General features: G+C 53.2%; 42 protein-coding genes, 1 tRNA gene and 1 riboswitch (1 of these 44 running past the window's edge). Of the genes, 13 read left to right on the top strand and 30 right to left on the bottom strand.

Annotated elements, in window-relative coordinates; genetic code table 11:
• The 15 genes from HYD27_RS27025 to HYD27_RS26955 form a co-directional block, all read right to left on the bottom strand.
• Nucleotides 1-352, bottom strand: partial view of an ASCH domain-containing protein gene (locus HYD27_RS27025; protein ID WP_219220449.1) — the 5' portion only. 71 nt of this gene lie to the left of the window's left edge; 352 of the gene's 423 nt are visible here — the first part of the coding sequence; the start codon lies at nt 350-352; its stop codon lies beyond the left edge, outside the window.
• 274 nt (nt 353-626) lie between these two features.
• Nucleotides 627-2447, bottom strand: a complete 1821-nt coding sequence (locus HYD27_RS27020; protein WP_228745358.1) for a heparinase II/III domain-containing protein — start codon at nt 2445-2447, stop codon at nt 627-629.
• Nucleotides 2444-4429, bottom strand: a complete 1986-nt coding sequence (locus HYD27_RS27015) for a hypothetical protein (protein WP_219220448.1) — start codon at nt 4427-4429, stop codon at nt 2444-2446. Before HYD27_RS27015 ends, HYD27_RS27020 begins: the two co-directional genes overlap by 4 nt.
• A 78-nt stretch (nt 4430-4507) precedes the next feature.
• Entirely contained in the window at nt 4508-5443 is a 936-nt protein-coding gene (locus tag HYD27_RS27010) for a carbohydrate ABC transporter permease (protein ID WP_219220447.1), read from the bottom strand.
• 15 nt (nt 5444-5458) lie between these two features.
• Nucleotides 5459-6391 (bottom strand): ABC transporter permease, encoded by a 933-nt coding sequence (locus HYD27_RS27005; RefSeq protein WP_219220446.1) that lies wholly within the window; start codon nt 6389-6391, stop codon nt 5459-5461.
• A 108-nt stretch (nt 6392-6499) separates the two neighbouring features.
• A complete protein-coding gene (locus tag HYD27_RS27000; RefSeq protein WP_219220445.1) occupies nt 6500-8155 on the bottom strand; it encodes a type 2 periplasmic-binding domain-containing protein in 1656 nt (551 codons plus the stop codon).
• Nucleotides 8156-8320: 165 nt separating this feature from the next.
• Complete coding sequence (locus HYD27_RS26995; RefSeq protein WP_219220444.1) at nt 8321-10651, bottom strand: helix-turn-helix domain-containing protein; 2331 nt, start codon at nt 10649-10651, stop codon at nt 8321-8323.
• A 310-nt stretch (nt 10652-10961) separates the two neighbouring features.
• A complete protein-coding gene (locus HYD27_RS26990) occupies nt 10962-12200 on the bottom strand; it encodes an MFS transporter (protein WP_219220443.1) in 1239 nt (412 codons plus the stop codon).
• A 6-nt stretch (nt 12201-12206) separates the two neighbouring features.
• A complete protein-coding gene (locus tag HYD27_RS26985; RefSeq protein ID WP_219220442.1) occupies nt 12207-12944 on the bottom strand; it encodes an isochorismatase family protein in 738 nt (245 codons plus the stop codon).
• Nucleotides 12945-12999: 55 nt separating this feature from the next.
• Entirely contained in the window at nt 13000-13707 is a 708-nt protein-coding gene (locus HYD27_RS26980; RefSeq protein ID WP_219220441.1) for an isochorismatase family protein, read from the bottom strand.
• The gene (locus HYD27_RS26975; RefSeq protein WP_219220439.1) at nt 13707-14963 is read right to left on the bottom strand and encodes an MFS transporter; all 1257 of its coding nucleotides are present in this window, start codon (nt 14961-14963) and stop codon (nt 13707-13709) included. Before HYD27_RS26975 ends, HYD27_RS26980 begins: the two co-directional genes overlap by 1 nt.
• A gap of 16 nt (nt 14964-14979) precedes the next feature.
• Complete coding sequence (locus tag HYD27_RS26970; RefSeq protein ID WP_219220437.1) at nt 14980-17001, bottom strand: ABC transporter ATP-binding protein; 2022 nt, start codon at nt 16999-17001, stop codon at nt 14980-14982.
• Between the two features lie 51 nt (nt 17002-17052).
• Nucleotides 17053-17943: an ABC transporter permease gene (locus tag HYD27_RS26965; RefSeq protein WP_219220436.1), complete on the bottom strand. Its 891-nt coding sequence runs from the start codon at nt 17941-17943 to the stop codon at nt 17053-17055.
• A 28-nt stretch (nt 17944-17971) separates the two neighbouring features.
• Nucleotides 17972-18919, bottom strand: a complete 948-nt coding sequence (locus HYD27_RS26960) for an ABC transporter permease (protein ID WP_219220433.1) — start codon at nt 18917-18919, stop codon at nt 17972-17974.
• Between the two features lie 45 nt (nt 18920-18964).
• Nucleotides 18965-20572, bottom strand: coding sequence for an ABC transporter substrate-binding protein (locus tag HYD27_RS26955; protein ID WP_219220432.1), 1608 nt, complete (start codon nt 20570-20572; stop codon nt 18965-18967).
• Between the two features lie 252 nt (nt 20573-20824).
• Between HYD27_RS26955 and HYD27_RS26950 the strand changes: the two genes are divergently transcribed.
• Nucleotides 20825-21733 (top strand): LysR family transcriptional regulator, encoded by a 909-nt coding sequence (locus HYD27_RS26950; RefSeq protein ID WP_219220430.1) that lies wholly within the window; start codon nt 20825-20827, stop codon nt 21731-21733.
• A gap of 192 nt (nt 21734-21925) precedes the next feature.
• Here HYD27_RS26950 and HYD27_RS26945 read toward each other — a convergent pair whose 3' ends face one another.
• The gene (locus tag HYD27_RS26945; RefSeq protein ID WP_219220428.1) at nt 21926-22183 is read right to left on the bottom strand and encodes a GlsB/YeaQ/YmgE family stress response membrane protein; all 258 of its coding nucleotides are present in this window, start codon (nt 22181-22183) and stop codon (nt 21926-21928) included.
• A 154-nt stretch (nt 22184-22337) separates the two neighbouring features.
• Between HYD27_RS26945 and HYD27_RS26940 the strand changes: the two genes are divergently transcribed.
• Complete coding sequence (locus tag HYD27_RS26940; RefSeq protein WP_219220426.1) at nt 22338-22832, top strand: RNA polymerase sigma factor; 495 nt, start codon at nt 22338-22340, stop codon at nt 22830-22832.
• A complete protein-coding gene (locus HYD27_RS26935; RefSeq protein ID WP_219220424.1) occupies nt 22829-23824 on the top strand; it encodes a hypothetical protein in 996 nt (331 codons plus the stop codon). Before HYD27_RS26940 ends, HYD27_RS26935 begins: the two co-directional genes overlap by 4 nt.
• Nucleotides 23825-24142: 318 nt before the next feature.
• Here the strand turns inward: HYD27_RS26935 and HYD27_RS26930 are convergent, their stop codons facing one another.
• The 3 genes from HYD27_RS26930 to HYD27_RS26920 form a co-directional block, all read right to left on the bottom strand.
• Nucleotides 24143-24883 carry a hypothetical protein gene (locus tag HYD27_RS26930; RefSeq protein WP_219220423.1) on the bottom strand — a complete coding sequence of 247 codons (741 nt, stop codon included), beginning with the start codon at nt 24881-24883 and terminating at the stop codon, nt 24143-24145.
• A 45-nt stretch (nt 24884-24928) separates the two neighbouring features.
• Entirely contained in the window at nt 24929-25321 is a 393-nt protein-coding gene (locus HYD27_RS26925; RefSeq protein WP_219220421.1) for a hypothetical protein, read from the bottom strand.
• Between the two features lie 75 nt (nt 25322-25396).
• Entirely contained in the window at nt 25397-25693 is a 297-nt protein-coding gene (locus HYD27_RS26920; RefSeq protein ID WP_219220419.1) for a hypothetical protein, read from the bottom strand.
• 93 nt (nt 25694-25786) lie between these two features.
• Here HYD27_RS26920 and HYD27_RS26915 point away from each other — a divergent pair, with 93 nt between their 5' ends.
• Nucleotides 25787-26233 carry a hypothetical protein gene (locus HYD27_RS26915; RefSeq protein ID WP_219220417.1) on the top strand — a complete coding sequence of 149 codons (447 nt, stop codon included), beginning with the start codon at nt 25787-25789 and terminating at the stop codon, nt 26231-26233.
• Between the two features lie 809 nt (nt 26234-27042).
• Here the strand turns inward: HYD27_RS26915 and HYD27_RS26910 are convergent.
• The 3 genes from HYD27_RS26910 to HYD27_RS26900 all read right to left on the bottom strand — a co-directional run bounded on the left by HYD27_RS26910 (nt 27043) and on the right by HYD27_RS26900 (nt 28369).
• A tRNA-Thr gene (locus HYD27_RS26910) sits at nt 27043-27114 on the bottom strand.
• A 133-nt stretch (nt 27115-27247) separates the two neighbouring features.
• A complete protein-coding gene (locus HYD27_RS26905) occupies nt 27248-28024 on the bottom strand; it encodes a sugar phosphate isomerase/epimerase family protein (RefSeq protein WP_219220415.1) in 777 nt (258 codons plus the stop codon).
• 36 nt (nt 28025-28060) lie between these two features.
• Nucleotides 28061-28369: an MTH1187 family thiamine-binding protein gene (locus HYD27_RS26900; RefSeq protein ID WP_219220413.1), complete on the bottom strand. Its 309-nt coding sequence runs from the start codon at nt 28367-28369 to the stop codon at nt 28061-28063.
• A gap of 381 nt (nt 28370-28750) precedes the next feature.
• Nucleotides 28751-28981: riboswitch (cobalamin riboswitch) on the top strand.
• A gap of 323 nt (nt 28982-29304) precedes the next feature.
• Between HYD27_RS26900 and HYD27_RS26895 the strand changes: the two genes are divergently transcribed.
• The 6 genes from HYD27_RS26895 (at nt 29305) to HYD27_RS26870 (ending at nt 37035) form a co-directional block, all read left to right on the top strand.
• Nucleotides 29305-31290: an anaerobic ribonucleoside triphosphate reductase gene (locus tag HYD27_RS26895; protein WP_219220412.1), complete on the top strand. Its 1986-nt coding sequence runs from the start codon at nt 29305-29307 to the stop codon at nt 31288-31290.
• A complete protein-coding gene (gene nrdG / locus HYD27_RS26890; RefSeq protein ID WP_219220410.1) occupies nt 31287-31802 on the top strand; it encodes an anaerobic ribonucleoside-triphosphate reductase activating protein in 516 nt (171 codons plus the stop codon). Before HYD27_RS26895 ends, nrdG begins: the two co-directional genes overlap by 4 nt.
• Before the next feature lie 116 nt (nt 31803-31918).
• On the top strand, nt 31919-34252 hold the full coding sequence (locus HYD27_RS26885; protein WP_219220408.1) for a ribonucleoside-diphosphate reductase subunit alpha: 2334 nt from the start codon (nt 31919-31921) through the stop codon (nt 34250-34252).
• A gap of 243 nt (nt 34253-34495) precedes the next feature.
• Nucleotides 34496-35527, top strand: coding sequence for a ribonucleotide-diphosphate reductase subunit beta (locus HYD27_RS26880; RefSeq protein WP_219220406.1), 1032 nt, complete (start codon nt 34496-34498; stop codon nt 35525-35527).
• A gap of 665 nt (nt 35528-36192) precedes the next feature.
• On the top strand, nt 36193-36609 hold the full coding sequence (locus tag HYD27_RS26875) for a GNAT family N-acetyltransferase (protein WP_219220404.1): 417 nt from the start codon (nt 36193-36195) through the stop codon (nt 36607-36609).
• A gap of 81 nt (nt 36610-36690) precedes the next feature.
• A complete protein-coding gene (locus HYD27_RS26870) occupies nt 36691-37035 on the top strand; it encodes a hypothetical protein (RefSeq protein WP_219220402.1) in 345 nt (114 codons plus the stop codon).
• A gap of 923 nt (nt 37036-37958) precedes the next feature.
• Here the strand turns inward: HYD27_RS26870 and ssuE are convergent.
• Complete coding sequence (gene ssuE, locus HYD27_RS26865; RefSeq protein WP_219220400.1) at nt 37959-38507, bottom strand: NADPH-dependent FMN reductase; 549 nt, start codon at nt 38505-38507, stop codon at nt 37959-37961.
• 508 nt (nt 38508-39015) lie between these two features.
• Between ssuE and HYD27_RS26860 the strand changes: the two genes are divergently transcribed.
• The 3 genes from HYD27_RS26860 (at nt 39016) to HYD27_RS26850 (ending at nt 47205) form a co-directional block, all read left to right on the top strand.
• Complete coding sequence (locus tag HYD27_RS26860; protein WP_219220398.1) at nt 39016-44544, top strand: S-layer homology domain-containing protein; 5529 nt, start codon at nt 39016-39018, stop codon at nt 44542-44544.
• A gap of 362 nt (nt 44545-44906) precedes the next feature.
• Nucleotides 44907-45812 (top strand): ArsR/SmtB family transcription factor, encoded by a 906-nt coding sequence (locus HYD27_RS26855; protein ID WP_219220396.1) that lies wholly within the window; start codon nt 44907-44909, stop codon nt 45810-45812.
• A gap of 118 nt (nt 45813-45930) precedes the next feature.
• The gene (locus tag HYD27_RS26850; protein ID WP_219220394.1) at nt 45931-47205 is read left to right on the top strand and encodes an MFS transporter; all 1275 of its coding nucleotides are present in this window, start codon (nt 45931-45933) and stop codon (nt 47203-47205) included.
• Nucleotides 47206-47736: 531 nt separating this feature from the next.
• Here HYD27_RS26850 and HYD27_RS26845 read toward each other — a convergent pair.
• From HYD27_RS26845 to HYD27_RS26815, 7 genes are all read right to left on the bottom strand, one after another.
• Nucleotides 47737-48375 (bottom strand): histidine phosphatase family protein, encoded by a 639-nt coding sequence (locus tag HYD27_RS26845; protein ID WP_219220392.1) that lies wholly within the window; start codon nt 48373-48375, stop codon nt 47737-47739.
• Between the two features lie 134 nt (nt 48376-48509).
• Nucleotides 48510-49313, bottom strand: coding sequence for an AAC(3) family N-acetyltransferase (locus HYD27_RS26840; RefSeq protein ID WP_219220391.1), 804 nt, complete (start codon nt 49311-49313; stop codon nt 48510-48512).
• A gap of 22 nt (nt 49314-49335) precedes the next feature.
• Nucleotides 49336-50925: a response regulator gene (locus HYD27_RS26835; protein ID WP_219220387.1), complete on the bottom strand. Its 1590-nt coding sequence runs from the start codon at nt 50923-50925 to the stop codon at nt 49336-49338.
• On the bottom strand, nt 50922-52817 hold the full coding sequence (locus HYD27_RS26830) for a cache domain-containing sensor histidine kinase (protein WP_219220385.1): 1896 nt from the start codon (nt 52815-52817) through the stop codon (nt 50922-50924). The genes HYD27_RS26835 and HYD27_RS26830 overlap by 4 nt, the downstream gene beginning before the upstream one ends.
• Before the next feature lie 199 nt (nt 52818-53016).
• Nucleotides 53017-54705: a type 2 periplasmic-binding domain-containing protein gene (locus tag HYD27_RS26825; RefSeq protein ID WP_219220383.1), complete on the bottom strand. Its 1689-nt coding sequence runs from the start codon at nt 54703-54705 to the stop codon at nt 53017-53019.
• Between the two features lie 116 nt (nt 54706-54821).
• On the bottom strand, nt 54822-55712 hold the full coding sequence (locus HYD27_RS26820; RefSeq protein WP_219220381.1) for a carbohydrate ABC transporter permease: 891 nt from the start codon (nt 55710-55712) through the stop codon (nt 54822-54824).
• Nucleotides 55713-55729: 17 nt separating this feature from the next.
• Entirely contained in the window at nt 55730-56719 is a 990-nt protein-coding gene (locus HYD27_RS26815) for an ABC transporter permease (protein ID WP_219220379.1), read from the bottom strand.
• Nucleotides 56720-57671 lie beyond the last annotated feature (952 nt).

The raw sequence follows: 57671 nt of genomic DNA, 5'->3' as shown, positions 1-57671 counted from the left end.
GCGCCGTTACACCCTCCAGCTTCCAGGCAAAGCGCCCCTGCGAATAATCGCCAAAAGCAAATTCATCGCCGCCAGGCCAGCCCTCTTCAGCATCGTCAAGCGACACCTTATGGCAATCAGCCAGACGGCTTGTGGCGATAATAGCTCCCAAGGGCAGATTGCCGGCGGTGAACCCGTGTCTGGACAGCGCGGATCTGAAGGGCTCCCGCTTGCATACGGCCTTGTCGATCCCCATTCCGGCATGAATAGCCAGTTCACCTCGATAAGCGGTTTTCCAGGAGCGGGTCTCGAACTGTTTTTCTCCAAGAGCAATTAATGTAGCCCAAGGCTGACGGATCGTCAGGCATTTCATTTCCCGCCCCTCCTTTCTGAACAACCAAAAAACGCAGCCGCCAAAAATCCGGAAAGCCGCGCCGCCTATAGGTTATCGGGTGCTGGCGAAGGAACTTAGAGCCCCTGCCTGCGCATTGGGAGTGCTTTCTATTACTGTATTGTATGACTCCGGGAGTTTCTGCGCAACCTTTTACGGGAACCGGGATCGAACAGGCTTCCATATCGCCAAGAAATCAGGATTGAGTAGTTAAGGATATTGGGATCAGTATTCGAATGCTATATGCGCAGCAGCCTCAACCGGTAAAAATAAAATCAAAGAAGGCACAGACATTCTCGCCCGGGGCCAGCAGATGAAAGTCCAGAGCGAACCATTCCGTCCAGGCTCCCGCATGGTTGCGATAGCGGCGGGGCTTGATTTCCGGGCGCAACGCCGCGGAATCGTACAGAATTTTGACACCCGTCCCGTCCGCAGCGGCAATTAGCACTTCGCCTTCCCCGGCTGCCGGTTGGATGAGAGTTACGAACCTTTCCGTGACGCTGCCCGGAACAGAAGCGAAGGCGAATTCATCCTCCAGCCGCAGCCGAGGCAAGCCGCAGCCTTTTAGCCAGCGGTAGCGGCGTTTAAATGCCAGCAGCCTGCCGCAGTCATAAGCCGAAGTCAGGTCCAGGCTCAATTGATCCTCTTCGCCGCCCGTCTCTGCTTCAAGCACCTTTGCCGCTGCCGTCCGTCCGGCGCTCTGCTGCACCCCGTCGATGACCGGCACGGAATGGCCCTGTGAACCGTTGCAGTCGAAGCTGTACCGCTCCGGCCCGAAATATTCCCGTGTATATTCGCCGCTGCCAAGATCGGCCAAATAGAACCTCCCGTTCCGCGCCAGCAGAAATTGCCCTAGATCGTTGTGGTTGTGCGGTTCGCCGTTATGGCCGCCCTTGGCGGCGAAGCCGAATACCGTCTCCCCTTGCTCCACACGCGAGATGATCCACTGGGCGTCCGGCAAATAGAAGCTGCCGGCTTTCCAATCTGTGGCCGCCGCCGCTCCGTTCCAAATTAAATTGCGGAAGGCCGGCGCCCAGCGGCTGCAGTGATCGCCGCGAAAATCTGCGCGCCGCCGGAAGGGGGGAAGGGCTACCTCGCCGGGATACAGCTCCGCAAGATAACAGGAAAGGCCAAGCTGCACGCCGGAGCGGGCAACCGTATCCGAGAAGTTGACCACGGCATCTTTGCCGAGAAAGCTTTTTTGCTGAAAAGCCGCTGTCTTTTTTACTTTCGGCTCCCGGAACCAGTCCAGCGCACCGCCGCTCATCGATTTCAGCAGATCGGCATAATAGGTGAAATAGCCGAAGCCGTAATTCCAGTATCCCAATCCTTCCAGACAGCCCCCGTCATCGCCGATCCCTTTGAAATAAAAGGACAACGTCCGCTGCACCTTGCCGAGCAGGTTGGTCAGCCGCGCCTTATCTTCCAGCAGCAGCAGCGCTGCTGCGCCCGCCGAACCGGCGCAGACGGCCGCCCAGTTGTTGTCGATTGTCTCCCAGAAAAAAGGCCCCCCGACCAAATAAGGCTGGAATATTCTCGCATCTACACAGTCCGAAATCAAAACCCGCAGAAATTCAGGCAGACGACAGCCCAGCAGCACGCTCAATTCGGCCAGCGTAAAGCCCGTTTCCGCCGAAAACAGATCAATGCTGCCCTCCAGCGAATAACCGTCGTTCACATGGGCCGGCAGACACCAGGTCTGCTCGCCGCATATCGCCCATATCATTTCATGCAGGGCGGCCTCATACCGTTTGGACTCCGGCTCCAGCAGCACCATCAGCGCAAAAGCGTTAAGCCGCCGCCTCCGTTCAAAATAAACCCGCTCGTATTCCAGGCGCGTTCCCTGCGTTCTGTACAGGGAGAACAGCGAATAGCTCAGTTCCGGAACAGGCAGGTCCAACAGCCGCTCCGCCTCGGACCGGATTTCCTCCAGGCCGCCGTGCAGGGCAGCGTTCTCCTTCACGCCGCGCCAGAACGCCTGCGTGTCCCCTCCGGCGCCATATAGCTCCAGCCCGGCTTTGGGCATGCCCTGCACGATATCGGCCAAAGCAGCCGGAGTGGTTGGTTCCTTCATCATTTACCTTCTTCTCCTTTGTTGTCGGCTGCCGGGAACGGCCAGCCGATGGGCTTCATTTTTTGGGCGCCGGAAGCAGATGCGGCCGCTGCTTGCTGCTCAGGTTCTTCCGACCACAGCCGCAGCCGCAGCCGGACGGCCGGGCTGTTGGAACGGATGGACGCGAGGCGGTATTCCCCATTCCGGTTTCCGCAGCGCTCTTCCTCCACTTCCAGGTCGCCTGTCGTGCTAACCGTAAAGCGGCTGCGGCCGAGCGCGACGGTCGCTGCATGCCGCTCCGCCGTAATGGAGCTCCTGTCCTGTCCGTTGCCGCAGAAAAGGGGCACCCTGTAACGGATCGCTCCCGCTGGCCGAGCTGCGGGTGCTTCATCTGCTTGCGCTTCAGGCTCCGCACTTGCTCCAGCGCTTGGTCCCGCCTTCGAATCAGGCCCTTCAATCGCAGCGGTGATATCCAGCCCCTTCTCGGACAACACATATGTTTCCTGCACCGTAACGCCGTCCGGAAGACCCGCTCCGCAATAACCGATCGAGAACTCCACCCGGGCGCTCTCCTCGCATATGACAGACAGGACATGCTCCAGTCCGTCGCCAAGTCCAGACAAGTAATCCGCCGTCCCGTCCTCACGCTCCCAGCCGGGGCCGACAGCCGCACTTATGGGCCGGAGCCGTTCGGGCAGCCGGTACGCGGGCACGGCGCATAACGGACTGGACAATGCCAGCTCGGCGGGAAACCCCGCGCGGTGAAGCCTTCCCAAGCCGGTGGCATCGTAACGGTGATCGGCTGCCGTATCCAGTTGAACCGACAGCCCGCCGGCGGCGGCGAACACTTTATGGAATGAGGGCGAGGTCTCCAGCACATACCCGCCCCTTTCCGCAGGACAAGGCTGCTCAGCGATATCGTCTTCCGTGAACAGATAAGCCATGTAGGCGAAGCTCCCCAGCGTAATCATATACTTGTCGTAATACGCATACGGCTCCGTCCCGTAACCGGAACGAATATCGTAAAGATTCTTTACATGGCGCGGCGGCGAGACATCGCGAACCCAGCGCAGAATGGCCCCGGCAGACAGCCTGGCGCTTCTCTTGAAGGCGCCGGCCAGCTTAAGGCTGCCCAAGCGCCGATAACGGGCGGCTTCAAATTCTGCGCACGCGGCTGCCAGCGCCTCATTGAATTGAAACTGTCCGCTGCGTCCGCCGAAGGGAAAATGGCCAGCAGCGGATTGCATGAACAGCGTCATCATGCCGCCGGCCGCCAGCTTGCGGTCCAGCTCCCCATAAAATGCTCCCCGGTATCCAAAAGCAAACATCAGCTGGATATGGCAGCGTGCGGCCAGATCGTACAGCAGCGGACAGCCGGGATCTCTGTACATGCCGTTGCCGTCGAATTTCGGCAGCTGCACCGGCCAGTGCGCAGCCAGATAATCCCCGGCGTCTGTCATTCCTTCTGTCTCGCGCAAATATTCGCCGGCCATATTGTAAAGGTTGATATTATGCAGCCGCTCGGAATCAGGGATGGAAGCCAGCGTATACACATAATTGACGGCAGGGTTGATTTCGGCCAGCCCGGTTCTCCAGCTTTCCCGTTGTATGGCCGAAGCGTGCGGCTTCATCGATTTGTAGGCCAGAAGCAGCTCTTTGGTGCAGAAATCGGCCATCTGATCGCCCTTTGTAAGCGGCAGCTCCCGGCAACCCGTCTCCATCATGCTCTCCCATAAAGGCGTTAACCCCTGTTGTCTGCCGGCGGCGATCAACCCTGCCAATACGGAAATGATACGGCAATACGTCTGCAGATCCTGTGGACGCCCTTCCCTGTCCGTTCCCCAGGTGTTGTCTGCGCGGTCCAGTCCGTATGGCTGAATCGCCGCCTCCATCAAATCAAGATACAGCTCCTTGTCATAACCGGTCGGCGTAAAATCGTCCGGCCGCTCCATGGCGTCGATATAAGCGGACAGGCCAGGGAGGGGAGCCGGATGCGAACTGTTCATTCGCCATTCCTCCTTCCGATAGTTTCCCGGAATTTCTATTTTCCTTTTCAAGCTCCGGGCCACCCCCGGCACTCCAGATCAGCCTTTCAGCGAACCGATCATTACCCCTTTGACAAAATATTTCTGAATGAAGGGGTACACGCTCAAGATGGGAACCGTGGCCACGACGATCAGGGAATACTTCAGCACGGCCGCCGCCTGGGCGTTAGCCACCTGGAGCTCAGGGTCCATAATCATGCTGACATCCACCTGGTTCATGATCAGAATTTCCCGTAAAATAATTTGAAGCGGGTACAGTGAACGGTCATTCAGATACATCAAGGCATTGAAATAGGCATTCCAGTGGCCCACCGCCGCAAACAGCGTGATCACCGCGATAACCGCCTTCGACAACGGCAGCACGAAGGAAAAGAAGAAACGCGCGTCACTGCATCCGTCAATGCTGGTCGCTTCGATCAGCTCTCCCGGAATGGAGGACTGGATGAAGGTCCGGGCTATGATCATGTTGTACACGGAGAGCGCGCCTGGCAGCACCATCGCCCAAATGGTGTTAATCAGATGCAGATCCTTCATCAAAATATAGAACGGAATTAAGCCTCCGCTGAAAAACATTGTGAACGTAAACAGGAACATAAAAAAGTTTCTGCCCTTCAGGCCAGGTCTGGAAAGTGCATAGGCACAGGTCATAACGACGCAAACGTTCACCGTTGTTCCCAATACCGTATACAAAAAGGTGTTCCCGTACGCTCGCACAATATCCTTGTTCTTGAACACCGCTTCGTAGCCCTCCAGGCTGAAATCGACGGGCCAAAGGAGCACCTGCCCGGAAGACACCGCGTTGCCGGAAGAGAAAGATGCTGATAGCACATAGATAAGCGGGTAGGAAACAGCGACCAAAATAAGCGTCAAAATAAAGCCTGAAATGATGTAGTACACTCTATCCGGAGTCGGATGGGTAGAAAACTTCTTTTTTTTCGCTGGATTTGTGTCAATCTCTGCATGAGTCTGGCTCATATCCGGTCTCCCTCCTTACCACAGGCTGGTATCGCTGAATTTCTTGGCGGCGTAGTTCACCATGATCAGCAGCACAAAGTTGATAATGGAATTAAACAGCCCGATGGCTGTCGCAAACGAGAAATCACCCGAGCCGATGGTCAGGCCCACTTTATAAACGTAGGTCGAAATGACTTCGCTTCTGGAAATGTTCAGTTCATTCTGCATCAGGAACACTTTCTCGAAGCCGACCTCCATGATGTTCCCGACCGCAAGAATGAGCATAATCGTCGCTGTGGGCAAAATGGACGGAAAGTCGATATGCCGCACCCGCTGCAGACGCGAGGCACCGTCGATTTGCGCCGCTTCATGCAAATGCTCGTCAACCGAAGACAAGCCGGCGATATAGATAATGCTGCTCCAGCCGATGCCCTGCCAGATGCCGGACCAGACGTACAGATGCTGGAAAGCGCCCGGATTGGCGAAGGCGTCCGGCAGCATCTCCCCGGTGATAAAGGTATACACCGCTCCGAAGGCACCCGTACGCGGGTTGAAAATCTGTACCAGCATGCCGACGATGACGACCGTCGAAATGAAATGCGGCATGTATGAGACGGATTGCACGATTTTTTTAAATCTCAGTCCGGTAAACGAATTGAGCACCAGGGCAAACAGAATGGGCAGCGGGAAAGAAATCACCAGACTGTAGAGAGACAGACTGATTGTATTCCAAATAATAGAATTAAACTGGTAGGAGTCGAAAAAACGCTTGAAGTTGGCCCAGCCCACCCACTCGCTGCCCCAGATGCCAAGGTTGAAGTCATATTCCTTGAAGGCAATCTGGACGCCTGCCATCGGTACATAAGCAAAGATAATAATGTACGCGGTGGCAGGAATCAGGAACAGGTACAGCTGCCAGCCGGGCAAAACCTCTTTTTTCAGCCAGTTCATTGGTTTAGTTGATCGCATAGATGTTCTCCGTTCTGGGACGGAAACGCCGGCCCGGAAGGTCCGGCGTACCAGATGCCTGCTTTCCGCCGGCCGGGTTCGTCCCGCATGATCTATTCCGCCCAGCCGTTATTTCGAACGCTCGTACGCGGCTTGGGTGACCTCCAAATATTCATTGAGCCCCATCTTGTCCAGCTCGGCGATATAGTCGTCCCATTGGGCCAGCGAACGGTTGCCGGTAATAAAAGCAACGGCGCTTTCGTTGACATAGTTGTCGATGGCCGTTTTGCTGTTGGCGATTTGCTTCAGCTCATCGGGCGTATAGGCCAATCTGGCGATCACTTCCTCCGGAAATGCCGGCACATACCCCGCCGCATAAGCCGGCTGCCAGTTGGGCGCTGCGATTTCCGCATCCTTCTTGAGATTGGATGAAGATTTATTTAGTTCCAGCGGCCGGTAAGCCGGGTTGGCATCGTTCCAATGCTTGTTCTGCGGATTGTTCCAAATGGACGGATTCAGGTCGGCCACGGATGCCTTCAAGCCTTCGGATTCTTCAAACGGACCCAGGTATTCAGCCGTTATGGCCGGATCGTCGCTCCAGTCCACATCCTTTTCACCAAAGCGGCTGACGATTGACAGCTCGGAATCGAGCATATAATCGCCCACTTTAAAGGCAAGCTCAGGGTCTTTCGCATCTTTGGTGATGAACCAGAGCTGCGTCGGCAAAGTCGGGCTGTACGGAGTCGCCGCAAAGCCGGAAGGTCCTTGGACCGGCGGCAGCAGTGTCATCTTGTTCTCCAGCTCCGGACCAAACGTGCTGTAGCTTCCGGCCGTCACGACGCCGGCCATGCCGCCCGGCACATTGATAAGCCCCTTCATCTGCGTTTCATCCTGGGTGAAGGACAGGGGAGAGAACAGGCCGTCTTTAACCAGCTTGTTCATATACTCCAGGCCTTCCTTCCATTCCGGCTGGGTAAAGGCCGGATAGATCTGTCCGTTCTTCACGTTCATGTAGGTCTTGCCCGGATCGGCATAAATAAAGCTGTTCATCAGATAAACACGGGGATTTTGGGACCAGCCGTTCAGCGAGCCAACGAAGCCGACCTCGTCCTTCTTGCCGTTGCCGTTCGGGTCCTGCTCTACAAACGCTTTCAGGACATTGTACAAATCATCTGTCGTTTCCGGGATTTCCAGATTCAGCTTTTCCAGCCATTCGCTGTTGATCCAGGCCCGGTTGGAACCTTCATTCCACTCATACGGCGCATATCTTGGCAGCGAATACACTTTGCCGTCCGGCTGCTTCATCGCGTTGTAGACGAATTCTTTTTCGGGAATTTTGTTGAAATTCACCGCAATGGAAGCGTCATTCAAATAATCGTCCTGCGGAAGGAACACGCCCTTGGCCGCATAATCGTAAACCGTAGATTCATTCAAATAGATGTTGACGACGTCCGGCAGCTCCGCTCCCGAAGATACCATCAGCGCAAGCTTCGTTAGTGCCTCCTCTGCTTGGCTGGGCAGCTCCAGAAACTCCAGATCGACGTTCATGGCTTCTTCGACCAGCTCCGTATAATGGTTTGTTTCGTAGTCCTCCACATTAGGGTTTGCCTGAACGGCAACCGTAATGACGGGACGCCCGCCTGTTTCCGCCCCTTTGCCTCCAGAACCGCCCCCGTCTGCCTGTTCATTGTTCCCCGAACAAGCTGACAGCAGCGCTCCCAGCATGATGGACACCAATATAGCCGCCGGCAAAGCTTTCTTTTTGCTGCTTGTCTGTTGGTTCAATCCGTTTTCCTCCCTTTGGGTGATAAGCGTGGTGAGTGTTTTGCGAATCATCGTTTAGAAATCGCTTACATTGCGATTGTATGCCCCTTCCTGCAGCCGCGAAAACCGCTACTTCTCCCATCCGCTGTCAAAGGGTATGAATGATATCGCTTTCATTTTTACTTCTTATTGCCAGCCCGTAAGATTTCGCTGATTCTCCCGCCAGACCGTCGGCGTTACGCCGTGTTTTTTCGAGAATGCCCGGTAAAAGGTATTTTCACTGCCGAATCCGCACTGCTTCCAAATCCGGTTGTTGGAATAGTCCGTTTCCAGCAGCAGCCGCTCCGCATTCGCCAGCCGGATCTCCTCAATGTATTTGCCCAGGCTTTTTCCCGTCTGTTCCTTGACGAAGGAGAATACATATTTCTCTGAAATGAGCAGCTCGCTGGCGATGCCGCCGGCGGAAAGGCCCGGATCGCCGCAATTCTCCCGGATATGGTTTAAAATATCCGTTTTCAGCTTGTCATTATTGCTCTTTTTATTGCCGATCACGATGGCGCACAAATCAAGCGCCGTCAGCCGCAGCCGGTCCGCCAGCCGCATAATGTCCTGCGACTGGTCATATGCCGGAATATCCACCGGCTGCCCATCCGGTCCGTCCTTGCCGCCCACGATCACCTTATGGGCACTGGACACCGTCTGCCGGACGGAGAAGAAAATCTGCAGCTGCTCCTGCTCCGGCAGGGAATAGTCGGCAAGCCGTCCCAGGCAATCCTCGAGAATTTGCGAAACAGGACTTTTCTCGCCTGCGATCAAAGCATCGTACAGCTTCAACAGAACGGCATTGTCAAAAGCAGGATGCGTATCGGGATCGGGCACCGCTTCAAACAGATACACCCCGCTGGCGACCTCGTTTTCATTGATGCCTAGCGCGTATTTGGCTTGCTGGTAAGCAGCCTTGGCACGTTCCGGACCGCTCATGACTTCGCTGATTCCGATGCTGACCGTCATGGACAGCGGCGATTCGGCGTTCAGCGAACGGATCAGCTCCGCCAAGCGGGCTTTGAGGTCCAGACGCTCCGCGCCCCCTTCCTCCAGCCCGAGAAACAGCACGAACACCGTCTCGTTTGCATGAAAATTAAGCGCAAGCGGCCGCTGCCTCAGAACGGCGTTGAAGCGTTCTTCAAGTGCCAGCCCCATATTTTGCTGCGCTGTCTTGGGCGCCGAATGGCTCCCTTCCTCCACCCTGTACACCGCCTTCGCCACACAGAACCGCTCAAATGCGGAGCCGAAATAACCGGCAGCCTCTTCTTTTTCCCGCTCCGTAAACACGCCCAGTATGAGCAAATGCTTGGCAATAGAATATTTAATGGAATCGTTCAGCGCCTCAATCCGTCCATGCTGCTGTTCGTTAATCGTATGGATTTCCGCAAAGGCATTGTCCAGATACTTGTATTCATTGCGGAGATTAAAGCCCGTTTTGGTTGATCTTGCCGCCGTCTCCACCAGCTTCTTTAATGAAAGCGCCTCCCTCATGGAAAAAAGAAATGCCAGCAGCACAACCAGCGCCATCCCCGCCACAATATACAGCAGCAAAAGCTCGAGCAGTGAATTGACATTTCCCTCGAAAGCGCCTGCCGGTATGCCAACCACTACCTTAAGTCCCAGCAGCTCGCTGGTCTGCGCAAGCGCGATATAGGTTTCACCGGCAAGCTTGATTTCGGAAATCGGGCCGGCAGCCTCCTGTGTCTCCCCGGACCTGGCGCCGGCATCGTAATTATGGGACATTAGAATCCGGCCCTCATTGTCGGCGATATATACAAAATGATCCTTCCATTGATCAGCATACAGCAGTTTGTCGAGCAGATCCAAACGATCCATATCGATCGCCAGCACGCTTTGCGGATCAAACGCGTTGAAATAGGAGTTGTTAATAATGATCGTAATGCCGCCGAACGGCTGGCGGTGATAATAGGAAGAATACACCTGATCGGCCGGAAACAGCTTCAACGTATAATTTTCGCCGAATAGCCGCTTCTGCCATTGCTCCGCCGACAGGTTTCCATAGCGGTAGTAGCGGGCATATACATCTTCGTAGTTGTCGGATGAAATATAATTGGAGATAAAAACCGGATTCTCCCTAAAACGGATATAGACGTTGGAATACATATCCTGGGTCAGCGCCAGATTCTTCAATCTGCTCTGCACCACATTAATGTCCAGATAGTATTCGCTGGATGGAGGCCCCTTCAGAAAGAAAAGCCGCTTAAACGACTCCTCCTGCCGCAGCAGATTGGTTATAGTCTGGGCCCGCAGCACCTGCTGCTCCAGCAACTCCACGCCGTCCAGCAGCTTGGATTCGCTTTTGTCCAGCGTCAGCTGCTTGGCCAATGTGTAGGATTTAAAATACAGGGGGATAATCATCAGCACCAGAATGACCAGAATCAAGCCGTGCTTCATGAAGCGTCTGCCGAAAATCACCCAGGATGGATATCTCTTTATGAATTCTGTAATCATGACACGCCCCCTTACAATGATTGACTAGCACACCCCATTTCGCGCCTGCCCGCAAAGCAAACGAACCCGCAGCGGCATGAACAGCCGGAACCTCGTAATGAAATCGCTTACATTATAGGTTATAACAGAAACCCCCGATGATAAACCTCCAATTTCTTCTGCACTCTGTCACGGAGTACGAATGGCAGACAGGACTGACAGGCGCTGGCGCGGGAGGTTAGCCGGAAAAACATCCGGCGGACCCGCCGCTGGAACGGCCGTTAGAGCTGGCAGACCGCCTAAGAGCCGCCCTCGCCTCCCCCTTCCCGCATCAGGCAGATGGATACTCCGTCTCTCCCAGCCGCTTCTTCATCATGAAGCTGAAGGCCATCAACAGCGCTGCTATACAACCGAAGCTGTAAGTCAGGCCCACCACTGCCGATATCCCTCCGATAGCTACGGGATTGATCACTTGAACCACCCGGTTCGCCATGGTTCTTAGGCTCATTCCCATCCCTTGCCGCTGCGCGTCAACCGTATTCGCAACCAGGATCAGCGCCAATGGCTGGTTCATTCCCGAACTCAGCCCCCAGATAAAAATAACAGCCATAATTCCCAGATAGCCGGGCTCAAACATCAATGCAACCAGACAAAAACAGCCGCACCATAAGCTTCCCGACATCATCCTGGAGTGGCTGAAACGGTTAACCAAGAATCCCGCGGCAGGCCGGATGACAATAGAAGCTACGCCTCCGGCTGACAGCATGGTGCCAATCCGGGTATTGGAATAGCCTATTTGAGCGAGGTAAATCGGCAGGAAAACACCTTGAATGTCCACCAGTATAAAAAGTATTCCATTATATAGCATGGCTGTACCGAACGGCCGGTTCTGCCTCAACAGATCGATCCCGCTGGCGTAGCTCTTCCAGAAGCCGTACAACGCAGCCGGCGCTTCATTCTTCATCCGCACTGCCGGGGGAAACAGCAGCGAGCACAGCATGACGACAATGGACAGCACTGTAAACAGGATGAAAACCCAGGTAAAGCTGCCCGCGTCCGCAAATATACCTCCCAGCACCGGACCGGCGAATTGAGCCAGAGCATTAACAAAGGCAAAGTTGGACAAAAGATGGTTGCTGCGTCCCGCGTCCGTTCCGGTTCTGGCTATTTGTCCGACCGAGGCTTGCAGCGCCCCCCAGCAAAGAAGGCTGCCGACCCCGTTGCACAGCTGTCCGGCAAGCACCGGCAACAGCGCCCCCGTTACACCGCTAATGATATAGGCTCCGCCGCTGAGCGCCATGATCAAGGCCCCGGTCATTACCGCCTGCCGCGGACCGATCCGGTCGATGATCTGGCCGGCCGGCATGGCGAGCAGCACGGGAATGAAGGCATGCAATGCCATAAGCAGGCCGACCTGAGTCAGCGAATATCCGGCTTCATTGAGGTACAGCGCCAGCATCGGCCGCAGCATGCTGAAGCCAAGCCAGTAGATCACTGCCGACAGGAACAGCAGGAAGAAGCCGCCAAACAACGGCCGCTTCCCGCTCCCGAAATTACCGGTATTCTTCATAGACCGTTACAGCTTCAAGGCAGCGTTGTTCATGCTCCCGATCTTTTCGAAATAATCCACAGCCCCGGACAGCTTGACGACATCGGCATACTTGGCATGCAGATCAAACAGATTGACCCAATGCGACATCTCCGTACGGTCGAACGTGCATTCTTCAACAACTCCCATCTTGAAGCTGTGGGTTGTGCCGTCCACCACAGTGGATCTCACGCAGCCGCTCGTAGACTCGCCGCAGGCGATCAGTGTGTCTATTCCCCAGCTTTGCAGCATGTAAGGAAGAATCGTACCATTGAAGGCGCTTGGAGCCGCCTTGCGGATTACCAGCTCATGCGGGAGCGGCGCCACTTCCGCAACAATCTCCGCCGATCTCGCCTTCAGTTCCTCAGGCATCCCCCCCTCTTGAGTGCCTGGCCGATTTTTCCGTCCGATCCGCTGTGCCCAGCCTACCGTATTATCCAGGTCCAGCTTGGTGACGTGGATGACCGGAATCCCGTTCCGGCGCGCCGCCGCAAGCAAAATCTTGGTCTGATCAACGGCCGCCCAGCCCTCCAGGCCCATTCCGCCCGGATGAGTCTTGATCTGCTCCATCAGCGGCTGGCGCGTCAAGCCGAGCACTCCGTAATAGAAATCAATCAGCAAAAGCGCGGGCTTCGTTCCGAAGCCGAACGGTTCCTTTTTCCCCCTTGCCTCGTCATGCTCCTTGTCTCTTTCAGTCATGAATCTTTCCCAGCCCCAGCTTGCCATAATCCTTCACTCCTTCTTCTATTTTGGATGGAACAGCGGAATTCTCTATCAGAGCTTAAATTGCGGAAGGCGAAGCGGCATGGCGCAGGTCGAGATGCTCCAGCGCTTCATCAATGTGCATCACATCCGCATACTTATGATGCAGATCGAAGAGGTTGACCTTATGCGACAGCGGACTGCGGTCATAGCAGCATTCCTCTACCAGCGTTACATGATATCCGTAAGAATAGGCCTCAAGAACACTGGCCCGCACACAGCCGCTGGTCGATTCGCCGCAGACAATCAAGCTGTCGATGCCCATCATGTTCAGATACGCCGCAAGCGGTGTTCCAAAGAAGGCGCTGGCTCTGCTCTTGTTGATGATGACATCATCCGGCTGCGGGGCGAACGCTTCAAAGATTTGGTAGGCGTCATCCGTCATATTTCGCGGCTTGCGATGGGTCGAACCAATCCGCTTCGGCGCCTGGGTGTACATGTCGCGAGTGGAATAAATCACGGGGATGCCCAGTCCACGGACTTTGGCGAACAGCTGTTTCGTCGGCTCAATCGCTTCCCAGGCGTGAATTCCGCAGGAGCTCGGATACTCGTCCTGAAGCTCAATCACCGGCTTCGCTCCCCCCTTATAGCTCGCATTGTACAAATCAATCGCCAGCAGCGCCGGACGTTTGCCGATAAACGTTTCTCTGTGATATGCCTTGTAAATTTCCAGAATTTCATCAGACACAATATCCTGCCAGCAGTGATCCTCGAATGCATATTTCATTATTTCTCAACCTCCACATGATTCATAGTCGTTGTAACCTGCCTAAACCTCGTTTTCCGGTACAGTCCAAAGCCCAGTATGGATGCAAGCAGCAGCCCGCCTCCGGCAAAAAAGGAAGACGCCAGGCCCAGCATCTGGCCAAATACCCCAAACAGCGCCGGAGCGGCGATTTGCGCGGAGCGGTTGACCAAAAGCCGCAGCCCCATGATCTTGCCTCGCTCGCCCATGGAGTCCTCATCGACCATGATCATGGTGCTGACAGGCATGTTGACCCCTACCGACGAACCAAGAACAAAGGCAACGATCGCAATCGTCACTATGTTCCAGTTCATCAGCGGCAGAGCAATCAGCGAGATTGCCGCGATGCAGCCCGCCCCGATCAGCAGCGCCTGATGGCTCCAGCGCCGGGTTAACTGAGCCATAAACAGCCTGGATGTCATGCCGGCCAACCCGCGGATCGAGACCAGGACGGATATCACAAGTGCGCTGTAGCCAAGAGTATCCAGATACAGCGGGAAGAACCCCTGCCAAATGGATTGAATGAAATGGATAAGAAAAGTGCCCACCAGGCCAAACTGCACTCCGGGATGCTTAAGCAAATGGATTCCCTGCAAGTAGCTGCCCGCGATTTCCCGCGGCCGCAGAACCTCCTTAACCTCGGCTCCCAATTGCGATTGGATGGTGAATTTCCTGCTGACTGCATAAAAGCAGGCTCCAAAGATTGCAGCAGTGACAAAGCATATGAAAAAGGTAGCCCGGTAGCCGCTGATCGCCTCGCCGTTCCAGCGGAGCCAGCCCGTAGAAGAGACGGCCGTCACTATGGCCCCTCCAATGAGGGGACCTATCATGCTCCCCCCCGAGGACCAGGCAGAGTAACGGGTAATATCCCGTTCTCTTTCCTCCTTGCCTCCTTCGGACACAATAACCTGAAGAGCGGATGTTACAATCATTGTCCCGCCCCCGATAATCACCTGGGCAACCGTAAGCAGCGTCAGATTGGTGCTGAAGGCCATCATCGCAAGCGCAATAGCCGTTATTAGATTCCCCATACGCAGCATATACGCGGCGCCGAGCCGGTCGATCAGCTGTCCGGCGGGCATAGCAATGAACAGAGGCAGCACCGCTCTAAGTGTTAAAAGCACTCCTATAGCGGCAGTGGAAGCTCCCAGCTGGGCGGCGTACAGCGCGAAGAATGGCTGCGTGACTGAGTTGATTCCGAAGTTTACGCCACCGCCGATGATCGCTATTTTTTTCAAGTGAATTCCCCTTCATTTAGGATGCGAAAAAGCAGGCGACCTTGCGGGAGCCGCCGGCCGGATCAAGCTCCGGCAGTTCCTCCCTGCAGCGGTCCGCAGCAATCGGGCATCTCGTGCTAAAACGGCAGCCCTTGGGCGGATTTGCCGGACTGGGCAGTTCCCCCTTCAGCAGCTCAATTTCCCGGTTCTCCTCCAGTCCGGGATCAGGAAGCGGCGCTGCCAGCAGCAATGCCTTCGTGTAGGGATGCTTGGGCTTACTGAACACCTCCGCCGCAGGGCCGAATTCCACCACTTTCCCGAGATACATAACGACGATATTGTCGGAAATATGGCGGACGACTGACAGATCATGCGAGATGAACACAATGCTGATTCCGAGCTTCTCACGCAGGTCGACAAGCAGGTTAATGACTTGAGCGCGGACCGATACATCCAGCGCCGATGTGGGTTCATCCGCCACGATAATTGAGGGGGACAAGGCCAGCGCACGGGCAATTCCGATCCGTTGGCGCTGTCCTCCGCTGAGCTGGCCCGGATAACGGTCCAGATAGGCGGTATCCAGCCCCACAGTCAGGATCAGCTCACAAATCCGTTTCTCCCGTTCCTCCGCCGTCCCGATTTTCCTTACGTTCAGCGGCTCCCCTATAATCTGGCGGATCGTGATCTTCGGATTGAAGGAGGAATACGGGTCTTGAAAGACCATTTGCACCTTACTCCGGTAAGCGTACAATTCATCTCCTTTCAGATGGGCGATATCCACGCCATCCACGAAGATATTCCCATCGCTTGGTTCCTCCAGCCGGAGCAGCAGCCGGGCCATCGTACTCTTCCCACAGCCGGACTCACCCACAACACCCAGCGTTTCCCCCGGCAGCAGGGAGATATCAATGCCGTCGACTGCCCGCACCACCCGCTTCTTTTTGAAGAACGAGGAGGTCTCGAAATGCTTCTTCAAGGATTTGATTTCAAGCACCGGCTCCGCGGATTTCGGGATTCTCGGTGCATGCTCCACTGTGATACAGGCTTCTTCGTCCTGCAGAACGGAGACCGCCCCTTTCATCATGCCCCCCTCCACCAGACAAGCGGCACTGTGGGTATCTGAACGGGAAGTAAGCGCAGGAGTCTCCTTGCCGCAGAGCGCGGTAGCTGCAGGGCAACGGTCCTTAAAGGAACACCCCTGGATGGGCAGCCGCATATCAGGAGGGAACCCTTCAATCTGCAGCAGCCGTTTCCGCTTCAAGCCATCCGCCCTGGGAATCGTATTCAGCAGGCTTTGGGTATAGGGATGCTGCGGATTCGCAAATATCTCCTGAACTGTTCCATATTCGACAATTTTCCCGGCGTACATCACCGCCACCTTCTGGGCAAACCGGGCGACAAGACCAAGATCATGTGTAATAAACAGCATCGCACAGCCTGTCTTGACGGACAGGTCCTTCAACAACCCGATAATTTGGGCCTGTATTGTCACATCCAGCGCAGTTGTCGGTTCATCCGCCAGAATCAGCTTCGGGTTGCAGGACAGCGCCATGGCAATCAGAACCCGCTGTCTCATTCCTCCGCTTAATTCGTAGGGATAGTTCTTCACTCTGACCTCCGGGTCCGGAATCCCTACCATTCCAAGAAGCTCCACGGCCCGTTGCGTTGCAGGCTTCCGGTCCATCTTCATATGTCTGCGCATCGTGTAGACCAGCTGGTCCTCCACAGTCATCACCGGATCAAGCGAGGTCATCGGGTCCTGAAACACCGTACCGATTGCTCCGCCCCTGACTTCATTCAGCTGCCGTTCGGACATTTGCAGAAGATCATGGCCTTCCAGCTTAACTGATCCGGCCACAACCTTGCCCGGGTAGGATAACAGCTGCAGCAAAGACATGGCCATAGCACTTTTACCCGAGCCGCTTTCCCCCACCACCGCCAGGCGTTCCCCCCGCTTAAGCTCGAAGGATACTCCGTTGACGGCCTGTACTCTGCCGCGTTCGGTTTCAAAATGTGTATGCAGGTCTTTAACGGCGAGCAGCGTCTCCTGCTTCTCCATGCTTCTTCCTCCTTTTCTCAGATGGCGGCTTGTTGAACGCGTCCCGAAGCGCTACCGTCTGGCCCGCGGGTCAAGCACCTCCCGCATTCCATCGGACAGCAGATGAAGGCTGATGGCGATGATGAAGATGACCAGTCCCGGCATCGTGGAAATCCACCAAGCCTCCTGCAAATACGGCTGCCCGTCCTTAATGATGTTGCCCAGGGAAGGCTCCGGGGCCGTAATCCCAAGCCCAAGGAAGCTGAGGCTCGCTTCCGTAAGTATGGCGTTGGCTGCCACAATGCTTGCGGATACCAGCATTGGCGCAAGGGTGTTCGGAACAATATGCCGGAACATCAGCCAGCTGGCAGGCGCGGATACAATACGCGCCGCATCAATGAATGTCCTCGATTTCACACTCAGTACCAGAGAGCGCTGCAGCCGGATTGAACGCGGCAGATCGGCAATAGAAATGGCCGCAATTACAGGAAGCATACCGGCACCGAATATCGCTACCAGGGCAATGGCCAGCAGCAGGGAGGGAAATGAAAGAAAGATGTCAACAATCGTCATAATAAACCGGTCCCAGCGCCCACCGAAGAATCCTGAAACCGTTCCGATCATGAGTCCGCCCAAGAGCGTAATGAGGGCGACGGAGAAACCGACAGCCATGGAATTCTGCATGCCCGAGACCGTCCGGCTCAGAATATCGCGTCCGATTTTATCGGTCCCGAAGAAATAGTCCGTTGAAGGAGCATGCAGCCCCTCCTTGATATTCGTCTTGAGCGGGTCTTCAAGCGGGAGGACGGAAGCAAACAGGGCAACGGCAATTAGCGGAATCAGGATCAACAGGCCCGCCACACCCTGCTTGTTCTTCAACAGTGCAAAAACGGGATGGGCCTTGGGCCGCCGCAAGGAAAACCGGGCGCTCCGCCGCAATGAGCCTTCAGCACTATTTTCCATATCCTCAATTCCTTTCCTGATTATTAATCTAAAATTTAACTCTCGGGTCCATATACCGGTAAAGAATATCCGTGACGGTGTTGACCAATATGAACAAAAGCGAGTAGACAAGGATCACATTCTGTACCAGTGTGTAATCCCGCATCTTGATGCCGCCGATCAGCAGCGATCCGATTCCCGGGATTGAGAAGATGAACTCCGTGATTACCGTCCCGTTCATCAGCGTGCCGAAGGCAAGACCGGTGACAGTCAGAATCGGCATAGCCGCATTCTTCAGCGCGTGACGGAAAATCACCAGCAGCTGCGGTGTTCCAAACGCCCTTGCGGTACGGATATAATCTTCATTCAGCACCTCAAGCACAGAGGTCCGGGTAATTCTGAGAATCGTGGAAATTTGCCCGAGGCAGAGAACGATCATCGGCAGAGCAATCCGCTTCAGCAATCCGGCCGGATCACCGAAGTCGATGGCACCGGTTGCCGGAAGCCAGCCGAGCGCCAGTGTGAAGAGCAGCATGAACAGCAGCGCTACCCAGAAGGAGGGCATCAGATCCACCAGCATGGAGGCCCATGTCAGAAAACGGTCAATCGCCCGTTTGCCGTTATGCGCGGTGAAGGCAGCCAGCGTTCCTAAGGTAATGCCGATCACGCAAGCAATCAAAATCGTGAGCAGGGCCATAATAAATGTGATCGGCAAGGCTTCCAGAATCAATTGGCGAACGGATTGGCCGGTCAAAAGTGTTGTTCCCAAGTCAAACCGCAGTAAATGCACCAAATATTGAAGATATTGCTCCCAGATCGGCAGATCAAGCCCCATGCGCTCCTTCAAGGCCAGCAGCGCATCGCCCGACAGGCTGTCTCCGGCCATGACTGATGCCGCATCGCCCGGAATCAACCTGATGACGATGAATACCAGCGTTACAACACCAAAGACAGTTGGTATGAGCTGTCCTACTTTTTTCAATAGATATGCATTCATAGACAGTCACCCCTTCTTGCACTTTTGATAGATTTTATTCCCGCCTCACTGCGTGATATCCACTTCGTAGAAATTGACCTCCGACAACGGATTGATGATCACATTCTGCACCTTTTGGGCGCTCGGCCAGTACCCGTTTGCAGACAGCATCGGAATATAAGGCAGATCAGTCAGGGCAATCTTCTGCACCTCTGCGTACAGCGTCTTACGCTTGTCGGGATCAATCTCGGTCCGCGCGGCCTCCAGCTTGGCGGTCAGATCAGGGTTGTCGTAGTGCGCTCCGTTCATCCCCTTCGGCGCGATATTATCCGGATGCAGGTAGCTAAAGAGAATCGTATCCGGATTAATGGCCGGAAGCAGACGTCCGGAAACTTCAAACGTGCCATCATTGCGAATCTGGTTATATTGTGCGGCTTCTACGATTTCAAACTTCAGATCAATGCCGACAGCCCTCAGGTTCTCCTGTTCCAGCTGGTCGATTTCCTCCACATCCCGGACATGCATCGTTATAGTGAAGCCATCGGGAAAGCCGGCCTCTGTGAGCAGTTCCTTGGCTTTTTCGGGGTTATAGTCATACACAGGCACATCTTCGCTATACACGCTCATCCATTTGGGCAAAAGATTAGTCGTCGGCGACTCACCAAGCGGATTGGTTGCTTCAATATTCCCCGCCCAGTCCACGGCATGGGCCCAGGCCTGCCGCACCTTCACATTGTCAAGCGGCTTGACGGTTGTATTGAAAATCCTCACGTTGACAGCCCGGTCATACAGCGGATTAAGCTTGAACCCGGCAGCCTCCAAGCGCTGCAGCAATTCAGTCTTTTCAATTCGCATCGCCACATCCACTTCGCCGTTCTGCAAAGCGATAGCTGCGGTATCGTCATCCTTAATGATGCTGAAGACAAGCTTCTCGATCGGTGCCGGTCCGCGGAAATAATCCTCATTGCGCACCATGACAATCTGGGAATTTGTCTTAATGCTGTCAATGTAGTAAGGGCCAGTACCTACGGGATTCCACATAAACTGGTCGCCCAGCTTCTCAACCGCCTCTTTCTTTACAATCTGTCCCTGATGATAGTTGGCAACCTGGTGAAGAAAGTTCCCGTCGGGTGTCTTGAGCTTCACAACAAAGACGTAAGGCTCGGGCGCTTCAAAGGACTCTACATTTTTAAATTCGTTTGCATAGGGGGAAGCAACTGCGGGGTCCAGAATGCGCTGATAGCTGTAAAGCACATCCGCCGAGGTGAATTCGCCATAGCCCTGCTGCCACTGCACGCCTTCCCGCAGTTTGAAATTCCAGGTCTTGTTATCTTCAGTGGTCCAGCTTTCAGCCAAATCCGGAATGATCTCTCCGCTCCTGGAGTCATACGTGGTCAATCCGCTGAAAATATTAAAGGCGATATTCTCATTCTCCACCCGAAATATCGTCGCCGGATCGAATCCTGCAGGATCATCATAGTACCGGATTCGCAGTGTCTTGCCGCTTCCCTCCCCGCCCCCTGCATTCCCGGATGTCACTTCTTCCCCGGTTGCAGGAGAACCGCTTCCGGTTGAGTTGCCGCCTGCGTTGCCGCCGCAGGCCGTAATGAGAACCAAAACGGATAAAAAGACCACCCATCCCAAACGATGCCATCTTCTGTTAGCTGCTTCCACTCTCGCTGACCTCCTGATCCTGGATAGATTGTATTTTTTGAATACTTCACCCGCATGCCAACAGAAGTCAGTTTATATTACATAAACATTCCTTAACTTCACTTGACTCTTAGGTTTCTCTTATTTTATGTTAGTATTAATTACGTGTAAAATATCAAAATTAAATTAAAATATAAGTAAAATGGATGTATTCGTTTTCACAATCCATATTTTATGTAATGTTAGTTAACCTTCAGAAAGAGGCGAAGTCCGGTGAAACTCGAACTTATCAAAACATTTCTGACCGTCTACCACTCCGGCAGCTTTCAAAAGGCCGCTGAGGAGCTGTTTCTTCCGCAACCAACCGTGTCCCAGCGCATTCTGCAATTAGAAAAAAGTATCGGGAAGGCATTGATCATTCGGCGTAAAAGCGGCAATCAGCTTACACCTGAAGGCAAGGCATTTTATCCGTATGCCCTGAAAATTCTGGAGGTGCTGGAGCAGGGGCAGGTCGCGGTGGATAAAGCGGCAAAGCAGGAAGAGGTTCAACTGGAGATTGGCTGCGCCAATTCCCTGAGCAATCTGTTTTTGTTTACCATTCTGGAAAATTTCATTAAATATTTTCCCCAGACTAATATCAAGGTTCATTCCTTCTCCACAAGCGAAGTGATTCGCGCAATCCGGATGGGCACCATCAACCTGGGTGTAACCCGCTATTCCATCGAGGACAGCGAGCTCTCCTTCCGTTTGCTGAACAACGAGCATATTTATTTCATCGTCTCCCACAAGCATCCGTGGGCCGCACGTTCCGCTGTATCCCTGCAGGATATCGAGCAGCACCCCCTCATTCTGTATCAGGAAGGCAAGCAGTACCGGGAGACGATTGAGTTTGCCTTCAAGCGGATGAATCTGAATCTGAATGTCCAATACGAAATGAATAATCTGGAGCTGATCAAACAAATGGTAGCCGGAAATTACGGAGCCACCCTGTTCGCGCCTTCATACATGGGCCATGAAGTGGCAAAGCGTTCGTTAATCCCCATTCCGATCGAAGGCAATCCCTTTCCCATGCGCCAGACCTTTGTAATCTACAACAAACAAAAGCTGAATGCCGTCGATACCCTGTTCCTCGATCTCTGCTCGGCTTCTCTGTCCGCAAACCGAATGGAGCCGCAGCCCTAGAGCCCCCCGTCCGTTTCCGGACAAACGCCGGCAGAACCGCAAAAAAGCGGGCACCTGAATTCGATGTCCGCAAGTTTTCCAATCCAAAATGCCTGGAGGGGGAGCCGGCTTCGCAGCGTATAGCGGTTTCATCCGTTTCTTCCGTCCGCTGTCCTTGCTCCCCTTTGACCTTCTCCAGAATGTCAGAAATAATTATCGTTTCCGGAATCCTCCTGCACGTGTAATGGAGAAGAAAATGAGCAGCGCCAGTATAGCCCCGATTACGGCCGGAATGATGTGGAATCCGCCGACAACAGGTCCCCGCGCCCCCAGAAGCTCCACCCCCAGCCACGAACCAATGAAGCCGGCTATAATATTGCCCGCAATGCCGCCTGGCACATCTCTTCCGATCAAATTGCCGCTCAGCCATCCAATAAGACCGCCGATTATTAATATCCATATCAGGTACATTATCTTCCTCCTTCAATCTGTTTGTTTAAGGTATGCCGGAGTCCGGGGGATGTGTCCTGATTTAATTAATAACCCGCAAACCGAATTTCCCGGGAACAAAATGTGACCAAATGCCGTCCTTAATGGTGTTATAGATAAAGGAGGGCAGAGCCTCATGCAGCGATCCATGGCCCGGCCGGGGAATCATGTGATGAAGAGTTACGAAGCCTATGCAGATATGCTGTTCCGGATTGCCATGGTCCATCTGGGCAGCCGCGAGGATGCTGAGGAAGCCACTCAGGATACCTTCATCAAATTAATGGAAAAAGCGCCCGTATTCAAGGATGCCGAACATCAGAAGGCATGGCTGATCCGGGTGATCACCAATCATTGCAAAACGTTATTGGGCAGAGGCTGGCGCAAACGCGAGGTTAAGCTGGAGGGAATGGAGCCGGCTACGGCGGACACCCCCGGGGATTTGGCGCTCCTGCAGCTGGTGCTGGCGCTGCCCGTGAAGTATAAGACCGTTATCCATCTGTATTATTACGAGGATTATCCCGTCCAGGAGATCAGCAGGATTCTGCAAATCAGCGAGTCCGCCGTGAAGATGAGACTTCAGCGGGGACGGCAGCTGTTAAAACTGGAGCTGGAAGGAGCTGAACCGCAGTGAAGGAAGATCAGTTTCGCACAACATATAAGAAAGCGGTGGATTCGATGAAAGCAGGCGAAGAGATGAAAAAAGGGTTGATCCGCAAAGCGGAGCAGGGGCCGGAGCGGAAGCGTCCGCGCAAGACCGCCTATATCGCGGCAAGCGTTGTGCTCGCCGCCGGGATCGGCCTGGCCGCACCTGGTCTATGGCAGCAGTTGAACGGACCGGCAGAACCGGGCCAGGTGGCCCAGGTCAATCCGGGAGCTGCCGGATCGGGCGGCTCTGATACAGGCACGTCCGGCAGCATTGTCATTCCCAAGCTGGAGCTGCCGGATAAGGATTCCGGCGTAATGGCAAGCATGATTGCTCTGGTTGTGTATAAGAACAATATCTATACCCAAGCGGCGACCCGCATTGACGCGGGCGATGCCGCTGCGCTGCGCGGCGAGAAGCTGGGACGGACTACAGGCGGCATCGATGAATGGAGCGGCAAGGATGAATATATCGAGCTGTCCTCCAACATCGGGGAAGCGGATATCTATGCCGTGAAGGGATACGATCCGGAATTCCTGATTATGTCCTATACGGAAATCGACGGCCAGGTTTACGCTGACCTGTACGAACATACGAACGGCATCACCGTAAGCAGCGGTGCGGACCTGTTCGGCAAGCTGAATCTCGAAGGCCGGATCGCTTCCGTCCAGTGGGAAAGCTTCGACAGCTGGAACAACGGCTTGCAGCTGTACGCGCCGCTTGCCGATGGCGCAGCGCTGGAAGGATTCCTGGCAGCACTTCAAACGGCCAAACCACAGGCGGCAGAGCCGTTGATCGAGCAAGGCATCTACGACAACGAAGACCGCAAGGTCATCTACCTGGAGCTCAACGACAAGGCCCGGGTAGAACTTACCCTGTTCGGACAAGGGCTGGTCCGCTACGGCAATGCCCCGGTATTCTTCAAGGTTGAATCCGGCGCGTTCCAAGCACTGTGGGACAGCATGAGTCCATCCAAATAAGCGCCAAACAACAAAATAACGCTCAAAATGCAAAAAAACAGCCTGGCTCATTCAAGCAGGCTGTTTTTTTTGCCGGGGAAGCAAATATTGTTCAAAGACTGCAGCCTCTTCTTATATGGAGGAAGCGATACGGTGAACACAATCACTTGGATCATTATCAGAACCATTTGGCAGCGCTGATGCTGCCCGTACAAGCCTTCATTTCAACGCCCGCTACTGCTGAAATATACTCAGCTTCGGCATCTCTTTAATATGGCCGCAGCCTAAATCAGCTGTGCATACAGTGAAAATCGAATTGTGAATGACATTCACTTGCATTCAGGGATTGAAACTTGGAATTACTAATGGAAAATTAAAATTCCAGTTTGAGCTAATTCCCCTTGATAATACAGCCGTTATATTAGCATAATAGTTTGCAGCAAGACCAACTGGTTCCCATCCAAATCCACTTACTAAAATAGTCTCACTCAATAAGGCATTACGTGTTGTTACTTGATTTAGGAGTGAAGAACCACTATAGTATCCGACTCCAACTTGTACAATTTCAATTTTTTTGTTAGATACTGTGATAGAGGTATCATAGACCTCAAATCTATAGGAAATTTTATCAATACCAACATAGGTGCGAAGACTTTTTGAATATGTAGAGAAGTAGATTGTCATAAAAACAGTCATACCCAAACTATTATCAGACTTATTATCCGATATTGTATCAGAGGTAGCTCTAAGAACTGCTTCGGTTTTGTATTTTGTTGTAGTATCTGCTGTAACACCTCTATTGGATTGGATGTTAGTATCATCATTAACTATTTGAGTACTAGCGCTTTCCACCTCGAGGTCTATAATCTCACCTGTCTCAACGTTTTTCAGTTGACCATTGGATGATTTTATTGAATTAATCACTGTACTTGCTACATTTTCATTTTTATCCACTTGTATAAATTTCTGATTTGTACTAATGTTTACATTTGTGGCGCTCGCAGTTGCTCCCAAAGAAGTAACAAGTAGAACAGATGATAATATAGCTGAAAATAATTTTGCCTTTTTCAAAAAAAACATAATTAATTCCTCCCAGTATAAATAACAGAATAATTTCAAAGTTAATTATGTTATTACTAATTGAAATGATAAACTCCAGGATGAACTAGTCCCCCTATGTAGATCAGCAGATACTGTAGCTGCAACAGCAGTACCTATCCCCCCCCATAAAACGGGTTCCCATCCAAAACCACTAACTAAAATAGTTTCACTAGTTAAAGCATTACGACTTACATACTGATCATAAGGATGTGTAGTACCAGAAATTCCGATACCCGCTTGTCCAATTTGAATTTTTTTATTTTCAACTGAGACTGAGGAATCATAGTTCTCAAATCGATAGGAAATTTTAGTAATGCCCGCATAGTTAAAAGTACCCGATGGATACAGAGTGTAGTAGATAGTCATATACACTCTAACAGAGAGACTTGGATCATCCTTATAATCTGCTTTTGTCATAGGTACATTCGCTGCAATAACAACTTCGGCTTTGTACTCTGTTGGTTGTGTTACAGTGGCTTCGGTTGCAGTCTCTTATATATCACTTTTATTGGATTGGAAATCAAAAGAATCATTAACTATTTGAGTATTAGTGCTTTCTACCTTGAGGTCAAGAGTCTCACCAGTCTCAACATTTCTCAGTACACCACCACTGGAACGTATTAAATCCATAACCAAGCTTTCTTTACTAGCGTTCTTCTCAACCTTTACTAATTGCTGATTAGAACCGATGCTTTCAGTTGCGGCGCTAACGGTTGTTCCCAAAGAAGAAACCAGTATAACGGATGCCAATAACAGTGAAGAAATTTTTGTTTTTTTTCTAAAATACATCAAGTATCCTCCTTTTATGGTATAATTATACTATATACCAAATTAGTAAAAAAAAGGAATATTTATTTAAAAAATCTAAAAGGAGGGGATTACATGAAGAAAATAATAAAGTATTGTTTAATATTGTTATTCGTAACTATGTTATTCTCGAGTTGTACTAGAGTAGCCAAAGATATTCCCGATTCAAATTTGAAAGAAGTACTGAGATTACAAGGAGAAAGTAAACATTGGAAAGCTGATTATATTATTAGGGAGTCGGTAGATGAAAATATAAAGTATCACCTTGACCTCATTATTTACCCCTTAGATTTATCAGAGATCATGTATTCTGTAGCCTATCAACTTGATAGCCCAGGTGTTTCTCACCTGAGTGGTACACTAGGCTCTGAAAGTAGTAAAAACTCAGTATTTGTAAACAACAATGATTCAATTTTCTCCAGAACTTCAAGCAACAATTTACCTCGGGAAGGCGAAGATATCACCCTTACGATTAAATGGAACGACGGAAACGAAGAACACATAGCATTTGATAATCCTTAAAAAACTTGTTATGAGCGTATGCCAGATGCACCCGGCATACGCCATTTTTGATTTAAAGAGAATAAATTGGAATACTTATCTGAATATCAAGAAGTAACCTTAACGTGAAACGCGGTTTGGATTCGCATCTGATAGTGTCAAACAGAACGGTTGCGCGCGTATGCCGCGTGTCGATAGAAATAAAAAAGGGACGCTGGATGCATAGATTTCTCTCCGGGGGGGGAACCAACAGCAGACTTTTGAACAAAAGAACAAAAAGCCACGGGGCATTTTAAGCCCGCGCATTAGCTGTTTGAAATAAGTTTCAAAACTGGAAAATTCCAATTCCCAAAAACACGATTCAAAAATCCTGACTTATCTTCGTTATACTACTGGCTGCGCCAAGTACGAATCATTAAAGGACAATTTTAAAAGAAACATAAGGTGACCATTTGGGCGCTCGACACCCTCTATTGTGAATAGTGATCAGTGAAATCACATGCCTCGTCCATAAATCCCTATCAAGCTTTGTTAGTACGCAGCAAGCTGAGGGGTATTAAATCGGTAGCGATTAAAAACTATATGCGCTAATACGAAAAAACCTTTATAAATCATCAAAACACAAACCCTACTTTATAAACAGAACTATTCTTCATGCAGAGCAAGTAGTTAAATTCAATTATATAATTATTACCTGTCTGGTAATTGAGGTCTGCGCACCCTAAAGTACATCACTTTATCGTAGTAAAGGTTAGAAGATCGACCTTTTCCATAAAAAAAGCGCGGCCCCATACCTCCGGGAGACCGCGCTACGATTGAATTCTTAAGGATGCTGGTGAAGGGAATTGAACCCCCGGCCTACGCATTACGAGTGCGTTGCTCTACCCCTGAGCTACACCAGCTTACAGCATTTTTCCGCCAAACAAAATACATTATACAACGTCTGGGAAAAAACGCAACCTTTTCTCTCAAGAGGTTCAACAGCTTCATTTTGTGCAGGCCCGCGGCGGCGATGCGCCTGCAAGCTCCTGAGGCTTATTCCGCCATTCCCCGTTTGCGGAAGTAATCCAGCGCCAGCCGGGCGCTCTCCAGAGATGAGGAAGCGAAGACCTCCTGCTCCACGATATAGTGCTGAATTCCGGCTTCACCGGCCGCAGCGAACACGCTTGCGAAGTCCACCTGGCCCTTTCCGAGATCGGCTTCCTCATGCCCTGCGCCGAAATCCTTGATGTGGACCAGCGGAACGCGCCCGGCATAACGGGATACATATTCCGCCGGAATAGCCCCGCCCACATGCACCCAGCCCAGATCAAACTCCGCCACCATATGCTCTGCGGGAATGCGTTCCAGCCAGATATCGATGACGGCCTGCCCGTTCACTTGCCTGAACTCAAAATCATGGTTGTGGTAGCCATACTTCATACCCGCCGCCCGTACCAGCTCGGAGGCTTTTTCGAAGAACGGAATCAGGGAAATCACGTCGTCCAGTGTCGGAATCTGCGGAACCGGCGCCGAGGGAGTGATGATATACTGCAGCCCAAGCTCCTGAGCATAATCGATCTCCTTCGACAGCGCGCTTTGCATATTGTCCAGATTGCTGAAATCCAGGCCGACATGCGCCGAAGGAGCAGCCAGCCCAAGCTCAGCCAGCGTCCTGCGCAGCTCTGCAGCCGATACGCCGAAATACCCGGCAAACTCCACCGATTTGTAGCCGATCTCCGCCACCTTGCGCAGCGTGCCCAGAAAATCCTTCTCCGCCTGGTCCCGCAGCGTGTACATCTGTATTCCGATCTGCTGTGCTGTTGTTGTCATTAAACATCCGCTCCTTTTATGCCTGGTCTGTCAGAACTATTCCGCCAGCAGCTTGCGCTCTACCGATTCCAGCTTGCTGCGGCTTGTGGAAGGCTTGTCGCGGCGGTCATCAATCTTCAGCGAGGTGGACACCCGCTGCGCTCCCGCGGTAAATGGAGATTCATGCAGCGCTTCTACGGCAGCCAGTATCCGAGTCACCGGCCCTTCAATAATCGTACCCATGGATGTCAGCTCAAAGGCAATGCCTTCCACCGTCTCCAGCACGCGCTGCATGTCGGCCACATAGCTGCTTAGGCTGGTGCTGCCTGTACCAATCGGAATTACAGTTACTTCGCCAATAGCCATTCTGAATCCCTCCCATATCCCTTGTTAATAATTCTCCTGTCCTTCTATTGTAGCAACTCCCGTCTCCCCCCACAAATCGCCATAAATCTCTGCAGAAAAGTTTCCGGCAGCCTCCATCCGTCAGACACAAACTTCCAGGATCATACGCACTATATTTATGTAACCTTTGTGGCGTATTTTGGGACAAATTATGAACCCGATTCGGTAAATTTTATCGGCATGCTGTGGATTACCTGTGGACTGTCTGGGGATCATCCGGCGATCTGCTGTGGACTAGCTGTGGATCAGCTGTGAGTAAATCCGCCGAACCCGCTTCTGGCGCGGACTCGCAAAAAAATGTTTACAAACACAAGATATTGGGTTATTTTTATCTAACGACAACAAAATATAGTGGAAACAGGTGCTTCGCTCTTTCAGGAGGGTTGAAGCTTAATAGGGAAGCGCGGTGCAAATCCGCTGTGGTCCCGCCACTGTAACCGGATGCCCCGCAGGCTTCCAGAAGCGTTGCGGAGCCTTATCCCGAGGCTTACGCCACTGAGGGCCGACATCCCTTGGGAAGGCGCCTCAGGACTCGCCGGAAGCCAGGAGACCTGCCTGTTTCCGGACACCATAATTTAGCGCCTGCGAGGAACAGGAGAGGTGTCCGCATGCGGCCTGCACAAGCAGAATTAGCCTTCCTGAGCGCTGGGGAGCCAAGGCTGCCGATACCTGAATGCGATAAGCATTATCGCGCTCAGGTATCGGCTTCTGCGGGAAAGCTTCTTTCCATGGAGACCATCCGCAAATATCCGGCTTCGGCTATTTGCATTACGCATTCGGGCATTTTCCGCCATTCTCGGCGGGAGATGCTTTTTTTAAGATATCAAGGATTTACAGGTCCTAAATCCATGTCTTATTGTCAGAACGTTCTTATATATCGAGAGGAGAGCTATACAATGACGCTGCTGGAGAAACGGTATAACGGTAGTCAGGCTGCACAGGAGGTTCTTTTGGAGGAAGTGATCCATTTAGGGCGGGATATTATCGACAGCCGGGATTTGGATCTGCTGCGCGAGAATGCCAATTTGAACGGAGAGAGCTTTTCCGGCAAAATGAGCAAGTTCGGCAGTGAGTATTCCAAATGGTACGCCCGCAACTTCACGATGCCGCCGCAATTGGTGCAGGCGACTCTCGACAATGTGGTATATGTCCACGATCTCGACCAGTACGCGATCGGAACCACCAACTGCATCTTTATCCCGTTCGAGCGGCTGCTCCGCGAAGGCTTCAACACCGGCAATGGCAGCGTGCGTCCTCCCAACTCGATTATGACCGCAATGTCGCTTGTGGCGATTATTTTCCAGTCGCAGCAGAATGCCCAATACGGCGGCGTATCTGCCAACAAGCTGGATTATGATCTGGCCCCTTATGTGACCAAATCCTTCGCCAAGCTGTTCCGCAAGGGACTGGAATATTTCGAAGAGGGACAAGCCGGAGACCGCCTTGGTGAAATCACCATGAGCCGCAGCGATCTCGCAGAGCAGTATCCCCGGGCCTTCCGCTTTGCGCTGAAGGAGACCGAGAGCGAAACCCTTCAGGCAGCGGAGAGCATGATACATAATCTCAATACGATGTCCAGCCGCTCGGGAGGACAGATTCCCTTCACCAGCATCAACTACGGCACCTGCACCTCGCCTGAGGGACAGATGGTGATCAACTCGCTGCTGACCGCCACAATGAACGGCCTCGGGAGCGGCGAAACGCCGGTATTTCCGATCCAGATCTTCAAATGCAAGCTGGGCATAAACCAGCAGCAGGGCGATCCCAACTATGGGCTGTTCCTCAAGGCGGCTGAATGCTCCGCCCGCAGGCTGTATCCGAACTTCGCCAATCTGGATGCGCCGCTCAATCTGCAATATTATGATCCGGCCGACCCGGATACCGAATTTGCAACCATGGGCTGCCGCACACGGGTGCTGGGCGACCGCTTCGGACGCAACCATTGCTCCGGCAAAGGCAACCTGTCCTTCAATACGCTCAATCTGGTGCGGCTGGGACTGGCTTACGGCACAGCCACAGGCCGCCGCCTTGCCGCCGACGAGGAAGGCTTCTATGACGACCTGGACCATTACATGGACGTTGCCCTCGAAGGGCTGCTCCACCGCTTCCGCATCCAGGCCTCCCAAAAGGCCAAAGCTTCTGATTTCATGATGCGCGAAGGCGTCTGGGAAGGCGGCGAAGCGCTCGCTCCCGAAGAACCTGTAGGCGAGCTGCTGAAGCACGGCAGCCTGTCGATTGGCTTCATCGGCATGGCGGAATGCATGAAGGCCATGTACGGCAAGCACCATGGCGAAGACATGGATATCCACGCCAAAGCGCTCGCAATTGTCCGCCACATGCGGGAATACTGCGACCGCAAGAGCGACGAGCTGAATCTCAACATCACCTTGTTTGCCACGCCGGCTGAAGGCTTGTCCGGCAAGTTCACCAAGGTGGACCGCAAGGTGATCGGGCCGATTCCCGGCGTCACCGACCGTGAATACTATACGAACTCCTTCCATATCCCGGTCTATCATGAGCTGAGCGCCGCACAAAAAATCAGCCTGGAAGCACCTTTCCACGAATACTGCAATGCGGGCGCGATCTCTTATGTGGAGCTGAACGGCAATGCGCGCAGCAACCCGGCGGCTTTTGTGAAGATCATCCGGTATGCGCTGGAGCAGCAGGTCAGCTATTTCAGCATCAACCATCCGGTCGACCGCTGCTCGGACTGCGGCTACGAAGGCGTGATCGGCACGAACTGCCCTTCCTGCGGCGCACATGAGAACAATGTGCATATCCGCCGTCTGCGCCGGGTGACCGGCTATCTGACCGGCGACTACCAGACCCGCTTCAACGCCGCCAAGCAAGCCGAAGTAAGGGACCGCGTCAAGCATCTATGAATATATGCGGCTATTACCCGGAATCGATCAACGAAGGCGAGGGCATGCGGGCCGTCATCTTCCTCAGCGGCTGCCGCCACCGCTGCCCGGGCTGCTTCAACCCAAAGACCTGGAATTTCAATTACGGCGAGCCGTTCACGCCGCAGCGCCAGCGGGAGATCATTGCCGAAATGGCTGCGAATCCCCTGCTGGACGGGCTGACGCTGGCAGGCGGCGATCCTTTTTTCTCGGCAGCGGAGGCTGCGGGCTTCATCCAGGAGCTGCGCAGCGTGCTGCCGGACTATTCAATCTGGATTTACACCGGCTACACGTATGAAGAGCTTACAGCGGCTCCCGGTTCGCCGGAATGGAACCTGCTGGCCTTGTGCCAGGTCGTGGTCGACGGACGTTTTGTGGAAGAGCTCAAAGACACCACCCTCCCCTACCGGGGAAGCAGCAACCAGCGGATTATTGATATTCAGGCCAGTCTTGCCGGTAAGGAGATCGTACATTGGCAGCCGGCTGCATTATAAATATTGTTAACTTTCATAGAACAGGCCAAGCCTTGATGCGGGCCGTTCTCTGCGCCCATATATTTCAATTTTTGATATTGAAAATTAAACCCAAAAACGAAAGGATGTATGGACTTATGCCACAGCTCGTAGTGAAACCCGATAACCGCCAACTGGCTTTTGACGAAATCCGCCTCTCCGTGTATGCCGACCGTATCCTGAAAGGCCTGGACCAGCTAAGCAAAGAAACCCTGCTGCGCGGAGTACAGTCCAAGCTGCGCCGTGACGAGGTCAGCGGAGAAGAGATCAGTGGCGCCTTCACGATGAGCGCCCTCGAACTGGTCACCAAAGAGGAGCCGGACTGGAAGTTCGCCGCCGCGCGTTCGCTGCTCACCTCCCTGTACAAAAAAGCCGCTGTCAACCGGCGCTATAAAGCTTACCCGGAAGAGCCTTACGGCGAGCTGTATCCGCTGATTACCGATCTGGTGAAGAAGGGCATCTACCGCGAAGAGCTGCTGTCCCGCTACACCAGGGAGCAGATTGAAGAACTTGGCGGCTGCATTGATTACACACGCGACCTGCTGTTCGATTATATCGGCCTGCTGACCCTGTCGGACCGCTATCTGGCCCATGATTTTGACGGGCGCGTGATGGAGCTTCCGCAGGAGCGTTACATGATTATTGCCATGTACCTCATGCACACCGAGCCGGAAGAGAAACGTCTGGATCTGGTCAAAGAAGCCTACTGGGCAATGAGCAATATTTACATGACCGCTGCCACGCCTACCATGTCCAATGCGGGCAAAAAGGTCGCCGGACAGCTATCCAGCTGCTTCATCGACACCGTGGACGACTCGCTCGAAGGCATTTTTGACTCCAATACCGATGTGGCCCGGCTCAGCAAAATGGGCGGAGGCATCGGCGTCTACCTCGGCAAGGTGCGGGCCCGCGGCTCCGATATCCGCGGCCACAAGAACACCAGCTCCGGCGTAATCCCGTGGATTCGCCAGCTGAACAATACCGCCGTCAGTGTGGACCAGCTCGGCACGCGCAAAGGCGCCGTCGCCGTCTACCTCGACGTCTTCCATAAAGACATTCTCGCCTTCCTCGACCTCAAGCTGAACAACGGCGACGAGCGGATGCGCGCGCATGATGTGTTCCACGGCGTCTGCCTGCCCGATTTGTTCATGGAGGCTGTAGAAGCCCGAAGCCACTGGAACCTGTTCTGTCCGCATGAAGTGAAGAAGGTGATGGGCTGGAAGGATGCCAAAGGACGCGCACTGGGTCTTGAGGATTTCTATGACGAGCAGCTCGGACAAGGCTCATTCCGTGAAAAGTATGCCGAAGCCGCCGCCAATCTGGAGCTGTCCCGCATCACGGTGCCGGCCATCGACATTATGAAGCGGATTATGAAATCTCAGCTGGAAACCGGCACACCGTACATGTTCTACCGCGATACGGTGAACCGCTCCAACCCGAACCGCCATCAGGGGATGGTCTTCTCCTCCAACCTGTGCACGGAAATTATGCAGAACCAGTCCGCCACTGTCATTGAGAGCGAAGAGCTTGTCACCAAGGATGGCCAGACCCGGATCGTCATCTCGAAGGTTCCCGGCGATTTCGTTGTCTGCAATCTGAACTCCATCCACCTGGCCCGCGCCGTTCCTGCCGGAGTGCTGGAGCGTCTGGTGCCGATCCAGGTCCGCATGCTCGACAACGTTATCGACATCAACAATATCGAGGTGCTGCAGGCGCAGTATACGAACAGCCAATACCGCGCGGTCGGCCTCGGCACCTTCGGCCTGCATCACCTGCTGGCGCTGGAGGGCATCCGCTGGGAGTCCGACGAAGCCGTGGAATACAACAACCACCTCTATGAGCATATCAACTATCTGGTGGTGCGCTCCAGCATGGAGCTGGCCCGCGAGAAGGGCAGCTATCCAAAGTTTGCCGGTTCCGACTGGGAGACCGGCGCTTATTTCACATCGCGCGGTTACACCAGCGGCGAGCAGGAAGGCAAATACGTGACAACCGAGCAGTGGCGCGAGCTGCAGCAGGAAGTGGCTGCAGACGGCGTCCGCAACGCCTGGATGTTCGCAATTGCCCCGAACGGCTCGACTTCGATCATCGCCGGCTCCACTGCCAGCATCGATCCGCTGTATGAGCTGCTCTCCTACGAGGAGAAGACAACCTACAAGATCGCCAACCCGGCACCGGATTTGTCCGAGAAGACAATCTGGTACTATAAAACAGCGTTCCTGATTGACCAGAACTGGTCGATCCGCATGGCCTCGGCCCGCCAGCGCCATGTCGATCAGGGCCAGAGCTTCAACCTGTACGTGACGCCCGACATCAAGGCCACCGATTTCCTGAACCTGCACCTGAACGCCTGGAAGGGCGGACTGAAATCTACGTATTATGTGCGCAGCCGGGCATTGACTATAGAAGAGTGCGAGTCTTGCGCGAGCTAAGCCTTTCACCCTAACTTTAAATACCCGCGCGCTATAACCGCCACTGCGAGGAATGTTTGGGCTTCCGGTCGCTGTTGTCTCCAGATTTTCTGAATTTATGCCGCTACAAGCGGATAAAATCCGGAGACAAAGGCGAACGCTAACGCTCCTCCAGCTCCAAACTTCCTCTCCGTGACTCAGCGCAGATATTTAAAGTAAACAGTCACCAGTTAGCTTCGTGCAAAATACAGGAGGGAACCAGAAATGCAACTGCAAAAGATTTTTAATACCGAAGCGCCGAACCAGTCCACCCGCATCATCGACGGGGAATGCTCGGGCATTCTGAACTGGAACGATATCCGCATGCCGCATATGTATAAGCTGTACAAGGTGCTGCTGCTGAACCACTGGATCGCCGATGAGATTCCGATGTCGAAGGACGCCCAGCAGTTCCCGCAGCTGGAAGCGGAAGAGCAGCGCGTGTTCAAGATCAACATCGCCCTGCTCGCGGTGCTGGATTCCATGCAGACGATGTTCGTCGGCGATGTGAAGCGTTATTTTACCGATTCTTCGCTGGAGGCCATCTCGGCCATCATCGGGCAGCAGGAGGTTGTGCACAACCAGTCCTACTCCTACGTCCTCTCTTCGATTGTCTCGGACAGCGAGCAGAAGGAGATTTTTGAATATTGGAAGCATGATCCTGTGCTGCTGGAGCGCAACCAGTTCATCTCCGACATCTATCAGGAGTTCCGCGACGCGCCGTCCAAGGAGACTTTTTTCCGGGCGATGGTGGCCGATCTGATTCTGGAGGGCATTTTCTTTTACAGTACCTTCGCCTTCTTCTACAACCTGGCCCGCGACCAAAAAATGATGGCGACCAGCCAGATGATCTCCTATATCCAGCGTGACGAGAATCAGCACTGCTACTTCTTCGCCGAAGTGTTCAAGCAGCTGCTGGCTGATTTCCCCGAGCTGAACACCAAAGAAAATATGGACAATGTCTACCGCACCATCGACCGCGCCGTAGAGCTGGAAACCAACTGGGGCTACTACACGCTAACCAATGTGCGCGGCATTGATATGAACGAGCTGAGCGATTACATCAAATACACGGCCAACAAGCGCCTGGCCCTGATGGGTCTGGACAAGGCCTACAGCGGCGTAGACGTCAACTGCATGCCCTGGATCAAGCCGTTCTCCGACGAGGCGCTGAACGCGACCAAAACCGACTTCTTCGAGGCCAAATCCCGTAACTACGGCAAGGTTGGCGACGACAACGGGTTCGACGATCTGTAATTCGCTAACCCCCCCTTAACATCTATATCCGGGTGTAAGGGGGGTTGTTGTTTAGAATATAACCACAAGTGGAAACGGATAACGTCCTTAATAAGGACGTTATCCGTTTCAGCGAGAAAGATAAGGTTAATTTATACGGAAACATATAAATTCTTATCTTTTGAGAAGAAACGGCTGCGTCGTCCTCTAAAAGAGGCAGCGCCCGTTTCTCCAAAATTCAGAAGGATAATTGATGTGATTGAGTAAAATGGAACCAGACCGTGCTATTCAGACAGCAGTAAGTATACTGCTGTCTTTTTTGCGTGCGCCTCTCAGTCGCATCATCTAGGAGGTTCAAATCAGTTCAAATCCACCCTGTAGCTGCCGTAGCTGAAGCAGGCATCCGGCAACAAAGCCTTCGCCTTTTTAATTATTTGTAGCATCCTCGTCCTCGTACTGTGCATCAATAATATGACTCTTGATAAAAAGCTTCATTAAGCTCCCTCAAAATGATTTGATTACCTAACGACAGGATAATTTAACTCAAAATAAACTTTCTGTTCCCCGCAGTTAACTTAAGGTGTAATCTGAAAGCACCTTTTTTTGAAGGTGATGAAGGTGATACTAATTAAGAAGCGTATTTATGAAGGATTGGACTTAATGCAAGTTATTAAATCTATAATAGAGTGTCCAGTCATATTGAGTTTGCTGAATACGTTAAAGAAAAATGGCCAAACGTAAAGAAGGTGATACTCCCAAAAATTGACGGAAGTTTATCGACTGAAGCTGATTTGCTATTTACATTCCTATTATTGAAAAACGACAAAATAATAGGATTTTATCAATTGATTGAGCAGGAATACATAAGTCGAAAAGATTTATCGCCATGGATTTCACCTTTGTTCATTGATGAGAATGAGAGAGGACAAGGTTTAGGTTCAGTACTGTTGGAGCATGCCAGAAAATTGGTGGGGCAATTAGGATATGCGGAGGTTTATTTAACAACCGACCATATTCGTTATGAGAAATATGGATTCAGAGAAATCGGTTTGGATAATTTCGAATGGGGACGACCCCCAAAATCTATGAGCACGATGCTATAAAGTAATTTATCCCAACATGGTTTGTTTGGGACTTAACTAACGAGGAACGTTAGTTAAGTCCTGTCACTCCTGGTGCACTATATGCGTCTACGATTCAGTCCGCCCAAACCCGTTACTGAGCCAGTTCAAAGCGAAAATGCTGCTAACGAATCAAAAAAATACGATCCAGAAAAGCAAGAACAAGAGCCATTGGGCTATACCGACGAGCAAAAAACTGAAATTCTTGAAGCCGCTAAGAAAGCGGGATTAGAAAAAGTGTACGTACCTACAATTGGCTTGGGAGTTGATGATTACCGAGTGCGGCGTTCCATAAGTTCCTCCCTTAACAAAGGGCTCGCGGAGGAAGAACTTGCGAGAGGCTGCACCAGGCCCGGAAATAACGGCAGATCTGCCGTTGTTGGAGCGAAGTCGCTGGCTAGTCGCTGAAGCGCTTAAGTTCCTCCGACATCGTTACTAACGGGCGCGCTTACACAGCAAAGCAAAGGCGCACACTCTTCCCCTGTAAGGGAGTTGCTTTCCATTCGCCTTCGTTCGTAGTTCGCAAGTCATTGCAAATAGACCAAAGTGCTTTGATTTTCTTTGATTTGATTTAGTTTCCTTTAGTTAGGGCGCTAACCGTGGGGGAAAAATAAGGGGAGTTGTTCTACATGCAGCGCTGCGGGTTTAAGTTTCCCGGCTTGCTGCGAGGTCGTTTCATTCTTGAAATCTTAAGCTTGTTATCCGAATAAAGAGCGATTCTATTGTATTTAGTGCTATAGAATTCTCAATATCCCGCAACGATTCACATTCTGCTGTATTTGGTGCAACAGATTTTGAGCAATAAGGTCAAAAGCACCGGTTTTGCGAGATTCTAATGTACAGAGTGCAACAGTTTCCATTTTCCGGCCGCTACAGTGGGAATTCTATTGTAGAAAATACAATAGAATTGAATTGAATTGAATTCTATTCTATTCATCCAACCCTTTTTGATTTTTCCTATTTTCCTTTTATGATTCTAACAGCGGGAATGAACTTTTGAAACGTTGTACTAGATCGTGTTGAAGTCGGGGAAGGACCTGAATGGTTGCCATTTTTATAAATAAATTGATTTTTGACAAGCAGAAACGGCTTCGCCGTCCTTATAGGACGGTATCCGTTACAGCGAGAAAGAGAAGGATAATTTATAGCGTGAAACATATAAACCTAAATTTCGAAAGTAAGTATCCACAAATCATCTAAAAAGCTTTACACGAAGGGATGTCTTGCTAAAAGCAGCTTGCACCACATGGGTGAAGGAAAAAGAGGGTTTATCCCTTGTCCTATCTGGATTGGTTCAATTCACTTTCGAAATTCAGGTCTAGGTCTACAATTTACAACTTGCGCGCCGCCTTGTGCGCCGTCTCTTCGGCCAGCTCCGCAAGCACGGCATCCAGGCGCAGCTTCAGCTCGTCAGCCAGCGCAACGATCCCCTGATCGTTGCGCACAGCCTGGGAGTCCACCGCATACACGCCGCCCAGAATATGACGCGCACCAAGCACAGACAGCACCGGCTTCAGCGCGTATTCCATGGTGAGCAGATGCGCCAGACTGCCGCCCATGAAGAGCGGGAGCAGGATTTTGCCGGCCAGGCCTTTTTCCGGGATCAGGTCCAGGAAGGTCTTCAGCACACCGGTAAAGGACGCTTTGTATACCGGGCTGACGACGATGACCGCATCCGCTTCGGCCACGAGGCCATTGGCCTTGACGATGGCCTCGCTCTCAAACCTGGTATGGATCAGGTCCTCCGCCGGCAGCTCGGCCACATTGATCCGCTCCACTTCAAAACCGTGCCCGCGCAAACCGGCCTCCGCATACTCGATAACCGCAGTAATCCGCGAGAGCAGGGATGGTGTTCCGTTGATAATAACTATTTTAGCCACTTCTCCACCTCTTCCGTTCGTTGTCCTACCAAATTATACCTCTTCCGCTTCCGGCAAGAATCCTTCAAATTAGTAATAATCCTAGCAGAGCGCAGAGAAGATTGTCAACGTAAGAGCAGCCCCGCCACCTCCGTAGCACGGCTTCTCCGTACAACATCCGGCGTTCATCAGTTTACATAACCGGAATTCGGATAGCCCGAGTTGTCCATCCGTGCATTACAGCTATATAAGCTGAAGTTCACTCTATATAACACAAAACTTACGTTTCATGTACTGCCCACAGGAGTTATAAAGCTATGAGCTTCTCCGTTCGCGGCTGTTTCTCTCAGTCCGGCCAGAAGAAATGGATAGTTTATTGTGCATTATGACGAATTTCATAGTAAATTGATGCTTTGCATCCATTGTTTACTATATATTTACGTTAGACAATCTTTCATTTAATCTGCAAATGGTAGATTGGGAGAAGGCTACAACAATATCGTATCTGGAGAGGAGAAGATTGTAAAAAATGAACATTCCCTCAAGGCGAAAAAAATGGTGGGCGGCAGCGCTCTCCTTTGTGCTGGTTGCCGGTATGGCCCTGCCCTCAGCACCCACTGCTTCAGCAGCTCCGGACAACAGCATCCCCGTAATTTCCCAAGTGTATGGAGGTGGAGGCAACACTGGCGCAACGTACAAAAATGACTTCATCGAGCTGTACAATCCTACAGCAGCAGCTATTGATCTGACAGGGTGGAAGGTGCGGTATGCTTCCAGCTCAGGCGATTTTAGCGACCAATTAACTACTCCCCTTAGCGGCAGCATCCCCGCAGGCGGCTTCTACCTGATTCAGGAAGCTGCCGGAAGCGGGGGCACCGCTGAGCTTCCGGCTCCCGATCTGGTCGCCGCAGGCGATGCCGTCCTCTCCATGGCCGGAGCCAGCGGCAAGGTTGAACTCGCGGATGCCTCTGGCACCCGGGTCGATCTGGTCGGCTACGGCACAGCCTCCGCCTATGAAGGAACAGGAGCGGTTCCTGCCCTCTCTAACACAACCGCAGCTGTGCGCAAAACATCCGCTCTGCTTCCTTCCGGCAACCGCGGACTCGATACAGACCAGAATAATGCCGACTTTACGGTACAAGCCCCGGAACCCCGCAGCTCCGTCACGGACAGCGCCACGGCTCCGGCAGTCTCCGCTTCCATCCCTTCCGGGACGACCGTACCTAAGGGAACGGAGCTTGCTCTTGGCACCGGCAGTGTAACCGCAAGCGTCTACTATAGCGTGTATGCCAATGGCAGCACCACCGCTTTGGAAGATTACGCTTTGTACATCACGCCGATCCTGCTGCAGGACGACACCGTTCTCATCAAAGCTTACTCCGCTGAGGAGGGCAAAAGAGACAATGGTATTTTCCAATTCAGCTATACCACCCAGGCGGCTGCTGAAGGGCTGACCATCCCCCAAATTCAGGGTACCGCCCATTCCTCAATCTATGCCGATCAGCTCGTGAAGGGTGTGGCGGGGATTGTAACGTACACCAGCGGCAGCACATTCTACATGCAGACGGCAACTCCGGACAGTGATGTCCGTACCTCCGAGGCCATTATGGTCTACCTTCCCGGCAATCAGGTGAAGGCCGGCGATTCCATTGTCGTGGATGGCCGGGTTAAGGAGTATAAAGAAGCCGGATATTCGGATGCCAACGATCTCCTGACGACCGAGATTGTGGCGACCCGGGCTGATGTGCTCTCCAGCGGCAATGCGCTGCCAGCAGCTACGATTATAGGCACAGGGGGCCGGGTCATTCCAGCCACCACGATCTCCGCCGGCTTGTCCGCCGCTCTCGAGCCGGACAAATATGCTCTCGACTTCTACGAAAGTCTGGAGGGCATGCGGCTCCAGCTCAATGCCCCGAAGATTATCGGGCCGTATGATTATGAAATTCCGGTTGCCGTGGACAACGGCAGCAGTGCAACAGAGGTGTTCTCCCCGGCAGGCGGTCTGGTTCTTACAGGCGCGGACTTTAATCCCCAGCGAATTCTGATTGACGCCGAGCCAAGTACACCGGTGCGGACGGGACAACTATTTAAAGGAAACATCATCGGCGTTCTCAGTTACGATTACGGCAATTTCAAGATTCGGCCGGAAAGCGCCCTGCCGGAGGTGGATGCGGGTACTTCAATCGAACGCGAGACCACTGACTTGGCACCCGGAGGAGATCAATTGACCGTCGCTTCCTTCAATGTGGAGAATTTCTCCCGCAATAGCAGCCAAGACAAAATCTCCAACATTGCCAAAGCTATCGTAACCAATCTGAAGACCCCGGATATCATTGGCCTTCTGGAGGTCCAAGACAACGACGGCGAGAGCAACAGCGGTACTGTGGATGCCGCAGAGAGCTACATTGCGCTGATCGAGGCCATCAAGAAGGCGGGCGGTCCGACTTATGCGTATACCGACATTGCGCCTGACAATAATAGGGACGGCGGTGTGCCGGGCGGCAATATCCGGGCCGGATTCATCTACAATGTTGCACGCGTTGAGCTTGCTCCGGGCACGAAGGGGGACGCCGCCACGCCGGTAGTCTACAGCGCAGACGGCGGACTCAGCCTGAATCCGGGGCGGATTGATCCACTGAATCCGGCATTCGACGATTCCCGCAAGCCGTTGGCGGCCGAATTTATTTTTAATAATGAGAAGGTAATGGTCATTGCCAATCACTTCAACTCCAAGACGGGAGACTCCACTCTCTATGGCGGCGTACAGCCTCCGGTCAGATCAAGCGAAGCTCAGCGAGTGCAAATCGCTGCAGTCGTAAGCGGCTTCGTATCCGATGTGCTTGCCAAGGACCCTGATGCGAATGTTGTCGTACTTGGCGATCTGAACGATTTCCAGTTCTCGGACACGCTGAAGATTCTGAAGGGCAGTGCATTAACCAATCTGATTGACACGCTGCCGCTGGGCGAACGCTACTCCTATATCTATGAGGGGAACTCCCAGACACTGGATCATTTGCTGGTCAACAATAAGCTGGCTGCAAAATCCACTCTCGATATTGTGCATATCAATGCCGACTTCGATGCCAAAGAAGGCCGCGTGAGCGACCATGATCCGCTGCTGGCGCAGATTGATCTGGGCACCGAAAATTTCAGCCTGCGGGTATTGCATACCAACGATACTCACGGCCACCTGGAAAATATCTCAAGACGCACCTCCGCAATCAGCAGCGAGCGGACAGGCAATACCGTGCTATTGGATGCCGGCGACGTCTTCTCGGGGACCCTGTATTTCACCCAGTTCAAGGGTCAGGCCGACATCTCGTTCATGAACAACATCGGCTATGACGCAATGACGTTCGGCAACCACGAGTTCGATCTGAACAAGGAGCAGCCGGAGGTTCTGAAAAATTTCGTGACCGCCGCAAAGTTCCCGTTCACCAGTGCAAATATTGACTTCACCACCAAGGCAAGCGAGCTTGCGGAGCTGTATCAGGATATAACCGGAACGCTTGAAACCGATGAAACCCGCAGCACCGCCAAGGATGGACACATCTATCCTTCAGTCATTAAGGATGTATACGGCGAGAAAATCGGAATCTTCGGCCTGACCACGGAGGATACGGCAGGCCTGTCCTCTCCGGGAGATCAAATCAGCTTCAAGGATCACGTGGAAAGCGCCAAAAACACAGTAGCTATGCTGGAAGCCCAGGGCATTAACAAAATCATCGCTGTTACCCATCTCGGATATACCGTCGATCAGGAACTGGCCAAGGCTGTTCCGGGCATCGACATCATCGTCGGCGGACACTCGCATACGAAGGTCGATCAACCTCCGACACCGGTCGTTAATGTCGGCACCGGCAAGAATGTGCTTATCGTGCAGACCGGTGAATACAGCCAGTTCCTTGGCGAGCTGGATGTAACTTTTGACAAAAACGGTGAAATTCTGTCCTATAACGGCAAGCTGCTCGATGTCAGCCTGTTCGGCGAAGACGCCGCCGCCAAGGCTATGCTGGCACCATACGACGCCGAATTAACCACTGTCCGAAGCACCGTGGTCGGTTACTCGGACGTTGATCTGTACACCAACCGCATGATCGACGGCAAGTCGGTGCGCGTTGTGCGTCAGGAAGAAACGCCCATCGGCAACATGATCGCCGACAGCATAGCCGAAAAAGTCAGCGAGCTGATGCCCAGCTTCGTATCGGCAGGCGACCTCGAAACCATTAAAGGGGTTGTAGCTATTCAGAATGGCGGCGGCATCCGCGCCGCCATTGATAAAGGCGACATCACCATGGGTGAAGTGCTGACCACGCTTCCGTTCGGCAACAGCCTGGTCGCGCTCAAAGTGACCGGTGAAGAGATCATCTCCTCGCTGGAGAACTCCGTCAGCGGCTTAAGCTCGGATCAGGGACGGTTCGCCCAGGCCTCGGGAATGAAATATACCTATGATTCCACCAAAACCCCGGAAATCGTGGATTCACTCACCGGAGAGGTCACGCAAGCCGGGGAACGGATTGTAGCTGTGGAAATCCGGCAGACTGACGGCTCCTATCTGCCTGTCGACCCGGATGCCTACTATCTGCTGGCCACAAATTCCTTCATGGCTGGCGGCGGCGACTTCTACCGCGCACTGGCCGACGCCAAGGCCGATGGACGTTATTATGAACTGGGTCTTCCGGATTTCGAAGTGCTGTTGTCCTATCTGGACAAGCATAACCCGGTTACAATCGGAGTTGAAGGCCGAATCACCGATCTGAAGGGTGAGGCACCGCTGCCGACGCCAACTCCTACACCGACTAGCCCACCGGGAGGAGGAGGCGCCCCATCAACGCCAACTCCGACGCCTACACCAAGTCCAACTGCCGCTCCGACGGCTTCGCCGCAGATAACGACAATCACGGCAGAGGATCTCACCAGCCGGCTGGCGGCCTTGCCTGCCGGAACCAGCGAGCTGTTGATCCCGCTCACCGCTTCAAGCGGCGGAGCACAGGTTGTACTTCCAGGCAGTGTGCTTGTGCAGCAGGCAGCTTCCAATCCCGCTGCCGTCCTTACGTTCACCACCCCTGACGGGGCATCTTATTCACTTCCGCTCAGTGTATTGAACGGGACAGCGCTGGCCGCACAATTGGGCACCGGCGACTTTACAATCACCGTATCCCTGCTGCCGGCAGATGCGGCAACCCTTAGCGGCATCAGCCAGGCGATTACGGCGCAGGGCGGTTCGCTAAGCCTGGCCGCCCCGGTTATGGAATTCACGGTTACGGCACAGGCCGGAAACAGCAGTGTTCCGCTGAACAGCTTCGGCGGCACCTATGTGAAGCGGACAATTACCGCGCCGTCCGCACTGGATTCACAGAGTGCGACTGCTGTATCGTTTGATCCGGCCACCGGCAAGCTGTCCTTCGTACCTTCCGTCTTTGCCGGCAAGTCTGACGGAACCACCGAGGTTACAATCAAACGAAACAGCAACAGCTATTACACTGTCGTTGAGTCCAGCAAAACATTTGGGGATATTACCGGTCACTGGGCCAAATCATCCATTGATCTGCTGGCCTCCAAGCTGATTATCACCGGCACGAGCGCTACAGCATTCCAGCCCTCGCAGATGGTGACGCGCGCGGAATTCGCGGCGCTGATTACCCGCTCCCTTGGGCTTGCGTCCATGAGCAGCGCAGCCGCCTTCAATGATGTGGGCGCGAATGCCTGGTATACAGATGCTGTACAAACAGCCGCAGCGGCGGGCCTCCTTACAGGCTATACTGACGGCAGCTTCAAGCCGGACAGTCCGATTACCCGCCAGGAAATGGCCACGATTCTGTCAAAAGCTATGAAATACACGGGCAAATCCCTGAATGCCGAGCCTGCGGTACTGGCCAAATTCAGCGATGCCTCCGCCATTCCGGCCTGGTCCCAGGCAGCGGTAGCCGAAATTGCCGCTGAAGGCATCATCCAGGGCAGACCGGACGGCTCGTTCGCGCCACAGGTTCTGGCCACCCGTGCAGAAGCAGCAACAATGCTGGAGAAGACCCTGAAGTCGCTTGAGTTTATCAATTAAGCTATGAAGGAGCTTAAGCCAGCTTTGCAGGCCGGCAGCTCAATGTAAAGCAAGTGGATAATTTATAAGCGTGAAGCCTAAAAATTATTATATTTCCAAAGAGACAGTTTCCGAAGCGCCGCTGCGCTCCCGGGACCGTCTCTTTTTTATATAAGCTCTTGAAATTTTGTTCTCTGATTCATTTCTACGATTTTTCAGGATTCGAAGTTCGATATCCTTGATAATATAATTATGTTCGTTTATAATAAAACCATTATTAAGTTCTATATTTATAGAACAAAAACCACTATTACGTGATTTACACAATTCATCTCTTGCCCAATGTCTGAATGGCGCAATTCCCAAGGAAGCGAGGAACACGAATGGAGTATACAGTAGAAGTAGATTTTGCCCCGATGTATGAATGCTTTACAAGTCTGACGGCTTTTCTCTATAAGCAGAATCATAACGCTCTTGAGTCCGGAAAGCCCTGGGTGAAGGAGGTCCAAAAGAAATTCACCTCCGCCCAGCTTCAGCAGATGCAGAAGTTCTCCAAAGAAAATGCGGACTTTACGCTCACTCCTTACATTTGGAGCTGTCCGGGAGAACGTTCCGTAGCCGGCTTCCTGGATTGGTTCGATAGCCTCTCCGCCGGAGAACTGTTCGAAATCACTGCACGCTTCGGGTCCACGGTGCCATCCAATCTTGCCGGGCTGCGCAGCAGCGCCTCCGGCATTCTGCGCGAATGGGATGAACGGTACTTCCGCGGCATTGATCCTGCCATTCTTGAGGGGCTGAGCCGGGAGGCGGATTCCAGACGGGCCGAACTGGGCGGAGCCAATACCATGGGGGTCTACGAACGGGCGACGCAGGGAATGCGCCTGTACCCGGGTGAAAGCCTGAAGCAGATCATACTGATTCCGCAGTATCATGCCCGGCCATTGGTCACTTCATCTTTATATGATGAATTTGTCTTTACCAGCTATGCCTGTGACGCGCTGCCTCCTGAGGAAGGACGCCCCGCTCCTGCACTGCTGCGTCTCACCCGGGCGCTGTCGGATGAGACACGGCTCTTGATTCTCCGCCTGCTTGCCGGGAAGCAGCTGAGCTTTACGGAAATCGTCCGGCAGGTCGGCCTGTCCAAAAGCACGATCCACTATCACCTCATCACACTGCGCTCAGCTGGACTGGTCATTGTCCACAGCAACGGCAAAAGCGCTTCGTACAGCCTCCGACTGGACGCGCTGAACGATCTGCCGCAGCGGATTTCAGATTATCTGGAGAAGTGAGCGGCAGGCTGAACTGTGAAAAAAATACTCTTCCGCCCGGATGAACCGCCGCTTAGCGTATTATATCCCATTTACGTCTGAGCTCCCGGCTGCTTACATGAAAAGGAGTGAAATTCCTGTGCTGAAACGCAGTTACTATGGTCTTCTGTCTACGATTTCCCTGAGCGCCTTCGGAGATGCCTTTGGCCTGCTGGCGATGGAATGGCTGGTCTATGACCTGACCGGCTCCAAGCTGGCTATGGGTGCGCTGGCACTGAGCTCCGGCATCCCGGAGCTGCTGCTCCGCCTTCTCGGCTCGCCGCTGGCCGACCGTCTGCCCCGGGTGCGCTTCATGGCCTGCCTGGCCGCTGTCCGGCTGCTGGCCATCGCGCTTCCGCTGGGCATGGGCCTCGCCGGACAGCTCCAGCTCTGGCATTTATTCGCCGCAGCCGGGCTTAGCGGCGCCTGCGCCGCGCTGTTTATGCCCACAGCGATGGCCGTGATTCCCGGCGTCGCAGACAGCCGGAAGCTGGTGCGTGCCTTCGCCGTCATCGACGGCTGCAAGGGAGCGGCGGCGCTGCTCGGCCCTGCGCTTGCCGGCGTCCTGACCGCAGCCAGCGGGGCTCTACCTGCGCTTAGCATCAATATGCTCTGCTACACTGCCGCCATCGCCACTCTGCTGTGCCTGCCTAAGCTGCCTGCGCCAGCCAAGCCGGACACTGCCAAAAGCAGCTTCTCCCCTTCCTTGTACATGCGCGAAATTGCTGATGGCTTCACCTTCTACAAGCAGTTCCCGGCGATGTTTACCATTATGCTTATGGCTTCGGTCAGCAATCTGAGCTCCATCGCCGTCTGGACGATGATGGTTCCCTATGTGCGCGAGGTGCTCCACCGCGATGCGGCAGCAATGGGAACACTGACCACAGCGTTTGCCTTCGGAACGCTGGTCGGCCTTAGTATAATCTCCCTGCTGGGCGAGATCACACACAGACGCCTGGTGATGCTCGGCAGTCTGGGCACCATCGGAATCATTACGTCCATTTGGGGCCTGATCCCCAGTTTTCCGTTTGCGCTTGCTGCCGTATGTGTATCCGGCGCCTTGGGTCCCTTCTTCGGCTCACTGAGCTCCTCGCTGCATGGGCGCCTGGTTCCCGGCAACCTCCAGGGACGGGTGAATTCCATCCGCTTCCTGATCGGCGGCAGTCTGACACCCTTTGGCGCTTTTGCAGGCGGGGCCATTGCCGAGGCCTACGGCGTACCTGTTCTTTTCCTTGCCGCCGGGCTGCTGCCGGCTCTTTTTGCCGCAGCCGCTATGCTGCTTCCCGGCCTCCGCATGCTTGACGGCGATCTGTCCGTACTGGAAGCCAGGCATTTGCAGAGCAACAAACCGTCTGCATACCCCAGGGCGCTTTAGCCAGACAGTGAACACATCCTCTCGCGGCCAATGGACCTGGTTGCATAGGGCATGACGGAAGACGCCGGAATCAAAGGTATTTCTGCCTTTGATTCCACCGATTGGCCCTCTCCAGGCTCGAATCAGAGGTACTTCTGCCCTTGATTCCACCGATTGGCCCTCTCCAGGCTCGAATCAGAGGTATTTCTGCCCTTGATTCCACCGATTGGCCCTCTCCAGCTCGAATCAGAGGTATTTCTGCCTTTGATTCCACCGATTGGCCCGGCGCCTGGCCCGACTGAACTCTTTTTTCCAGATAGAAGCCTATTTCCGCATGCCAACGGACTCCAACGCCCTGTATAGGGAGATTCACCTGAATTCTGCCTGCCGGAGAAGCGCACTAAGGTCCGTTAGTCCTGCTAAAGTACTCTTGGCGAAACTAAGGGCATTTCAGTCCGTAAGGGTACACACACCAAACAGACGATACCCGGATCACCGGAGCACCGCCTGCGGGCTGCATTAGAGCAATCAGCCTTAGGCCCAAAGCTTTCTCTAGGATTTCATCCCGTCTTCACCTGCCTCGTAGTGGCCCGTATCCCCATGCAGCAGAATCTTCGCCCGGCCGGCCGTAAATTCAAGCTTGCACAGGCAAGCCGGATAAATATAAGGCAGCTCCCACAGCTTGTTCATGGCTCTCTCTTCAAAATGGGCCATCAGCACTTTGATGACTACCGTATGGGTAACAATCAGGATACTCTGCCCGTCATGGGCGGCCACAATTTCCAGCAGCTTGTCCAGCGCCCGCTTCTGCACTCCGGCAAAGGTCTCGCCTCCCTCCACACTGAATTTCTCAGGGTCCTGCCAAAAATGATGATGCTGCTCCGGGTCCCGGGCCTCTATCTCGCCGGAGTTCTGCCCTTCCCACAGCCCCATGCCGATTTCCTTGAATTCATCGCAAGCGGTCAGCGGAATGCTCCGCCCGCCCCGCACAATCTCCGCCGTCCGCAATGCCCGTGGACTGGAGCTTGTATAGATGATATCAAGCGGCTCCTTGTACAGCCCCCGGTTAAGCCATCCTGCCTGCTGCTCGCCAAGCGGTGTAAGCGGTGAATCGAGATGCCCCTGCATCCGGTTCTGGACATTCCACTCGGTCTGCCCGTGCCGGGTTATATATACTGTTGTTGCAGCCAAGAAATCCCACTCCTTTTGTAAAGCACTATATAAGCTATACTGATAAGCTGAAGCTGATACCTTCATCCGGGTGTTGCCGCGGCTGCGGAGAATGCCTGGACTTCCGGGCGGCGCACACGCACCTGCCGGCCCAGCTACACCCGCCTCTGCTCGAGCCATTTCACCGCATAGTCCACAATCTCGCGCTGCGGAATGAGCTGGGCTGCGGCCGCTGCGACCCTTCCATAGGCTATCTGCCCCGTCTCCCGTCCGAAGTCCCCGCCAATAGCGGCAAAATCATCCGAATTCCAGTTATAGTCCCTGAATTCCACCCATTGTCTGGCTCCATCGACCAGCATTGGCGCTCCGGCAATGACCTCCTGCTTGCCGGCATACTCCGCCCGGCATTCGGCCAGATGCAGCGAAGTGTTGTTGAAATTGTCCACGCCCAGCAGCAGTATACTTCCGGCCCGATCATAAATCCGGGCCAAAGGCGAACGCTCGCCAAGCCCATATTCCAGCGCATGCCCGTCAATGATCTCATCCCTGTGCTTGCCCCAGGCGGCAAAGGAATGGACCGGATGGCTGCTGCGCCTGACTCCCTTTTGCTTGCGGAAGGTCTCGGGGATAATTCCCATCCCCCGCAGCAGCGTAAGATCCGGATCATAGGCCGGCATGTGCTCACGGATGCCCTGCCACCATGTCTCCGGCACCGGCGGATTGCTCCAGCCGGACGGATCGGTCAGATCCGATGAATGCGTGGGCATCACCAGCGTTCCTTCTTCCCCCAGCGCCTGCTCCAGCGCAAGAATAACGGCGACCGGCCCGCCGGCCACCCACTGGCCCAGCGATTTAAAGGAGGAATGCAGCAGCAGTGTCATCCCCTCCCGTACACCCAGCCTCCGAAAGCCGGATGCAAGCGTCTCAACTGTAATTAATTCTCCGTGTATCTCTTCCATTCGGCGCCTCACCCCTGTTAACTTACGATTCCTTATCCCCCATACGTCCGGAATAGCGCTCCAGCAGCAGCTTGGCGCGGTACTCGCCGGGCGAAATGCCTTCCAGCTCCTTGAACACGCGGGCAAACTGTTTGCTGTTCTCGAAGCCGACCGCTTCGGAGACCCCGGCCAGCTTGATGCGGTTCTCGGAGAGCAGCGCCTTGGCGTGGCGGATGCGGACTCTTTTCAAATACAGCACAAAGCTTTCTCCGGTATACGCCTTGAAGGCCTCGCTGAAATAAGAATAGTTAAGCGACACATGATTGCTCACCATCGCCATATTCAGCGGGCGGGCATAATTCGCCTCAATGTAGGCCAATGCTTCCTCCATGTCGGCATGCTCTGTGTGGCAGGATTTAATTCCTATAATATAATCGTTCACCGTAATGAGCAAATGCTCCAGTGCCCGGTAATAGTCGTGAAAATGGCGGAAATTATACAAATTGCCAACCGTACGGTACAGCTTCAGCACTTCTACGGAGGCTTCCCCATGCAGGCGGAACACCTCGTCCAGCACCCGTTCGTTCATGCTGCGGCCCACACTTTCAAGATACGCTAAATCCAAATGCTGCAAATGATCGAGCTGAAAAATACTTCCCAGCAAGCTTTTGATTTCCTTCTCGCGGTCGGTGCCGAGCATATTCAGCAGCTTGCGGAGCTCCTCCTCCGGCAATGGAAAACGCAGCCGTCCTTCCCGCAGCTCCGCATAGTCCATGAAGCTCGCCTGCGGCGGCAGGAAGGTATACTGCAGTGCGCGGCAGGCTTCCTTGTAGCCTGTGCGGAATTCCGCCGGATTCCGGCTTTCCCCGCCGATGCCAATGAGCAGCCCCCCCAGCTCTCTTGCGGCAGCCTGCCGGGACAGCTCCAGAAATTCCTCCTTGCCGCTTCCGACCAGCACCAGCTTCCCTTCCCAATCGGTAAGAACCTCCGCAAACCGCTCTGCCAGCGGTCCGCTCATCCGTTCGATCAGCCCCTGCACTTCCTCCGGCTTCATCCGCGCCCCGTCTTTGTAATAGAAATTCAGCACACCCACCGTAAAAGGAACCGGCAGCCGGCTCAGCTCCTGCTGCTGCTCCATTGTCGGCACCGCCGCCTCCTGCATCAGCAGTGCGCTCAGGCGGGCGGTGCGCAGCTCCTGGCGGTAGCCCTCCGCCTCCTGTGCAAGCTTCTGGGTGCTGGACTCCCGCTCCTTCCACTCCCGGCGGATTTGCTCCAGAATCCCGAACAGCTCCTCGCGGCGGATCGGTTTCAGCAGATAGTCCTTGACGCGGTAGCGGATGGCGCTTTTGGCATATTCGAAATCATCGTAGCCGCTCAGGATAACGACTGCCGGCCCTTCGCTGCCAGGCTCCGCTTCAGCAGCCAGCCGCTCCAGCAGGGTGATTCCATCCATCACCGGCATGCGGATATCGGTAATAATAATATCCCTCCGTTCCTGCCTGTAGAGCGCCAGCGCCTCTGCACCGTTCCCCGCGAGCGCGATGCTGTATTCGGTGGGATATTCCCGTTCAATCATGGCCTGCAGACCCTGGCGGATCATCTTTTCATCATCTATAATCAGCAGCTTCTTCATGTCTGTCTATCCCCTGTCAAAAGAACTTTGGGCAGCGTCATGAACACCGTCGTCCATTTCCCCGCTTCACTCTGAACCTCCAGCCCGTATGCTTCCCCGTAGAACAGCTGCAGCCGCTGATGTACATTGCGCAGTCCAATGCCGCCCACTCTGTAGCCTCCGGCTGCCGATCCGGAAGCATCCGTGCCGGGCTCCTCTTTGGCGTAAATGGAGGCATGCAGCTCCGACAGCCGCTCCGGCGTCAGGCCGGACCCGTTATCGCGGATCGCAATAAAGATATCCTCCTCCGCCTCCGAAAGCTGGATGCAGATCGTGCGGTTCTGAGGCTCTTCCTCTCCGGCCGACCAGGCATGCTTCACACTGTTCTCCACAATCGGCTGCAGCGACATCTTCAGGACCTCCAGCTCCAGATAAAGAGCATCGATTGAAAGCTCCAGGAGAACGGGATACTCAAACCGGATATTCATCACCTCTATGTAATTCTCGATATGGCGAATCTCATCCCGCAGCTTCACATACTCTCCGGACCATTTGAAGTTATAGCGCATCATGCCGCCGAGCGAGGTCAGCGCATCGGAGATGCCCCGCTGATTCTCGATTTCTGCCAGCATTTTAATATTTTCCAGCGTATTGTACAGAAAATGGGCATCAATCTGGTTATGCAGGGTACGCAGCTCCGCCTCCTTGGAGAGCGCCTGCTTGTTCACCGCCTGGGCCACCAGCGTATTGATCGTGTTCATCAGCTTGGAGAAATGATGCGCCAGCTCGCCAACCTCCCCGCCTCCACGGATGCTCATGCCCGTGTAGACCTCGCCTCTGCGCACTCTTTTCATCGTTTCCGTCAGCCGGCGCAGGTTCTTCAGAATGAAGGCATTCAACACATAAGCGATAGCCGTTACCAGGAAGATGAAGCCGATATTCAGCCCGATAATCAGATTGCGGGTATGCGATATATCCTTCATGACCTCTTCCATCGACACTACATTCACCAGTGAAGCGCCAATCTGCGCAAGCGGCGTCTGAATCAGCAGAAAGGAGTTGCCGTTCTCCTTGTAATGGATATCCCACTCCCCGGTTCCCCCGTACTTCAGCAAGCGCCCGGCAATGGCCCCGGCCAGCTCCGGATATTTCTGCACAAAGGAGTTGTCGGAACGCGTAAACAGCTGCATTCCATCGCCCGCAATGAACATTTGTGACTGGTTATCGCGCACAGCGGTATACGTTTTCGGTGTGAAGCGGCTGAGCAGCATATCGACCTGAATCATGCCGACATGGTGTCCGGCCGGAATGCTGATCTCCCGCAGCAAAGAGACTTTGGGCTGTCCTTTGGGAGGATCGCCGGAGTAGCGCTGCATAAGATCGGGGTCATCACTCTGAAAGGACCACAGCTCCTGCCCGTTCAGCTCCAGGGCCTTTTGAAACCAAGGCTCCATGGACACCCGGTCCTCCCGGAAAATAATCGGCCAGATCTCATGCACCTCCTTGCTGCCCGAATACAGCCGCAAATGCTCAATATTCGGATTGTTGAATTGAATCCGGTTCAAATTCACAAAGGTCGTTGTATTGAAATCAATCAGTTCCCCGAGCGTCGGGTCGCTCTCATTCACCAGATAATTCTGGATTACCTTGTCGGAATACGCCATCTGCGCCGCCCGTTCCATGGCTTCGATCTGATTGAGGATATGCAGCTTTTCCATTTCCAGCAAATAGCTGTTCTTGTCCACGGCGTCGCGGACGTACGTATTGTTGATCGCTCTGTAGGAATAAAGGGACACCAGCAGGCAGGGGCCCAGAATAATGAATATATAGGCTGCCACCAGCCGGCTTTGCAGCGATCTCCGTCCCCACCAATAGCTGAAGGAGCTCCATAATGCCCCAGTTCGTTTGCGCATGCTCACCTGTGTCTTGTACACCTCGCCTCAAAGGCCGCAGAATAAGAAGCTGAAACGGCTCCGCCGTCCTTTAAAAGGGAGCCGGCACCTCCCAAGCAGCGCTGCTAGTGTCGCTTTCAGATGCCGTTTCAGTCGGTATATTGAAGAAAATAACCCAAAAGCCCGCGGTCTGCGGGCAATTGGGCATATTTATAAAGGATTACATTCCAAGCTTTTTCTTGTTCTCTTCATATTTCGTCTGGCGGTAGGCATCGAAGGTTGCCTGGCCTTCCTTTTCTTTCTTCTCCAGATATTCGTTCCAGAGCTTATCGAACTCGGCGTCGGAGGAAGCCATCAGCAGCTTCGGCAGCGTTTTGCCGCGCAGATTCTTCAGCTTGGTGGCGATTATGCCTTCAGGCGAGTTGCCTGTAGGGTCAATCTGCTGGAATTCCGAGGTGTTGACCGCTTTGCCGCGGGTCCAGTCTTCCAGCTGTTTGAACGGCTCCACCGATTTAGGCAGCCATTGATCCGTGATATTGGTATTCTGCATCATCCAGAATGTAAAGGACGAGCCATATTGCTTGTCGAATGCCGCACGGTCCTTATTCATCAGATCAAAGGCTTCAGGAAGAAACTGGTCTTTCCCGTCAATTGTATCATAGCTGACCCCTTTTTCGCCCAGGTAAAGATCCTTGTTGCCTTCCTCGCTGTTCAGGTAGCTGAGGAATTTGATGGCACGCGCCTTATCCTTAACATCCTTGGAGATCAGCGTTACTGTCCAGCCGGAAATTCCCGGGCCGTTCAGCGCCGGAGGGTCCAGCTTGGTGTTCGCGGGTCCGTCTACAGCAATATAGGTTTGCTCCGGATTTTTTTGATAAATGGTGCCGAGCTGGGAAGCAAAGTCAGTACGTTGATAGAGCATGGCGAAATAACGGCCCTGCGCAATCTTTTCTTCCATTTGAGCACGTTTGTCAATGAAAATATCCTTAGCCAGCAGTCCGTCCTGGTTGGCCTGGCGGAGTGTCTTCATCCAGCGTACATACTCAGGATCGGTTTCACGGTCATAGACCTTGCCGTCCTTCTCCCATGGAATGTTCAGGAAGTTCTGAATATAGCCTTCCAGCGAGTCGTTGCCGTTCTCGGTGAACTCATGCAGACCAAGCGGTATAATCGGCTGGCCGTTGATTTCAGGGTATTTCTCCTTCGCCAGCTTCAATGCGTTCAGGAAGCCTTCAGGTGTGCGCATATCCGGACTGCCAATCGCTTCATAGATATCCTTGCGGACGACAAACGTTTGGTTGGAGACATAGTTTTCGCCGTATTTTTTATAGTCAGCCGGTGAAGAAGAGGAGTTGGGATAGCCGTATACATTACCGTCCGGTTGAGTATACCAGCCCAGCTTGTCGGCATCGGACACTTTGAAGAAGTATGGATCATATTCTTCGGCCAGCTTGTTCAGCGGCAGCACCAGTTCGCCTTCGATCATCTTCTTGATTGCATCCTCCCAGAAGCCGAGAGTAATGAAGTCAGGCAGCTTGCCGGATGCAATCAGCGTATTGAGCTTCTCATTCTCGTTCCCTGCCGGTACGATGAAGTTGATATTTACCCCTGTCTTTTTCGTTACATATTGGGAGGTAGGGTCCACACCCCATTTATTCGGAAACCAGGCAAAATTCAGATACCAGTCAAACGTAATGGGTGAGGTGTCGCTTTTCCAGCCAGGCTCATCCGCCGAGACCGCAGTCGCTGCCGGTGCTTTTGTGGCCTCTGCCGCATTCGTTCCGTTCCCCGCGTTATCCTTGCCATTGTTACCCGCATTATTGCCGCTTGAACAGCCTGTTGCCGAGAATGCCAGCACCAGCCCCAAGAGCAGCAGCACCATTGCCTTTGGCTTGCGTTTCATGCCCATGCTTATTTACCCCTTTTCTAAGATTGTAGATTATAAGCTCAACTCCATAACCCGCTTTAGCGGCGGGCGCCGGAGGAGTTATCCCGTTGCTTGGTTGCTTAGCCCGGAATCAGGCCTCAGCCCTTGATTGAGCCGATCATCATGCCTTTGACGAAATAGCGCTGCAGGAACGGATAGACAAACACTATCGGCAGCGTGGTAACCACCATGGTAGCCAGCTTGATGGACTGGGAGGTTACGCTTTTGGTTACACTGCTGCCCTGCACGGCGACCATCATCTGGTTGGAGCTGGATTGGGCCACAACCCGGAACAGGTAGGTCTGAATCGGCTGCAGATCCGGATTATTGATATAGATGATCCCGGCAAAATAATCATTCCACTGGTACACCCCATGGAAGAGGGCAATCGTTGCAATGACAGGCATGGATACCGGAAGCACGACCCGCAGGAAAATTGACCAGTCATTCGCTCCGTCGATCCGCGCCGCCTCCTCCAGTCCCTCGGGTATTTCCCGGAAGAAGGTCATGAAGATGATGAGATCGAAAAAGCTGAACATCACCGGAATAATATAGACCAGAAAATTATCCAGCAGATGCAGGTCCCTGTTCAGCAGAAAGGTTGGAATCAGCCCGCCGTTGAAGAACAATGTAATCGTGCCAAGCAGAATGTAGAATTTGCCGCCGATCAGCCCTTTGCGGGACAGCGCATATGCCACCATCGCCGTAAAGAACACATGGATCAGCACACCCAGCACGGTTTTGGCTACTGTAATCCCCATGGCCTGCATAATGCCCGGGCTTGCGAACACCGCATCGAAATTCTTCAGGCTGAACATGCGCGGCCACCAGTAAATCCCGCCCAGCATCGCATCATTTCCGTCATTGAAGGCGTTGACCAGCACGTACCAGATGGGGTAGAGCGTCAGGAAGCAGACACACAGCATAATCAGATTGTTTACGATATCGAACAGGGCCTCGCCCTTCGTCTTGCGCTTGAGAGCAAACATGGTTAAGTCCTCCTTGTCTAGAACAGCGACGTGTCGTTTATTTTTTTGGATACCTGATTGGCAATCAGCAGCAGTATCAATGCAATAACCGCCTTGATCAGGGTGACCGCCGCAGAGTAGGAGAAGCGGTTGGAGATGATCCCTGTATAGTAAATGTAGTAGTCGATTACATTGCTGGCGCTGTCATTGAGCGAATTGCGCAGCACCAGAATCTGGTCAAAGTTGGAGTTCAGCACACCGCTGACGGCCAGGATGAACAGAATGCTGATCGTCGATTTAATCGATGGCAGAGTGACGAACCACATTTTCTGGAAGCGTCCGGCTCCGTCGATCGTCGCCGCTTCATACATTTCGGGGGAGACCCCGGAGATGGCCGCCAGATAGATAATTGCGGACCAGCCAAGCTCCTTCCAAATGTCGGAGGAAATAATGATTGTCCAGAAATAGCTGGGCTCGGCGAGATAGGTAATCGGCTGATCGATCAGATGAAGCGACAGCAGAATGTTGTTCACAATCCCCACATCCGCCAGCCAGGTAGCCAGAATTCCGCCCAGCACCACCCACGAGAGGAAATGGGGCAGATACGAAATGGTCTGGATCGCTTTCTTGTACCTTAAGGAACGGATCTCATTCAGAAAAAGAGCGAAAATAATCGGCAGCGGGAATCCGATCAGCAGCTTGATTAAACTGATGCCCAATGTATTCCTGATAACATTGACCAAATCCTCGTCATCGAAGAATTCCCTGAAATGCTCCAGCCCCACCCAGGGTGCTTCAGCAATCGACTTCACAATGTTATATTCCTTAAAGGAAATAATCAGCCCGTACATTGGAATATAGTTGAAAATAATCATCCAAACCACGCCGAGCAAGGCCATCGTCTGCAGATGGCGCTGGGCCAGGAGTCTCCTCCAAAATGAGCTTTTAGGTCCTGAACCGGTTTCGATTTTTGACGAAAGGAGCGGCTTTATCGCCGGATTTGCTTCGGTGCTTCTTTTGTTCTCCATCATATGGCCTCCAAAATCTATCTGTCTGTATTTATGGTGAAGCGCTTACAGCTCTATGTATTTATTGTATAGTCTTTGACGGGCTGCTGTAAGGGTCCAGATTTCGTATTTGGGTGCTGATTTTTCGGCTAAATGATTGGAAGGTGAAAGCTCCTGTTAAGTGCAGGACGCAACTGCGGGGAATATTCCTGATTTGTAACCGCGCTTTGCGGCAGAATCCAAGCATAAGCCGAAACCATATAGAAACTCAGGGAGAGTAAAGGGCAAGGGGAAGCGCTGTTCAGCCTCCCCTTGCCCTTAGTTGCCCTTCGTTCCTTTCGTTGCTGTTGCTCTTCTGTTTTCCGTTCTTTCGCATTCCTGGCTGCCTCGCCTTCCCAGGCTCCGGTTGCTCCGGTGCCTGGGACCGCTTGGACTGCATCGATGCTTGGACGGCTCCGGCGCTTCGATAACCTCCATGCTTGGACGGCTCCGGCGCTTCGATAACCTCCATGCTTGGACGGCTCCGGCGCTTCGATGACTCCAACTGCTTCGATGGTTTCGGATGTTTTTTTATGGTTTCTGCTGCTTCGGTGGCATCGGCTCCGCCAATGGATGCAGGTTTTTCTAGCCCTGCCTTTCACAAAGGGTGGATTCCTGAACTCGCGCATCTTCCTAAGTGGAAAAAGTACCACTAATTTGCAAGAATCTCCTCCAGATCATCGTATGTGGGAAAAAGTACACTTAATCCGGGCAGATGGAGCGAAAAAACCTGATTATGCTCAAATTAGTTATACAAAATCCCACTAAATACCGCTTTGGAGCAAATTTGACCAGATTAGTTTTACTAATTCCACTGCTATGAACGAATTTGTCAATTCCCCTGTTTTTCACCCTTAAACCAAGGGGGTTCAATCCCTTGGGCATAGAGACAAAATGCGAGTCGTCGGCTGGCACACTGCTATCCGTGGGTTGG

The sequence above is a fragment of the Paenibacillus sp. S150 genome (genome assembly GCF_019352175.1).
Classification (GTDB): domain Bacteria; phylum Bacillota; class Bacilli; order Paenibacillales; family Paenibacillaceae; genus Paenibacillus_AQ.
This window is presented reverse-complemented; position numbering and strand designations above follow the sequence as displayed.

What these genes read in the sequence shown, in the direction of transcription:
- HYD27_RS27020 (WP_228745358.1), bottom strand. Translation starts at nt 2,447, where the DNA reads ATGATGAAGGAACCAACCACTCCGGCTGCTTTGGCCGATATCGTGCAG.
- HYD27_RS27015 (WP_219220448.1), bottom strand. Translation starts at nt 4,429, where the DNA reads ATGAACAGTTCGCATCCGGCTCCCCTCCCTGGCCTGTCCGCTTATATC.
- HYD27_RS27010 (WP_219220447.1), bottom strand. Translation starts at nt 5,443, where the DNA reads ATGAGCCAGACTCATGCAGAGATTGACACAAATCCAGCGAAAAAAAAG.
- HYD27_RS27005 (WP_219220446.1), bottom strand. Translation starts at nt 6,391, where the DNA reads ATGCGATCAACTAAACCAATGAACTGGCTGAAAAAAGAGGTTTTGCCC.
- HYD27_RS26995 (WP_219220444.1), bottom strand. Translation starts at nt 10,651, where the DNA reads ATGATTACAGAATTCATAAAGAGATATCCATCCTGGGTGATTTTCGGC.
- HYD27_RS26990 (WP_219220443.1), bottom strand. Translation starts at nt 12,200, where the DNA reads ATGAAGAATACCGGTAATTTCGGGAGCGGGAAGCGGCCGTTGTTTGGC.
- HYD27_RS26985 (WP_219220442.1), bottom strand. Translation starts at nt 12,944, where the DNA reads ATGGCAAGCTGGGGCTGGGAAAGATTCATGACTGAAAGAGACAAGGAG.
- HYD27_RS26980 (WP_219220441.1), bottom strand. Translation starts at nt 13,707, where the DNA reads ATGAAATATGCATTCGAGGATCACTGCTGGCAGGATATTGTGTCTGAT.
- HYD27_RS26970 (WP_219220437.1), bottom strand. Translation starts at nt 17,001, where the DNA reads ATGGAGAAGCAGGAGACGCTGCTCGCCGTTAAAGACCTGCATACACAT.
- HYD27_RS26965 (WP_219220436.1), bottom strand. Translation starts at nt 17,943, where the DNA reads ATGGAAAATAGTGCTGAAGGCTCATTGCGGCGGAGCGCCCGGTTTTCC.
- HYD27_RS26960 (WP_219220433.1), bottom strand. Translation starts at nt 18,919, where the DNA reads ATGAATGCATATCTATTGAAAAAAGTAGGACAGCTCATACCAACTGTC.
- HYD27_RS26945 (WP_219220428.1), bottom strand. Translation starts at nt 22,183, where the DNA reads ATGTACCTGATATGGATATTAATAATCGGCGGTCTTATTGGATGGCTG.
- HYD27_RS26940 (WP_219220426.1), top strand. Translation starts at nt 22,338, where the DNA reads ATGCAGCGATCCATGGCCCGGCCGGGGAATCATGTGATGAAGAGTTAC.
- HYD27_RS26930 (WP_219220423.1), bottom strand. Translation starts at nt 24,883, where the DNA reads ATGTTTTTTTTGAAAAAGGCAAAATTATTTTCAGCTATATTATCATCT.
- HYD27_RS26925 (WP_219220421.1), bottom strand. Translation starts at nt 25,321, where the DNA reads ATGACAAAAGCAGATTATAAGGATGATCCAAGTCTCTCTGTTAGAGTG.
- HYD27_RS26920 (WP_219220419.1), bottom strand. Translation starts at nt 25,693, where the DNA reads ATGTATTTTAGAAAAAAAACAAAAATTTCTTCACTGTTATTGGCATCC.
- HYD27_RS26915 (WP_219220417.1), top strand. Translation starts at nt 25,787, where the DNA reads ATGAAGAAAATAATAAAGTATTGTTTAATATTGTTATTCGTAACTATG.
- HYD27_RS26905 (WP_219220415.1), bottom strand. Translation starts at nt 28,024, where the DNA reads ATGACAACAACAGCACAGCAGATCGGAATACAGATGTACACGCTGCGG.
- HYD27_RS26900 (WP_219220413.1), bottom strand. Translation starts at nt 28,369, where the DNA reads ATGGCTATTGGCGAAGTAACTGTAATTCCGATTGGTACAGGCAGCACC.
- HYD27_RS26895 (WP_219220412.1), top strand. Translation starts at nt 29,305, where the DNA reads ATGACGCTGCTGGAGAAACGGTATAACGGTAGTCAGGCTGCACAGGAG.
- nrdG (WP_219220410.1), top strand. Translation starts at nt 31,287, where the DNA reads ATGAATATATGCGGCTATTACCCGGAATCGATCAACGAAGGCGAGGGC.
- HYD27_RS26885 (WP_219220408.1), top strand. Translation starts at nt 31,919, where the DNA reads ATGCCACAGCTCGTAGTGAAACCCGATAACCGCCAACTGGCTTTTGAC.
- HYD27_RS26880 (WP_219220406.1), top strand. Translation starts at nt 34,496, where the DNA reads ATGCAACTGCAAAAGATTTTTAATACCGAAGCGCCGAACCAGTCCACC.
- HYD27_RS26870 (WP_219220402.1), top strand. Translation starts at nt 36,691, where the DNA reads ATGCGTCTACGATTCAGTCCGCCCAAACCCGTTACTGAGCCAGTTCAA.
- HYD27_RS26860 (WP_219220398.1), top strand. Translation starts at nt 39,016, where the DNA reads ATGAACATTCCCTCAAGGCGAAAAAAATGGTGGGCGGCAGCGCTCTCC.
- HYD27_RS26855 (WP_219220396.1), top strand. Translation starts at nt 44,907, where the DNA reads ATGGAGTATACAGTAGAAGTAGATTTTGCCCCGATGTATGAATGCTTT.
- HYD27_RS26840 (WP_219220391.1), bottom strand. Translation starts at nt 49,313, where the DNA reads ATGGAAGAGATACACGGAGAATTAATTACAGTTGAGACGCTTGCATCC.
- HYD27_RS26835 (WP_219220387.1), bottom strand. Translation starts at nt 50,925, where the DNA reads ATGAAGAAGCTGCTGATTATAGATGATGAAAAGATGATCCGCCAGGGT.
- HYD27_RS26830 (WP_219220385.1), bottom strand. Translation starts at nt 52,817, where the DNA reads ATGCGCAAACGAACTGGGGCATTATGGAGCTCCTTCAGCTATTGGTGG.
- HYD27_RS26825 (WP_219220383.1), bottom strand. Translation starts at nt 54,705, where the DNA reads ATGGGCATGAAACGCAAGCCAAAGGCAATGGTGCTGCTGCTCTTGGGG.
- HYD27_RS26820 (WP_219220381.1), bottom strand. Translation starts at nt 55,712, where the DNA reads ATGTTTGCTCTCAAGCGCAAGACGAAGGGCGAGGCCCTGTTCGATATC.
- HYD27_RS26815 (WP_219220379.1), bottom strand. Translation starts at nt 56,719, where the DNA reads ATGGAGAACAAAAGAAGCACCGAAGCAAATCCGGCGATAAAGCCGCTC.